Annotated in this window: 49 protein-coding genes and 1 tRNA gene (2 of these 50 running past the window's edge); 37 read left to right on the top strand and 13 right to left on the bottom strand. The window is 52.7% G+C overall.

The genetic code is table 11. From position 1 onward, the window contains the following. The 5 genes in view from AB9F29_RS03985 to AB9F29_RS03965 are tightly spaced (at most 47 nt apart) and all read right to left on the bottom strand, a layout consistent with a single transcriptional unit that may run on beyond the window. A protein-coding gene (locus AB9F29_RS03985; protein ID WP_335585927.1) for a TRAP transporter large permease crosses the window boundary here: on the bottom strand, window positions 1-222 show its 5' portion. 1,068 nt of this gene lie to the left of the window's left edge; 222 of the gene's 1,290 nt are visible here — the first part of the coding sequence; it begins with the start codon at window positions 220-222; its stop codon lies off the left edge, out of view. Next, on the bottom strand, window positions 222-812 hold the full coding sequence (locus AB9F29_RS03980) for a TRAP transporter small permease (RefSeq protein ID WP_369754673.1): 591 nt from the start codon (window positions 810-812) through the stop codon (window positions 222-224). Before AB9F29_RS03980 ends, AB9F29_RS03985 begins: the two co-directional genes overlap by 1 nt. Window positions 813-859: 47 nt before the next feature. Further along, window positions 860-1,363, bottom strand: coding sequence for a flavin reductase family protein (locus tag AB9F29_RS03975; protein WP_369754672.1), 504 nt, complete (start codon window positions 1,361-1,363; stop codon window positions 860-862). Beyond that, window positions 1,363-2,253, bottom strand: coding sequence for an aldo/keto reductase family oxidoreductase (locus AB9F29_RS03970; RefSeq protein WP_369754671.1), 891 nt, complete (start codon window positions 2,251-2,253; stop codon window positions 1,363-1,365). The genes AB9F29_RS03975 and AB9F29_RS03970 overlap by 1 nt, the downstream gene beginning before the upstream one ends. Then, a complete protein-coding gene (locus AB9F29_RS03965) occupies window positions 2,253-3,407 on the bottom strand; it encodes an LLM class flavin-dependent oxidoreductase (RefSeq protein WP_369754670.1) in 1,155 nt (384 codons plus the stop codon). The genes AB9F29_RS03970 and AB9F29_RS03965 overlap by 1 nt, the downstream gene beginning before the upstream one ends. 112 nt (window positions 3,408-3,519) lie before the next feature. Between AB9F29_RS03965 and AB9F29_RS03960 the strand changes: the two genes are divergently transcribed. The 3 genes from AB9F29_RS03960 to AB9F29_RS03950 are packed head-to-tail and all read left to right on the top strand — an operon-like array spanning window position 3,520 to window position 6,423. After that, window positions 3,520-4,230, top strand: coding sequence for a GntR family transcriptional regulator (locus AB9F29_RS03960; protein WP_369754669.1), 711 nt, complete (start codon window positions 3,520-3,522; stop codon window positions 4,228-4,230). Between the two features lie 9 nt (window positions 4,231-4,239). Further along, entirely contained in the window at window positions 4,240-5,355 is a 1,116-nt protein-coding gene (locus AB9F29_RS03955; protein WP_369754668.1) for a Gfo/Idh/MocA family protein, read from the top strand. A 48-nt stretch (window positions 5,356-5,403) separates the two neighbouring features. Continuing rightward, window positions 5,404-6,423: a YeiH family protein gene (locus AB9F29_RS03950; RefSeq protein WP_369754667.1), complete on the top strand. Its 1,020-nt coding sequence runs from the start codon at window positions 5,404-5,406 to the stop codon at window positions 6,421-6,423. Window positions 6,424-6,425: 2 nt separating this feature from the next. Here the strand turns inward: AB9F29_RS03950 and AB9F29_RS03945 are convergent, their stop codons facing one another. Both AB9F29_RS03945 and AB9F29_RS03940 read right to left on the bottom strand, forming a co-directional pair. Further along, the gene (locus AB9F29_RS03945; protein WP_369754666.1) at window positions 6,426-8,210 is read right to left on the bottom strand and encodes a beta-N-acetylhexosaminidase; all 1,785 of its coding nucleotides are present in this window, start codon (window positions 8,208-8,210) and stop codon (window positions 6,426-6,428) included. After that, complete coding sequence (locus AB9F29_RS03940; RefSeq protein WP_335585936.1) at window positions 8,211-8,966, bottom strand: GntR family transcriptional regulator; 756 nt, start codon at window positions 8,964-8,966, stop codon at window positions 8,211-8,213. A gap of 201 nt (window positions 8,967-9,167) precedes the next feature. Between AB9F29_RS03940 and AB9F29_RS03935 the strand changes: the two genes are divergently transcribed. From AB9F29_RS03935 to yghU, 16 genes are all read left to right on the top strand, one after another. Then, on the top strand, window positions 9,168-10,112 hold the full coding sequence (locus tag AB9F29_RS03935) for a carbohydrate ABC transporter permease (RefSeq protein WP_369754665.1): 945 nt from the start codon (window positions 9,168-9,170) through the stop codon (window positions 10,110-10,112). Between the two features lies 1 nt (window position 10,113). Continuing rightward, window positions 10,114-10,956 carry a carbohydrate ABC transporter permease gene (locus tag AB9F29_RS03930; RefSeq protein WP_335585938.1) on the top strand — a complete coding sequence of 281 codons (843 nt, stop codon included), beginning with the start codon at window positions 10,114-10,116 and terminating at the stop codon, window positions 10,954-10,956. A gap of 30 nt (window positions 10,957-10,986) precedes the next feature. Then, window positions 10,987-12,189 (top strand): sugar ABC transporter substrate-binding protein, encoded by a 1,203-nt coding sequence (locus AB9F29_RS03925; protein WP_335585939.1) that lies wholly within the window; start codon window positions 10,987-10,989, stop codon window positions 12,187-12,189. A gap of 80 nt (window positions 12,190-12,269) precedes the next feature. Further along, the gene (locus tag AB9F29_RS03920) at window positions 12,270-13,367 is read left to right on the top strand and encodes an ABC transporter ATP-binding protein (protein ID WP_369754664.1); all 1,098 of its coding nucleotides are present in this window, start codon (window positions 12,270-12,272) and stop codon (window positions 13,365-13,367) included. Next, window positions 13,364-14,500, top strand: a complete 1,137-nt coding sequence (locus AB9F29_RS03915) for a Gfo/Idh/MocA family oxidoreductase (RefSeq protein WP_335585941.1) — start codon at window positions 13,364-13,366, stop codon at window positions 14,498-14,500. The genes AB9F29_RS03920 and AB9F29_RS03915 overlap by 4 nt, the downstream gene beginning before the upstream one ends. A gap of 2 nt (window positions 14,501-14,502) precedes the next feature. Further along, on the top strand, window positions 14,503-15,501 hold the full coding sequence (locus tag AB9F29_RS03910; protein WP_369754663.1) for an SIS domain-containing protein: 999 nt from the start codon (window positions 14,503-14,505) through the stop codon (window positions 15,499-15,501). After that, window positions 15,498-16,565 carry a tagatose-bisphosphate aldolase gene (locus AB9F29_RS03905; RefSeq protein WP_369754662.1) on the top strand — a complete coding sequence of 356 codons (1,068 nt, stop codon included), beginning with the start codon at window positions 15,498-15,500 and terminating at the stop codon, window positions 16,563-16,565. The genes AB9F29_RS03910 and AB9F29_RS03905 overlap by 4 nt, the downstream gene beginning before the upstream one ends. Beyond that, window positions 16,562-17,512, top strand: coding sequence for an ROK family protein (locus AB9F29_RS03900; protein WP_335585944.1), 951 nt, complete (start codon window positions 16,562-16,564; stop codon window positions 17,510-17,512). The genes AB9F29_RS03905 and AB9F29_RS03900 overlap by 4 nt, the downstream gene beginning before the upstream one ends. Further along, the gene (gene nagA, locus AB9F29_RS03895) at window positions 17,512-18,642 is read left to right on the top strand and encodes an N-acetylglucosamine-6-phosphate deacetylase (protein WP_369754661.1); all 1,131 of its coding nucleotides are present in this window, start codon (window positions 17,512-17,514) and stop codon (window positions 18,640-18,642) included. The genes AB9F29_RS03900 and nagA overlap by 1 nt, the downstream gene beginning before the upstream one ends. A gap of 4 nt (window positions 18,643-18,646) precedes the next feature. Next, entirely contained in the window at window positions 18,647-19,375 is a 729-nt protein-coding gene (locus AB9F29_RS03890) for a copper homeostasis protein CutC (RefSeq protein ID WP_369754660.1), read from the top strand. A 391-nt stretch (window positions 19,376-19,766) separates the two neighbouring features. Then, entirely contained in the window at window positions 19,767-22,886 is a 3,120-nt protein-coding gene (locus tag AB9F29_RS03885) for a calcium-binding protein (protein WP_369754659.1), read from the top strand. 119 nt (window positions 22,887-23,005) lie between these two features. After that, window positions 23,006-23,698: a GntR family transcriptional regulator gene (locus AB9F29_RS03880; protein WP_369754658.1), complete on the top strand. Its 693-nt coding sequence runs from the start codon at window positions 23,006-23,008 to the stop codon at window positions 23,696-23,698. After that, window positions 23,688-25,100, top strand: coding sequence for a glucuronate isomerase (uxaC, locus tag AB9F29_RS03875; RefSeq protein ID WP_369754657.1), 1,413 nt, complete (start codon window positions 23,688-23,690; stop codon window positions 25,098-25,100). The genes AB9F29_RS03880 and uxaC overlap by 11 nt, the downstream gene beginning before the upstream one ends. Next, a complete protein-coding gene (uxuA, locus tag AB9F29_RS03870; protein WP_369754656.1) occupies window positions 25,097-26,335 on the top strand; it encodes a mannonate dehydratase in 1,239 nt (412 codons plus the stop codon). The genes uxaC and uxuA overlap by 4 nt, the downstream gene beginning before the upstream one ends. Then, a complete protein-coding gene (locus AB9F29_RS03865; RefSeq protein WP_369754655.1) occupies window positions 26,301-27,755 on the top strand; it encodes a mannitol dehydrogenase family protein in 1,455 nt (484 codons plus the stop codon). The genes uxuA and AB9F29_RS03865 overlap by 35 nt, the downstream gene beginning before the upstream one ends. Before the next feature lie 108 nt (window positions 27,756-27,863). Next, window positions 27,864-28,718: a glutathione-dependent disulfide-bond oxidoreductase gene (gene yghU / locus AB9F29_RS03860; protein ID WP_369754654.1), complete on the top strand. Its 855-nt coding sequence runs from the start codon at window positions 27,864-27,866 to the stop codon at window positions 28,716-28,718. 66 nt (window positions 28,719-28,784) lie between these two features. Here yghU and AB9F29_RS03855 read toward each other — a convergent pair whose 3' ends face one another. Continuing rightward, window positions 28,785-29,186, bottom strand: a complete 402-nt coding sequence (locus tag AB9F29_RS03855) for a rhodanese-like domain-containing protein (protein ID WP_335585854.1) — start codon at window positions 29,184-29,186, stop codon at window positions 28,785-28,787. Window positions 29,187-29,304: 118 nt separating this feature from the next. Beyond that, complete coding sequence (locus AB9F29_RS03850; protein ID WP_335585855.1) at window positions 29,305-30,282, bottom strand: zinc-binding alcohol dehydrogenase family protein; 978 nt, start codon at window positions 30,280-30,282, stop codon at window positions 29,305-29,307. A 217-nt stretch (window positions 30,283-30,499) separates the two neighbouring features. Between AB9F29_RS03850 and AB9F29_RS03845 the strand changes: the two genes are divergently transcribed. From AB9F29_RS03845 to AB9F29_RS03835, 3 genes are all read left to right on the top strand, one after another. Continuing rightward, window positions 30,500-31,462 (top strand): tyrosine-type recombinase/integrase, encoded by a 963-nt coding sequence (locus AB9F29_RS03845; protein ID WP_369754653.1) that lies wholly within the window; start codon window positions 30,500-30,502, stop codon window positions 31,460-31,462. 134 nt (window positions 31,463-31,596) lie between these two features. Continuing rightward, a complete protein-coding gene (locus AB9F29_RS03840) occupies window positions 31,597-31,923 on the top strand; it encodes a hypothetical protein (protein ID WP_369754652.1) in 327 nt (108 codons plus the stop codon). Between the two features lie 152 nt (window positions 31,924-32,075). Then, complete coding sequence (locus AB9F29_RS03835; protein ID WP_369754651.1) at window positions 32,076-32,405, top strand: hypothetical protein; 330 nt, start codon at window positions 32,076-32,078, stop codon at window positions 32,403-32,405. Window positions 32,406-32,723: 318 nt separating this feature from the next. Here the strand turns inward: AB9F29_RS03835 and AB9F29_RS03830 are convergent, their stop codons facing one another. Continuing rightward, window positions 32,724-34,319 (bottom strand): hypothetical protein, encoded by a 1,596-nt coding sequence (locus AB9F29_RS03830; protein WP_369754650.1) that lies wholly within the window; start codon window positions 34,317-34,319, stop codon window positions 32,724-32,726. 731 nt (window positions 34,320-35,050) lie between these two features. Between AB9F29_RS03830 and AB9F29_RS03825 the strand changes: the two genes are divergently transcribed. Together AB9F29_RS03825 and AB9F29_RS03820 are read left to right on the top strand one after the other, a co-directional pair. Next, window positions 35,051-36,130: a hypothetical protein gene (locus AB9F29_RS03825; RefSeq protein ID WP_369754649.1), complete on the top strand. Its 1,080-nt coding sequence runs from the start codon at window positions 35,051-35,053 to the stop codon at window positions 36,128-36,130. Window positions 36,131-36,174: 44 nt separating this feature from the next. Next, window positions 36,175-37,011, top strand: a complete 837-nt coding sequence (locus AB9F29_RS03820; RefSeq protein ID WP_369754648.1) for an HIRAN domain-containing protein — start codon at window positions 36,175-36,177, stop codon at window positions 37,009-37,011. Between the two features lie 322 nt (window positions 37,012-37,333). Here the strand turns inward: AB9F29_RS03820 and AB9F29_RS03815 are convergent. Beyond that, window positions 37,334-37,408, bottom strand: a tRNA-Gly gene (locus AB9F29_RS03815). A gap of 137 nt (window positions 37,409-37,545) precedes the next feature. On the opposite strand from AB9F29_RS03815, the gene AB9F29_RS03810 reads away from it, so the two are divergent. Then, window positions 37,546-37,770, top strand: a complete 225-nt coding sequence (locus AB9F29_RS03810; RefSeq protein WP_335585856.1) for a hypothetical protein — start codon at window positions 37,546-37,548, stop codon at window positions 37,768-37,770. 436 nt (window positions 37,771-38,206) lie between these two features. Here AB9F29_RS03810 and AB9F29_RS03805 read toward each other — a convergent pair whose 3' ends face one another. Next, a complete protein-coding gene (locus AB9F29_RS03805) occupies window positions 38,207-41,647 on the bottom strand; it encodes a pyruvate carboxylase (protein ID WP_369754647.1) in 3,441 nt (1,146 codons plus the stop codon). Window positions 41,648-41,989: 342 nt separating this feature from the next. Here AB9F29_RS03805 and AB9F29_RS03800 point away from each other — a divergent pair, with 342 nt between their 5' ends. Beyond that, window positions 41,990-44,353 carry an ATP-dependent helicase gene (locus AB9F29_RS03800; RefSeq protein ID WP_369754646.1) on the top strand — a complete coding sequence of 788 codons (2,364 nt, stop codon included), beginning with the start codon at window positions 41,990-41,992 and terminating at the stop codon, window positions 44,351-44,353. Window positions 44,354-44,789: 436 nt separating this feature from the next. On the opposite strand, the gene AB9F29_RS03795 is transcribed toward AB9F29_RS03800, so the two are convergent. Next, a complete protein-coding gene (locus AB9F29_RS03795; RefSeq protein WP_335585859.1) occupies window positions 44,790-45,002 on the bottom strand; it encodes a DUF1127 domain-containing protein in 213 nt (70 codons plus the stop codon). Between the two features lie 255 nt (window positions 45,003-45,257). On the opposite strand from AB9F29_RS03795, the gene AB9F29_RS03790 reads away from it, so the two are divergent. The 11 genes from AB9F29_RS03790 to AB9F29_RS03740 form a co-directional block, all read left to right on the top strand. Continuing rightward, the gene (locus AB9F29_RS03790) at window positions 45,258-46,331 is read left to right on the top strand and encodes a P-loop NTPase (protein ID WP_369754645.1); all 1,074 of its coding nucleotides are present in this window, start codon (window positions 45,258-45,260) and stop codon (window positions 46,329-46,331) included. 623 nt (window positions 46,332-46,954) lie between these two features. Continuing rightward, entirely contained in the window at window positions 46,955-47,455 is a 501-nt protein-coding gene (mraZ, locus tag AB9F29_RS03785; RefSeq protein WP_062628378.1) for a division/cell wall cluster transcriptional repressor MraZ, read from the top strand. A gap of 3 nt (window positions 47,456-47,458) precedes the next feature. Continuing rightward, on the top strand, window positions 47,459-48,451 hold the full coding sequence (gene rsmH, locus AB9F29_RS03780; RefSeq protein ID WP_369754644.1) for a 16S rRNA (cytosine(1402)-N(4))-methyltransferase RsmH: 993 nt from the start codon (window positions 47,459-47,461) through the stop codon (window positions 48,449-48,451). Continuing rightward, the gene (locus AB9F29_RS03775; RefSeq protein WP_335585862.1) at window positions 48,451-48,813 is read left to right on the top strand and encodes a cell division protein FtsL; all 363 of its coding nucleotides are present in this window, start codon (window positions 48,451-48,453) and stop codon (window positions 48,811-48,813) included. The genes rsmH and AB9F29_RS03775 overlap by 1 nt, the downstream gene beginning before the upstream one ends. Then, on the top strand, window positions 48,810-50,594 hold the full coding sequence (locus AB9F29_RS03770) for a penicillin-binding protein 2 (RefSeq protein WP_335585863.1): 1,785 nt from the start codon (window positions 48,810-48,812) through the stop codon (window positions 50,592-50,594). Before AB9F29_RS03775 ends, AB9F29_RS03770 begins: the two co-directional genes overlap by 4 nt. A gap of 48 nt (window positions 50,595-50,642) precedes the next feature. Further along, window positions 50,643-52,133: a UDP-N-acetylmuramoyl-L-alanyl-D-glutamate--2,6-diaminopimelate ligase gene (locus tag AB9F29_RS03765; protein ID WP_369754643.1), complete on the top strand. Its 1,491-nt coding sequence runs from the start codon at window positions 50,643-50,645 to the stop codon at window positions 52,131-52,133. Beyond that, window positions 52,130-53,557: a UDP-N-acetylmuramoyl-tripeptide--D-alanyl-D-alanine ligase gene (gene murF / locus AB9F29_RS03760; protein ID WP_369754642.1), complete on the top strand. Its 1,428-nt coding sequence runs from the start codon at window positions 52,130-52,132 to the stop codon at window positions 53,555-53,557. Before AB9F29_RS03765 ends, murF begins: the two co-directional genes overlap by 4 nt. 11 nt (window positions 53,558-53,568) lie before the next feature. Next, the gene (gene mraY, locus AB9F29_RS03755) at window positions 53,569-54,651 is read left to right on the top strand and encodes a phospho-N-acetylmuramoyl-pentapeptide-transferase (protein WP_039001319.1); all 1,083 of its coding nucleotides are present in this window, start codon (window positions 53,569-53,571) and stop codon (window positions 54,649-54,651) included. A 126-nt stretch (window positions 54,652-54,777) separates the two neighbouring features. After that, window positions 54,778-56,172 (top strand): UDP-N-acetylmuramoyl-L-alanine--D-glutamate ligase, encoded by a 1,395-nt coding sequence (murD, locus tag AB9F29_RS03750; RefSeq protein ID WP_369754641.1) that lies wholly within the window; start codon window positions 54,778-54,780, stop codon window positions 56,170-56,172. A gap of 138 nt (window positions 56,173-56,310) precedes the next feature. Next, entirely contained in the window at window positions 56,311-57,501 is a 1,191-nt protein-coding gene (ftsW, locus tag AB9F29_RS03745) for a putative lipid II flippase FtsW (RefSeq protein WP_335585867.1), read from the top strand. Next, a protein-coding gene (locus AB9F29_RS03740) for a glycosyltransferase (RefSeq protein WP_369754640.1) crosses the window boundary here: on the top strand, window positions 57,501-57,671 show its start. Its footprint extends 942 nt past the window's final position; the window shows 171 of its 1,113 coding nt (coding positions 1-171); it begins with the start codon at window positions 57,501-57,503; its stop codon lies beyond the right edge, outside the window. Before ftsW ends, AB9F29_RS03740 begins: the two co-directional genes overlap by 1 nt.

The following is a 57,671-nucleotide window of genomic DNA, read 5'->3' as shown; positions in this document are numbered from 1 at the left end:
GATGCCACCCTTGTTCATCAATTCGCCCGCCAACATAAAGAAGGGGATCGCCATGAGAGGGAAGCTGTCCATCCCATTGTAAACGTTTCGATAAAGGAGTGTGATGTCCTTTTCTTGACCGTTCAGGAATAGAAGGATTCCGGGGGCTGCCAAAAGGCCGAAAAACACGGGTAAGCCAACCAGAAGGAAAATGAGGAAAAGGGGAAGGAACCATATAAGCATTATTCGGACCCTCCGATGGATGCGGCTTCGATGATGGGAAGGCGATCCTCGCCTCCAAAGAGTTTAACGAGTGTACGCAAAATCAACTCGATATTGACGCTCAGCAGAAGGATCACTCCAACCAAGAGGGAGGCCATCATCCAAGAGCGTGGCACGCGCAGCCATTGGGTGAAATCCAACGACATTGGCACATAAAGCGAGGCCGTTGTGAACCGTCCGCCAAATCCTGTGACTTCGCCCCAGCCGATTTGTACCGCAACCACAAGAACGATAAATGACAGCGAAAGCAGGATAAGATTTATCACGCCCGCGATCGTACGGGGCAAGGAGTACAGCAACATGTCGATGGCCACAAAACCGCCACGGCGAAACGCCGTCGGAGCCATCAGGCCAGTCATCCACATCATGCAAAACCGTGCGGCCTCATCGGGCCACGGCAGGGCGTTGTTCAAAATATACCGGAAAAAAACCTGCACCAGAATGGCGAGGACCATGAGGGCAATCGCGACTGCACCAATGGCGCGCCCGAATCGCAGGAGCGTCTCGTTCACGAGGCTTAATGGTGACACGAGCGTCAGTAATATATTCATCAGGCTCCCCCCTGTCGTTCCCTCGGAATGAGGAAACTTTTCAAACCCTATGCGGCCTGAATCTTCCCATATTTTCCACCATAAAACGTCAACGGATTGCCGTCTCGAAGTTCAACATTTTCAACTTGGCCGACAACGATGACATGATCCCCTCCAGGATGCGTGGCAACATGACGGCATTCAAAGCGCGCGAGGCAACTTTCAATCAACGGCACGCCGTGGCTGTTTGTCCGATGCTCTAGTGCATCAAATGCGTGACCATTTTTGGCGAACCCTTCGCAAATGTGTTTGTCCTCGTCGCTCAGTATATGAATTGCAAAGTACTCGGCATTTGCGAAGTATTTATAACGACGCGATCCAATCGCAGGGGACCACAGAACCAATGCTGGGTCCAACGACAGCGACGAAAAACTGTTCGCTGTCATCCCGATAGGGCCGTCTTCTGAGGCAACGGTAACAACCGTAACCCCCGTCGAAAAACGTCCAAACGCATCGCGCAATTGACGGGCGTTGTCGGAGTCCGGTGTGAATTGGCGAGACGCAAACGCCATTACGCGACCTCACCGCCGATAGCTGCAGAATACAGACGGAACCACGTTTGCCTATCCATCTTGACTTTGAGGGCATTCGACAACGCTGCGATCCGTTTGAGGTTATTTGTGCCCATGACAGGCAAGATTTTTGCCGGATGCGCTAGAAGCCATGCCACGGCAACCGCGGCGGAGTCGACATTATTTTCTTCTGCGATTTCAATTAGTTGTTCTCCGATTTCCGTTTCGGAAACCATCAAGCCACCGCCGCCCAAGGGCGACCATGCCATGACGCGCTGGTTGTTTTTCTGATGAAAGGCCATGTCGCCGTTCGTGAGGGACTCTGTCGTCGCCAAGGACACTTCAATCTGGTTGGTGACCAGTTTCGTATCCATGCCGGATTGCAATAATTCCCAGTCCCATGGCTTGAAATTTGACACGCCGACGTCGCCAACCTTGCCTGAGCGCACCAATGCGTCGAGCGCATTGCCCGTCTCAAAGTGGTCCATGAAAGGGTCGGGGCGGTGGATGAGCAAAAGATCGATGTGATCGGTCGCCATGTCACGCAATGAATTTTCGACCGAGGCATTAATATGCGCCGCCGAAGTGTCGTAGTGTTTGACCGTCGCATCCGCGTATCGGCCCATCGGGGCGACGATATCGCATTTGGTGACGATTTGCATTTGGGACCGCAGAGAGGGCGCTGCACGCAGGGCATTTCCCAGAACCGCTTCCGCTGTATAGCCGCCATAAATATCGGCCTGATCAAAGGTGGTGATGCCCTGTTCAAGGCAAGCGTTGATCTTGGCTTCGACGTGTTTGGCCGAGGTGTCTTTGTCGTCCGCAATCCGCCACATGCCATAGACAATGCGGCTTAGATTTAAGGTGTCTGATAAAGCGACGCGTTCCATTAACGGCGAACTCCTGCTGCGAGAGGGGTGTTGGGGGCCTTGCTCGGGACACGGCCATAGGCCTGTGGCAACGAGCAAGTTTTGAGGTGGGGCATCACTAACTTGCCAAAATACTCGGCCTCTTCGATGTGCGGATATCCCGAAAAAATAAAGGCGCGAATGCCCATTTTCTGATAGTCTTCGATCTTGCTAAGAACCTGATCCGCAGAGCCAACAAGCGCCGCGCCACAGCCTGAGCGCGCACGACCGACACCTGTCCAAAGATTGGGTTCGATATAGCCAAATTCATCCGCAAGTTCGCGGTTTTTGGCCTGATGGGAAACGCCGAGGGAGGTTGAATCTAACGCGCGTTCACGGATCATGCGACCATATTCATCGTCGAGTTTTGAGGTTATATATTCCGCGTATTCCTGCGCCTCTTTTTCGGTGTCGCGCACGATCATATGCACCCGCAGGCCATAATCCAATGTGCGGTCATATTTTTCGGCAACGGCGTTCACGGCGCGCATCCGACCCGCTAGATCTTCCTGCTTTTCGGGCCACATTAGATAAACGTCGCAATGCTGGCCGCACAGTTCGAGTGCCGCCGGAGAATAGCCGCCAAAATACAAAAGCGGTCCGCCGGTTTGGTAAGGTTTGACGGGGTCCGTTGTGAGGCCTTTGAAGTTATAAACCTCGCCTTCGTAGTTGATTTCGTCCTGTGTCCACGCTTGCTTCAGGATTTCTACGACTTCGCGGGAGCGTTGATAGCGAAAGCCACTTTCGGCCTTTTCGCCGGGGAAGTCGGAGCTGATGATATTGACGGTCAAGCGACCCTCGAGCATGTGGTCGAGCGTTGCGATCGTGCGCGCCAACATGATCGGCTGCACTTCGCCACAGCGCACGGCCGCGAGGAGATTGATGTCTGTTGTGATAGGCGCACAGCCCGCGACAAACGAGAGCGTGTCTTGGCCAACCTGATAGGATGACGGACACAGAATATTGCGAAAACCTTGCTTTTCGGCGATTTTGACGATGTTGCTGCAATGGGCCCAGCTAGAGCGCAAATCGCCGTTCGGAACCCCTAAAAATTGGTAGTCATCCGAGCAAAGTGCGGAAAACCAAGACACTTCTGCTGCTTCCAAGTTGGGCGATGTTATTGGAACAACACTCATATCAAGTCTCCCGAAGTTCGCTTCATTTTTTGCTTGCATAGCACTGTCTTTGATATAGATCAATAGTGTATCAATTATTGTTGCGGCACACTGTCGCATACGGAGGAAGCTCATGGTCTCGTCGAATGAGAGCCAGAATGCACTGCCAATGTATGTTCAAATAAGCGAATTGCTTATTCGGGATATCAGTGCGGGACGGTTGATGGATGGAGAGCGTTTGCCGCCCGAGCGGGCCATGGCGGACTCGCTAAATACCTCGGTCGGGACGCTGCGAAAGGCCTTGGCGATTCTCATCAAAAAGAACCTTCTGGAAAGCGTTCAGGGGTCGGGGAATTATGTGCGTCACGGCGGCGAAGTGAATAGCGTCTATTCCATGTTTCGACTTGAGCTGCTTGACGGGGGCGGGTTGCCCCGTGCCAATATTCTTGACATTCAGGCGCTGACGAAACCTTCAGATTTACCAAAGTTTGGTACGTCCGAAGCTGCAACCCGCATTCGCCGTTTGCGGTTTCTAAACAATACAGTCATCGCGATTGAAGAGATTTGGCTTGATCAAAACGCAGGCAAAGTCCCTGCTGGGGCACTTTCTGACTCCCTTTATCATTTTTACCAAAAGCAACTTGGATTTTGGATTTCGCGTGCCGAAGATCGTGTGGGAATTCAAACCGTCCCTGCGTGGGCACCTCATGAATTCGGCAAGCCTGTTGGCGAAATTTCGGGATACATTGAGCGCTTGAGTTGGGCGCAGGAGCCAGAGGCCGTTGAGTTTTCGCGCACTTGGTTTGACACAGATCGTGCGCTTTACGTGCAGCGCATTAAGTAAGGAACGAACATGACGAAGACAATCAATTACGGAATCATTGGCTGTGGCATGATGGGGCAAGAGCACCTGCGCAATATCGCGCTTTTACCCGGCACACGTGTAGCGGCGATTTTTGAACCGGACGCGGCGATGGCGAAGATTGCGGCCGGATTCGCTCCCGAAGCCACCTTTTGCGCGAGTGTCGACGACTTACTTGCGATTGAGGCGCTAGATTGCTTGGTGATCGTGAGTCCAAATTTTCGGCACCTTGAGCAACTTGAGGTGATTGCGAAAACCCGCTCGCTCCCCATTTTAGTTGAAAAACCCCTGTTCACCGACCCTGAATCGCTTTCGCGTGTCCTTGCTTTTCAAGCGTCCTATCCCGCGCCCGTTTGGGTGGCGATGGAATATCGCTACATGCCGCCAATCGCGGCGCTGCGCCAAGAGGTCGAGCAAGCGACTGGCGGGATAAAAATGCTTTCAATCCGCGAGCACCGCTTTCCGTTTTTGGAAAAGGTCAACGACTGGAACCGATTTAATGCAAAATCAGGCGGGACATTCGTTGAAAAGTGCTGTCATTTCTTCGATTTAATGCGCTTGCTGGCGAAGTCGGAGCCAGTGCGCATTATGGCGAGTGCAGGTCAAAACGTGAACCATCTTGACGAGACCTATGACGGAGAAACGTCCGATATTTTGGATAACGGCTATGTCGTCGTGGATTTCGAAAACGGAATGCGGGCGATGTTGGAGCTATGTATGTTTGCCGAAGGATCGCGCTATCAGGAGGAAATAAGCGTGGTTGGGTCGAAGGGAAAAATTGAGGCGCTGGTTCCGGGGCCTGGTCGTTTTTGGCCCGAGCATTTGGGCGAGGCTCCGATCCCTCAACTGATTGTTAGCCCGCGCGCCCCCAAGGGCCCAACGATGCAAGAAATTCCTGTTGATCCGCGCCTGCTTGAGGCTGGCGATCACAATGGCGCCACCTATTATCAGCACGAAGGGTTTCTGGCTTTGGTGCGTGGCGAGCGTGATATGCCGGACGTTGGGTTAGAGGACGGCTGGAAGGCTGTCGCCATGGGCATGGCCGCCCAGTTGAGCGCGACCTCGGGGCAAACCGTGCTTTGGTCTGAGTTTATTGCTCAGAAATAATCGAGCTGTCCCCACGCAAATGCCACTCTATTCTGTTGGAATTTTCCCATGACCAAATCGTCCGCTGCATCCGCCACATCAATTGAGAAATCCCCCCTTGGGATTTTGGCACCCGGAGTGTTGCTGGCGGCGATGGTCGCCATGGCGGCGCAGTTTTTGTCTGATCACTACGGCGCGCCTGTGATGCTTATGGCAATTCTACTGGGCATGCCGCTTCAATTCCTCTCAGAAGACGAGCGCACCGCCCCCGGAATCCTGTTCGCCTCGCGGGTTGTTTTACGCATTGGTGTGGCTTTATTGGGAATACGCGTCAGCGGCGAGATGCTGCAATTGATCGGCCCGCTCAATTTGGCGTTGATCGTTGGTAGCGTTATGGCGACGATATTGTTGTCGGTCGCGTTGGCACCTTTGGTTGGCAAGGATCGCTTGTTTGGCTTCCTGACGGGGGGATCTGTGGCGATTTGTGGGGCGTCTGCGGCGATGGCGATTAGTTCGCTTTTGCCGGATCGTCCCGAAAGCGAACGCGACCTTTCGTTCGCAGTGATCTCGGTCACGCTTCTGTCCACTCTCGCGATGATTTTCTATCCGATCTTGGCGGAAGTCCTTGGCTTGGACGCAAAGTCCTCAGGGTTGTTTTTGGGCGGAACGATCCACGATGTGGCGCAGGTCGTTGGGGCGGGGTATTCGATCTCTGACGAGGTCGGGGACATTTCAACCGTCGTCAAATTGTTCCGCGTCGCACTCTTAGCACCCGTTGTATTCTTTGGGGCACTCGTTTTGCGGCATTCCGTTCCCGCAGGGGCAAAACGACCACCGCTGTTGCCGTTATTTGTCTTGGGGTTCTTGGCCCTCGCGGTTGCGAATTCCTTTCATCTCATTCCCGACGTTGTGAAAACCCCCGCTGACACGGTCTCGCGCGCCATGCTCGTAACGGCCGTCGCGGGGGTTGGAATGAAAACCTCTGTGGTGCAACTCAAAAGCGTTGGCGCAAAGGCGATGTTAATCATCGTCGCTCAAACCACGTTCCTTGCGGCGTTTGTGTTGGGGGGGATCGCCCTTTTGGGGTAAAGCTACGGTGCCAAAGACATGTCTCGATAATGATGTGCGAGGCGTGTCAGGCTGTCCTCGGTCATGTCCTCCGTTTGCCACGCCTTCACCGCTATCCCCAGAATACGTGGCAGGATCATCGGCCAAAGTTGACTATCCTCAGTGGTAAACTCCGACCAGAACGCGCCTTGCACTCCGATAATCTTGTAGGCGAGGTCTGGATCGGGCACGGGGTCCCATGCGATGGTGTCACCCAAGGAAACGAAGGCGGCCCAGCTTGCGCCCCAATCGTCGGTGTCGTCGGTGTGGGCCATGTCGAGATAGGCATGTTGTGCGGGGCACATGACAACATCATAGCCGCGCCGCGCAGCTGCAAGTCCGGGGCCTTGGCCGGTCCATGTAAACAGGATCGCGTTGTTGCCGATGCCACCATTTGAGCCCTGTGCGGCCTCTTCCCATGCTGCGGGGCGTAGTCCTGCGTCGGCGACAGTCTGTGCAAGTTTGGCCATGGTCCAGCCCTGCAAATCTTGGGTGGTTTCCAGATTATGCTCTTTCATCAAAGCGCGCGCCTTGGGAGAGCCCATCCATGTGTCCTCTGGCAGTTCATCACATCCAAGATGCAGATGCCCGAACGGGAACAGCGCGCCGACTTCGGCGACAATCGCGTTGAGCACCTCCCAAGTTTTCGGCATCGCGGGGTTCATCGCGTTGCCGTGATAGCCTTGCACGCTAACTTCCGCACCATTGTCGGCGGGGTCTCGGACATCGGGGAAAACGTAGGTTGTCGCAAGGGCATGGGCGGGGGCTTCGATTTCGGGGAGAACCTCAATATTGAGGGCTTTGGCATGTTCAATGATCGCCATGGCCTCCTGTTTCGAATAGCTCCCTCCTGCTTCAATCGCGCCTGAAAAGAGCGCGGGCATCAAATGCCCCTCGCCACGTTTTTCCGTGCGTTGCCAAAGTTCGGGGAAGCAATCAATTTGAAGGCGGAAGGCTTCGTCATCGGCAAAGTGCCAATGAAAGCGATTGAGTTTCAGTATAGCCATGACATCCAGTAAATCGTGGATTGTTTGTGGCTGATAGAAATGTCGTGCCGTATCAAGATGTTGTCCGCGCCAGTTAAAGCGGGGACTGTCGGTGATCACCCCGCAGGGGACTTTGCCCGCGTGGGTGTTTCTAAGGGTCAAAAGAGTGATACCCGCGTAAAAACGTCCGCCGTAGGAACTGGCGGAGACTGAAATCCCGTCAGGTTGAATATTGAGGGTATAGGCGTCTTTTGGGGAGGCATCTTGCTTGAAGACGACTGGCACCCCATCGCCGCATAAAAAGGGTTCAAGCCCTCGCCGTTGGGCCAGTTGTGCCACGGCATCAAAGGCGTCGTTCGAGGCGCTGATGTGGGTAAGGTCTACGCTTTCATCTGTTGCAACAAAGGACGTGGGTTGCGGGACAAGGCGCAGGCCCGCAAAGGCGGGTGGCGCCGCTTGAGGTTTTGCGCGGAAGCCTGCGGGGGTAGGGGGCAGAGGGATCAATTCGTTACCAGTACGTAAGTAGGGCCCAAGGGGCATCCATGCGCGATTGGCCGGTTTGAAGCCGCCAGAATATTCAAGTATCACGGTGTGGGCGACATTTTCTGCAAGGTCGGGCAGGGCGATTTCAGTATAACTGCCCGTGCCACGGACACGATCTCCGCCTGAAGTTGCTGTGATCGGACCCATCCCCGAAAAACAGAAAATGGGAGCTTTCAGGGCGCGATCTGGTTTGAGTGTGCAGCGCATGAATTGCCCATCGAGGCGGCAAGTATACTCCATTTATTCGACCCCAAGTTCTGAAATAAAATCGTAGATGTCGGATCGGTAAAAACCCGTTGTGTATTCAATGGGGCGTCGCGTTGCGAGATAGCCTGTGCGGTCGATCTTCAACACGGCCGTTCCATCGGGTAGTTTTAGGTGGCTGGCCTCTTGGCCCGAAATATTGACGGCGGTGACCCGCTGAATGGCGCGGGTCGGGGCCTGTCGGGTTTGGCGCAGAATGGCATAGAGCGATACTTTCACACGCTCGGGAAAGGGCAAGATGTCTTGCGGTAGTGAGGAGGTTTCAAGCGCCATCGGCACGTTGCCCGCAAACCGCAAACGTTGAACCCGCGCAACTTGATCCGTGGCGGAGAGGCCAAGGGCGATCATCTCTTGAGGGCTGGGCGCGAACAACCCTGCTGACAACACCTCGCTGGTGGGGACCACCCCGCGCGCCGACATGTTTTCGGTAAAGGACACGAGGGTCGAGAGCGATTGTTTGAGTTTTTGGGTGGTGTTTCGCACAAAAGACCCCGCCCCGTGGCGCGGTTCAATCAACCCGTCCGCCACAAGTTTGGCAACAGCCTTGCGAACGGTGACGCGACTAATTCCAGCCAGTTCCGCCATGTCGCGCTCTGCAGGGAGGCGCGACCCCGGCAGGAGTTTCCCCGATGAGATAGCATTCGCAATATGACGATGTAGTTGTTGATAGCGCGGCCCATTCCCAGAATTGAACCAGTGCTCCAAAGCATAGATTTCAGAATTTTCGGTCATCGGGAATCACTCCAGTGGTATTATAAAAAAGAAACCTATTTCGATTTAAAATTGCATGCTTTGGAGTTCAATTTACCATAATATACTTGTAAAACAACAGGTTTTTGATGTCGCGCCTTTTGGTATTAAAACTGTAGAAATATTGACACCTTTTGGTATTGTTAGAGAACGCCTCTGATTCGTTGAGGTGTATCTGGGGGGATGAAATTGACAGTTGCCACGAATGTTCCAAATGAAGTGTACGCGCCTGAAGTGAAGCGGCGCAGCGTTATCTCGGAAAGCCTTTTTGCATGGCTTCTTGTGGGGCCTGCGATGATTTTCATTGGGGTGATCGTTGCGTGGCCTCTGGTCGAGACCGTCCGTCTATCCTTTATGGAGGCGGGCTTGGGCGGCGAGAAATACATCGGGACGGCCAACTACGAAGAATTACTCGCCAGCAGGAAGTTTCACCAAACGATTGTGCGGACGTTTTATTGGATGTTCCTCTCGGTGGCGCTCAAATTGGTGCTGGGAATGATTGGGGCGGTGCTGTTGAATGCCGCCGTGCCGGGGCGCGCGTTGTTTCGGGTTTTGGTCATGCCGCCTTGGGTTATTCCAATCGCGATTGGCTGTATTGGCTGGTTGTGGCTGTACAACGGGTATTTCGGCGTTCTGTCTGGGCTGGCTCAAAGGGTTGGGTTGACGGACGGGCCGTTTGAATTCTTGGCCTATAAATCCTCGGCGTTTTATTCGGCGATTGTGACGGATGTTTGGGTGGGCGTTCCTATGGTTACGCTGTTTTTCCTAGCGGCCATGCAGGGTGTGAATCGTGATCTCTATGAGGCCGCATGGGTGGATGGGGCAGGGCGTTGGTATCGCTTCCGTCGCATCACGATCCCGCAAATTATGCCTGTGATTGTGTCGATGTCGCTCTTGTCCGCGATCTTCACGTTCAACAGTTTTGAGATCATCTGGATCTTGACCGAGGGTGGCCCTCGTAGCGCGACGACGACCCTGATTGTGGACACCTATAAAACCGCCATTGGCAATTATAAATTCGGCGAAGGTTCGGCGCGGGCGGTGATTATTGTGTTGCTGCTGGGGACATTCTCGCTGGGATACTTGTTCTTCCTGAACAAGGTGAACAAGAAATATGGGGTGAAGTAAGATGATGGACCGTTACACAAAGCTACAAATGGTTGGCATCTATTTCAGTATCACGCTTTTCCTGATCTTCATGCTGCTGCCGTTCTTTGAGATGTTTATGACGTCGCTGCGCCCCTTGGAGCATCTTTTCCGCAGCCCTTACCAATTCTGGTCCGATGACTTCAGCTTTGATGCCTATAAGCAAATGTGGATCACGGTGCCTCTGCTCGGACGTTATATCTTTAACTCGATCTTCATTGCATCGTCGGTGACGGCAATCACGATGTTCTTCGTCATTCCAGCGTCTTATGCTTATGCGCGGCTCAAGTTTCCGTTCAAAAACCTCTCGCTATCCATCTTTTTGGGAGTAAACATGTTTACGGGAGCGGTCCTCTTGATCCCACTCTATCGGGTGCTGCGCAGCCTTGGCTTGCTCAACACCTATTGGGCGATGATTGTTCCGGGTGTGGCGTTCTTGATCCCGACGGGTATCTGGCTGTTGCGCTCCTACTTGGAGAAAATTCCGCGCGAATTGGAGGAGGCAGCGTTTGTCGATGGCGCGTCCCGCATGTATACTCTGCGCCGTGTGGTCTTGCCGCTGGCGACCCCAGGATTGATCGTTGTGGGCGTGGCCGTGTTTATCGGCGCCTATGCCCAGCAATTCCTCTTCGCAATCACATTCAACCAGACCCGCGAACTGCAACCCTTGCCTGCGGGCCTCTACGAATTCATCGGTTATCAATCGGTGACTTGGAACGAAATGATGGCCGCTGCCTTGGTGGGTGTGTTGCCTGTCATGGTCATCTTCTTGTTCCTGCAAAAATACCTCGTCGCTGGTCTCACAGCAGGCGCGGTCAAAGAATAATAAAAAGTTCAACCTAGGGAGACTACAAAAATGAAATCAATGAAAATTACACTCGGGGCTTTGCTACTGTCTGGCACAGCTATGGCGGCACAGGCCGATGAGGAACTGCACTTCATCATGTGTGGCGGCGAAGTGCGCGAGGCCGATCAGGCCGTTGTCGACAAGTTTGTGGCTGACCACGATGGCGTGACGGTAAACCTTGAAGCGGTGCCATGGGGGACATGCCAAGACAAATCCCTGACGTTGGCCGCTGCGGGCGATCCGCCTTCTGTGGCTTATATGGGCTCACGAACATTGCGCCAATTGGCCAATAACGACCTGATCGTTCCTGCGAACATCGATCCTGCCACGCCTTACCAACCTGGTGTTTTGAACACTGTGACGATTGAAGGAACCGCTTGGGGCTACCCACACGCGTTCTCGACAAAAGCGCTTTATATGAATTGTGACCTGATCGAAGCGTCCGGCCAAACCTGCGCCGCACCTGCGACTTGGGACGACCTTTATGCTTTGGCCGAAGGGGTTGTGAACAACACTGACGCCGCGGGCATTGGCCTTGCAGGTAAAGACTTCGACAACACAATGCACCAGTTCCTGAATTACCTCTATTCCAATGGCGGTGCGGTGGTTGATCCCGTAACGGGCGCAAACATGCTCGACAGCGAGCAAACACGCGAAACCCTTGCGTTCTATGGTAAACTTGTGAACGTTTCGCAAGACGGCCCAACGGCTTGGGAACGCGATCAGCTCAAAGATCTGTTCAACGACAACAAGATCGCGATGTATATCTCGGGTCCTTGGGGTTACGGACAGCACAACGAGAGCATCAACCAAATGGTTGCTCCTATTCCCGCAGGTCCATCGGGCGTAAGCGGCACAATCCTGATCACAGACTCGATCGTTGTGTTCAAAGGCTCTGGCCACGAAGAATTGGCGCAAGAATTGGCCCAAGCCATTACCTCTGGTGACAGCCAGTACGACCTCGACAGCACGTGGGGCCTGACACCGATCCTTGACTATGCAGCTTTGGGGAAAACCGATTTGTACTACGCCGATGGCATGTGGCCCACGTTCACTGCCTCGATTGCCACAGGTGGACCAGAGCCGCTGGTTGAAGATTTCAAATCGTTGCAATCCGTATTCACAAATATGGTTCAGGGCATCATCCTTGAGGATGATACCGTTGAAAACCTTGTGACCATCGCGGGTGTTGAACTCGACGACGCTCTTTAAGAGTTGTCTCTTGTTGGGCGGCCCACGTGGCCGCCCACATTACTTTTCCCTTCTTACCTTTACGATAGGACGCATGCGCCATGGCTACGCTTGACCTGAATGCAATCAGTAAATCTTTTGGCACAGCGAAAGTGCTGCACAACATCAGTCTCGCGATCAAAGACAAGGAGTTCGTTGTTTTTGTGGGCCCGTCTGGCTGTGGTAAATCCACCTTGCTGCGGATCATTGCAGGCCTCGAAGAGGCGACCAGTGGCGAAATTATCATCGAAGGCAAGGACGTTAGCAAAGCGCATCCGGTGGATCGGGGCATTTCGATGGTGTTTCAGTCCTATGCGCTTTACCCGCACCTCACGGTATTTGAAAACATCGCCTTCCCGCTGCGGGTTCAAAAAATATCCGGCTCCGAACTCAACGACCGCGTAGGCCGTGCTGCCGAAACTCTGCAACTCACGGATAAGCTTCAACTCAAACCCGGGCAGCTTTCGGGTGGCCAGCGCCAGCGTGTCGCCATCGGGCGCTCGATTGTACGTAACCCCAAAGTGTTCCTGTTTGATGAGCCGCTCTCAAACCTAGATGCCGCTTTGCGTGGCGACATGCGGGTGGAACTGAGCCAGTTACACCGTCAACTCGATGCAACCATGGTTTATGTGACCCACGATCAGGTCGAAGCGATGACGATGGCCGACCGCATTGTTGTATTAAACGCGGGGCGTGTTGAGCAATTTGGCTCGCCTATGGAATTGTATCACCACCCCGCCACGAAATTTGTCGCGAGCTTCATCGGTCAGCCGAATATGAATTTCATTCCTGCCGAGGTTCTTTCCGTAAAGGACGGGCTGTCGGTCCTTTTGGAAGGCGGTCACAAAATGACTCTCCCCGTGAACACCAGCACCGTACACGTCGGCGACCGCGTTGAGGTGGGTATTCGCCCCGAGAATGTCGCTCTCGGCGAGAGCGGTTTAGACGTAAACGTGCGCGTCCTTGAACGCTTGGGCGGGGTGTCGATCACTCATGGCACTGTGGGCTACGGAACTCGGTTTAGTGCGTCGCTACCGGGAGATGTGCCCATCATTGAAGGCAAAAATATCATCCTGTCGATCAACCCACAGGATTGCCATGTGTTTGACGCTCAAGGCGATGTCTTGCGCCGCCAATCCGCACCGGAACTCGTATCATGAGAGTTGTAACTGCAGGTATTGGGCTTCGCGCTGGGCATGTTCTTTCGATCTTGAAAGAGTCCATGCCGGAAATTGAATTCGTCGGGTATTTCGATCCACAACCGACCTATCTTCATATGATCGGCGAGGATGTGCCGCGGTTTGATGACGTGGCCGATATGCTGGCCCAAACCAAGCCGGATTTGTTTTTTGTCGGGTCGCCCAACAGCTTCCACCTGGAGCATATCAAGCTCGGCCTTGCGGCGGGTGTGCGGATTTTCACCGAGAAACCCGTCGTGACCACCAAAGATGACACGATGGAATTGGCCCAGCTTCTGGCGCAATACGGTATCGATCAAGTGATGGTTGGCCTTGTGCTGCGCTACTCGCAACATATGGTGGATTTGCGCGCCATTCTGGACCGCTTGGGGCCGATCACCTCGCTTGAGGCGAACGAGCATATCGCGCCCTATCACGGTGCGTTCTTTATGCGCGATTGGCGGCGGATGATAAAATGGTCGGGCGGGTTTATGCTCGAAAAATGCTGCCACGACATTGATATTTATAACATGGTCACGGGCTCTCGTCCGACGCGGGTGGCAAGTTTTGGTGGCCGCAAATCCTTTGTTCCCGAATTTGCACCCACGTCAAACACCGAGAACGAGATCATGCATCGCAAAACCAGTGCATGGGAGAGCGTTCCTGATGCCTTCCATTCGGATGGCGATATCATCGACTATCAAACCGCGATTTTGCAATATGAAACGGGCGCGAGTTTGGCCTTTCATACCAATCTGAACACGCCCGACGAGCATCGGCGTTTCTGTGTGATGGGGGCGCTGGGCATGGCCGAAGGCGACTTCGTACGCGGCTATCTCAAGGCCACCGCGCGCGACGGGGAAACAATTGCCGATCATGACTATACCAAGGGCGACCCTGCGAAAATGTCGGCGCATTACGGCGCGGATCATATGATGGTCAGCGATATCGCAGCGTTTTTGCGCGGTGAAACCAAAAGCTTACCTGTGGGCGTTGTTGATGCGCTTGAAGCGGGGCTTGTGGCAATGGCTTTGGATCAGGCCCGCGTTGCGGGTGGAATAGTAGATTTGTCCGAAACTTGGGCGGAATTTGACAGTTGGAAATTAAGGGCATGAGCATGGAACACGTAATCGCAGGCCAACATATGGCCAAAGAAACCGCTCAGGCGCGGGATGTTTTCTGCCGCGCCGCGTCACAAGCCGTTGATGTTGCGTCCTTGGTCGACACCAATGCGATTTACACGATTGCGCGTGGTTCCTCTGACGCGGCGGCCAATATCCTGTCGTATGAGATGATGCGCGAGTTGAGCATTCCTGTGACCTCCCTTCCGCCGTCGGTCTTTTCCGTCGGGCAGGGCGTTCAAATGGACGGCGCTTCGGTTCTTGTGATTTCGCAATCGGGTGCGAGTGATGATTTGGTGCGTTCGGCCAAAGGGGCTGCCGCGCACGGCGCCTCGGTGGTTGCCATCACAAATCAGCCCAACTCAGCAGTAGAAGTCGCCGCGCATACGACGGTAGCGATTGGCGCGGGACCAGAGCTTGCGGTCCCAGCGACGAAAACCGTTGTCGGGTCCATTGGCGCTGGGATGGCACTGCTCTCGTCACTTAGCCCTACTTACCGCGAACGTGCGCAAGCTTCTGTGGAAACCCTTAAGACCGCGACGACCATTCATCCTCGCTCCGAAGCGCTCAAGTCTGCTTTGCTGCGGGCGCGAAATATCTATGTGATTGGCCGTGATACGGGTTATGGCACTGCGATCGAGACTTCGCTGAAACTTAAGGAATGTTGTGCTTTGCATGCGGAGGCTTACTCGTCGTCTGAAGTGCTGCACGGCCCGCTTGAACTCGCGACAAACCCGCTTATGGTCCTGATCTTGGACACGGGTTTGCCCAGCACAAAAGACAGTTTGGACCAAGCCGAGGCGCGGTTTCGCGGCGTTGGTTGTGATGTGCATCGCATCTGTCCCGCCGATGTTGGGGTTGAGGGATTGACCCCTGCGGCGAGTGCCGCGCTCCTCCTGACGCTCATGTATTCGGTGATTTTAGAAACCGCATTGGCGCTGGGTTTGAACCCTGATGCACCGACCACTCTTTCAAAGGTAACACAAACCACATGACTGATTTGAACGCCCTTGGCCGCTGGGCCACATGGACCGAAATCCATCAGCAACCCGATATTTGGCGCGATTGGGGCCAAGCATTGGACATGGCGGGTCTGCGCGCTTGGATCGCGTCACTGGATGTTGAGGAAGTTTGGTTTTGTGGTGCGGGGACAAGCTCTTATATCGGGGATATCGTCGCGGCGGGCTTGGAGGGGAAGCGGTTTCGGTCCGTTCCGACCACAGATATTGTCAGCCGTCCGCAGGCGTTTTTGTCGGGCGTTCGCCCACTTGTTGTCAGTTTTGGACGCTCTGGCAATAGCACCGAAAGCATCGGAACATTGGACGCGTTAGATGCCCTAGCACCGACTGCGCCACGTTTACATATCACCTGTAATCGCGATGGCGCATTGGCCACGCGGCCCAGTTCGGGGCCACTCAAGGTTATTGTATTGCCAGATGCGACCCATGACGCGGGTTTCGCCATGACCAGCAGTTTTTCCACAATGCTTTTAACCACATTGGCGCTGTTTGATGCGCCCTGTGATGTGGCAGAACGGTTCGCGGCCTTGTCGTATCAGTTGCGCGGGCTCTTACCTTTGATGGGCGCGGAGACGCCTCTCCCTGAGCGCGCGGTTTATGTAGGATCGGGGGCGTTGGCCTTCGCCGCCCGTGAAGCTGCGCTCAAAGTTATGGAACTGTCTGCGGGACAAATCCCTGCGCTCTGGGATAGTTCGCTTGGGTTTCGCCACGGTCCAAAATCCTTCGTGACCGATACTACGGCGATCACGGTTTTCGTCAGCCCAGAATCCCCTGCAAATGCCTATGATATGGACCTTGTTGCAGAGCTGCGCAGTCAGTTCCCCAGAGCACGCGTGCAGGCCGTTGGAGTTGGCGGCGACCTTGATATTGCTATGCCGTTTGGGGCAGTTTGGGCTGCTCCGTTGTGTGTGGCATCCGCGCAAATCGCTGGGGTGCAATGGGCCGAAGCTTTGGGCCTGAATGTTGATGACCCTTTCACTGGTCGCGGCACGCTTAGTCGTGTAGTTGCGGGCGTAAAGCTATATCCGGTGGTGAAATGAGAGCAGCAGGCATAGATTTGGGGGGCACCAAGATCGAACTCCAAGTTTTTGGCGACGATTGGGAGGTTGTCGCGCGCAAACGTGTGCCGACCCCGCAAACCTATGACGCGCTTATTGCGGCTTTAGCGGGGCTTGTGACGTGGACTGATACCCAAGCTGGCTATCAGGTTCCGCTGGGAATTGGCGCGGCGGGCTTGATCAATCCTGCGACGGAATTGGCGCTTACGGCCAACCTTTGTGCAACGGGGCGTCCCCTTCATCGGGATGTTGAACGCGCGGCGGGGCGTGAGGTTGTTTTCATCAACGACTGTCGTGCTTTGGCTCTTTCGGAATCGATTTTTGGCGCGGGAAAAGGGCATCGGACGGTCATGTCCCTGATCTTGGGAACGGGAGTTGGCGGCGGCGTTGCCATTGGAGGCGACATCCATGCGGGTCCCACGATGACCGGTGGCGAATTTGGCCATATGTCAGCGCCTGCGCACCTTGTGGAGCAATACGGTTTGCCCATCGTGCAATGTGGCTGTGGACGTCGTGGTTGTAGCGAGACTTATATTGCGGGTCCGGGAATGAGCCGAATTGCCGAAACGATCATGGGGGCACGCGTAAGCCCGCCAGACATTATCGCACAACGTGCAACGGATCTGTTGGCGCAACGCGTTTGGGAGATTTGGTGTGCCTTTACAGCAGATCTTCTGTGCAACCTTACTTTGGCTGTTGATCCAGATGTGATCGTCATTGGTGGTGGCCTGTCCAAAATTGACGGTGCGATTGAAGCGCTCACGGCGGCGACCCAAAACGCTCAATTTGGCGACTTTGCCATACCTGCGATTGTTTTGGCGCAGGGCGGTGATGCGAGTGGCGCACGCGGTGCGGCCTATGCTGGCTTTCAGCATCAACAGGCGCAGGCGTTTGATCTTGGTACTTCTGAACACGCGAAGGGGGAATGATGGCGTTTTGGTTGCAACCAGAAAAGCTTTTTACAGGGCATGAGATTTTGACACATGCAAGCCTACGTGTTGAAGCAGGGGTCATTGTTGAAGTTACATCGGACCCTTTGCCCAAAGCTGAATACGCGCGGCCAATTAAGGGGCTTGTAACGCCAGGATTTGTGGATTTGCAAGTCAACGGTGGCGGAGATGTCCTTTTAAATCAGACGCCGACACGTGAAGGAATGCAGACGATTGCCGAGGCGCATCGCCGTTTTGGCACGGTTGCGATCATGCCCACGGTCATCACCGATGGGCCGGACGTGATGGATGCTGTGGCCAAGGCTGCGGTGACAGCACAGGGCGATCGAAGCATTATGGGGCTGCATATTGAGGGGCCCCATATTTCGCTGGAACGGCGCGGAACGCATCTGGGCGCGTTCGTTAGGCCCATGGATGAGCGCACCCTTTCGGTTGTGGCGCGGCTTCGCAAAGCGGGCATTCCTGTAATGATTACTCTCGCACCTGAAGCCACAAAACCTGAGTATATCTCGCAACTTGCGGCTCTGGGTGCGGTTGTTTCCCTTGGGCACACGGCGGCCACGGCAGAGCAAATGGCGGTGGCGATCAAGGCCGGCGCGCGCTGTGCGACGCATTTGTTTAATGCCATGTCGCCGATGCTCGGACGTGAGCCGGGGGCGGTCGGGTCGGTTATCAATTCCGACCTCTATTCTGGAATTATCTGCGATGGCTTCCATGTCGCTGACGAAATGATCGGGCTTGCCGTTCGCGCACGCCCCATACGCGACCGTATGTTTCTGGTTTCCGATGCTATGGCTACTGTTGGTGGCCAAGATCATTTCGAACTTTACGGAAAGAATATTTACCTGCGCGAAGGCATGTTGGTCAACTCGGAAGGCAGCCTTGCGGGTGCGCATGTGACTCAAGCCGAGGGCGTGAAACGTTTGGTTGAGCGCACAGGAACGCCCCTCCTTGAGGCGCTGAAAATGGCGACTTCGACACCTGCTGCCTGTATGGGGTTGCCGCATTTAGGGCAGCTTGATGGGCGCGTTTTAGAGGATGTTCTGGTCTTGCGCGATGATTTGACAGTGCGAGGAACCTTGGCGGAATTTACTGGCGAATTGGTTTAAACTGATGGAGGCCAACGCCCTTAAGCTCGAAGTTTGCATTGACACGCCTGAGGGGTTGCAAGCCTGTCAAAACGGCGTGGACACTATCGAGCTATGCAGTGCTTTGGCCGTTGGCGGGCTGACGCCATCTGCGGGGCAGATATCCTTGGCGCGCACCAGTTTCGTGCCTGTGCATGCCATGATCCGGCCTCGGGCTGGGAGTTTTATTTATTCACCCCATGAGATTGACGTCGCTCTAGGTGATATTGACGCCGTTAGATCGGCGGAATTGGCTGGGATTGTCATCGGAGCTTCAACGGCGGAGGCGATGCTTGATTTACCTGTCCTCAACAAGATGATCGCCGCTTCGGGCAGCCTTATCCGAACCCTCCACCGTGTGATTGATACGTTAGATGACCCCTTTGTTGCGTTGGATCAAGCAATTGACCTTGGCTTTTCGCGCATTTTGACCTCGGGCAGTTCTTTCAATGCGCAAGACGGTATGGCGTGTTTGCGCAAACTTCAGGAACGCGCGCGAGGGCGCATTGAAATCGTGGCTGGGAGTGGTGTGAGCGCGCGCAATATCCTAGAGATCGGACATGCAACCGGCGTGCGATCCTTTCATGCGTCTTGTAGCAGCCCTGTGGAGCAAGACAAGACCACGGTAGGCTTTGGTTTCGCACCTGAATTTATGAATAAAACCGATCCCCAGAAGATCAAGCAGTTGCGAAGCGTCCTCGACGCCGCGGCCTAGAACGGACCGGTCGCGTTCTCGTTGGGTGATTTTGCCCGACATTAATCATCCAATTTATCGGTTAAAATGAGCCTAATTGTCGGAACTTTGATCCCGAGAAGGTCCAGATAGGGCGATTTCCCCAGTTATTGTCAGTAAAATTAGGCAGAAATACTTCCAGTTTGGTTCACTTTTTTCAAAGCGGTCAGAAACAAGCCGTCTTGGCTAATATTCCGATAATTTGAATGAAATGCCACGAATTCGCTTTGGTGTTGTTAATACATTTTTAGATTTCCACAACGAATAATGCCTTCGCATGGGCCATCTGGCGCTGTGATTGTTGTCTCGGGCACAGAACACTCCAGTTCCGGCAAGCAACAATTCGGATCGAATTCCTGCAGGGGTATTGAAGATGGCAGTGAGAACTATGGATGCACCTGATGCCGATTTCTCGCGGTTACTTTATGATTTCGCCCCATTGAAAGCCATTCCTAAAACAGGCACGCCAAGTGAGCAAGTTGAGGCCGGTGAGAGCGTGAGCGGCAATACTTTCACGCTCGACAGCGACTCTGTGGCCGCAGGAAACCATGTATTTGAGGGCGGCGACGGTTTTGACGTTCTCAAACTTATGGGTAGTGAAGCGTCCACCACTATTTCCCATACACTTAGTGACAATACTCTCGTCTCTATTGATTACTTGGAAATCTCGGATCCGGGGATCGGAAGTACGCGAGAAGTCTTTTTAAGTGGGGATCAATTTGGGGTCGGAATATCACTTACTGCAGAAATAAACGTAGACGGATGGGGGGATTCTTATGAAAAAATCTACATCCAAATGGGGAGTCAGGCGAGCTTAGACCTCTCAAATCTGTGGTTTTCTGGAACAGTTTCGACGTTGAGTTTATTTGTTACGGGAGCTTCCGTTGCGGATTTCATTGTTGGGACAAGGCTGAACGATACGATCAATGGGAACGGCGGTGATGACGCAATCTGGGGTGGCGTTGGATACGACACACTCAATGGCGGAAGCGGCCAAGACATCATCGAAGGCGGCAGAAACGGAGATACACTCGACGGTGGTGAGGGCGTTGATATCTTAAGTTATGCGGGTTCAAATTCTTCTGTTGTCGTAGATTTGGAAAGCGAAACAAGCTCCGGAGGCGACAGCGAGGGCGATGTTTATGTTGGGTTCGAGAGTGTTTTAGGAACGGGTTACGATGATGAACTTAGCGGCGACAGTGGAAGCAATGTTTTATGGGGTGGGAATGGTGCTGATACCCTTACTGGGCGTCGCGGTGTTGATGCGTTAATGGGTCAAGGGGGCCGTGATCTCCTCAATCACGCGGGTTTTATTCTTGGCGAGGGAGACGATGATGTTGGCGAAGTTTTTGATGGCGGTGACGACGACGACTGGCTTCTATTAGGGGGGCTAGGTTCACTGGAACACGCGCTCGACAATGACACATTGGTTTCGATCGAGAGTGTTGTTTTTGGCGCGGGCAATACCACGGGGACACGGACACTTCGTTTGAATGCGGATCAATTCGGCGCGGGGATATCCTCTACGGCGGAATTTATTTTAGATAGCCATGCGAACACGCAGGAAATAACAAGAGTAGCGATGGGAAATATCACCTTTCTCACCCTAGCGGGAATTACGGTTTTTGATGCTAACGACGCCTATACCCACACGTTTCTAATAAGCGGAGACAGCAGTGACGAAACGATTATTGGGTCACAAGGTGGTGACTTCATACACGGCGGTGAAGGCGATGACGTTCTTGAAGGAGGAGCAGGGGCGGATACGTTGGATGGCGGAGGCGGCCAAGACGTCCTGAGCTATTTCACATCCTCAACCAGTGTGAATATCAATCTTGAAACGGGCGTTGCGAGTGGTGGTGATGCTGACGGAGATGTGATCATTGGTGGCACCTTTGCAGGGCTTATTGGATCACTTCATGCCGATATTTTGACCGGCGATGCGCAAAACAACTTTATGTTCAGTTCGGGCGGAGGCGACGCGATGGACGGTGGTGCGGGGTCAGACTGGGTTTTATATTTGAGGGCTACGATGGGGGTGACCGTCGAGCTGGATGATCCGAGCGAAAACACAGGTGCGGCAAATGGGGATACTTATACCTCGATCGAAAACGTGCAGGGAACTGCCTTTGATGACTATTTGGGCGGCGACGAAGCCGCAAACCAACTTAAAGGTGATGCCGGTCATGATTCCCTTTACGGCCATGGGGGAAACGATATCCTCCTTGGGGGCATAGGCAACGATATTCTCTTTGGCGGCCAAGGTGAAGATTCTCTATTGGGGGATCATGGGGATGACACTCTATCAGGCGGTAGCGGTGGGGATGATCTTAATGGCGGCGAAGGCGACGATTGGGCTTCATATTTTGGTGCATTGGCAGGGGTCCGAGCGGATTTACTGAGCGCTGCAGCCAATACAGGTGAGGCTGAGGGCGACTCCTACACACTGATTGAGAATCTGATTGGCAGTGATTATGACGACATGCTTTTTGGCGACAATGGCGCCAACACCCTAGTAGGGCATGGTGGGATCGACCAGCTTTTCGGGCGTTCCGGAGATGACCAATTATTTGGCAATTACGGTGATGATTTGCTTTCTGGAGAGGATGGGAATGACCGCTTGAGCGGAGGCCAAGGTGCAGACACGCTTATTGGGGGATCAGGAAATGATACTGCCCTTTATACCCAAGCAGCTTCTGCGCTTCGAGCAGACCTTTTCTATGTGGCCGCCAATTCCGGAGATGCCACCGGCGACACCTATTCCAGCATCGAAAACCTCGTTGGGACTGCCTTTAACGACCTTTTGCTGGGCGACAACATTGCCAACAGTCTTTGGGGGGGAGCGGGGCATGATACCGTCTATGGGCGCGATGGGGATGACCATCTCTTTGGTGGCCTTGGTAACGATACTTTGTCGGGTAATATGGGTAATGACAGTCTGAATGGCGGCCTCGGGGCGGATGCGCTTATTGGTGGCTGGGGAGTTGATATAGCGGACTATTCCAGCGCATCTAGCGGTCTGCGCGCGGACCTCTATTATGAAATTGCCAACACTGGCGAGGCTACGGGTGACACTTATTCTTCGGTCGAGAATATAATGGGGACTGCCTTTAACGACCTTTTGCTGGGCGACAACAATGCCAACAGTCTTTGGGGGGGAGCGGGGCATGATACCCTCTATGGGCGCAGTGGAGACGACTTTCTCTTTGGTGGTCTTGGTGACGATACTTTGTCGGGTAACCTGGGAAATGACACATTGCACGGCGGCGCTGGTGTTGACACCTTTGTGTTTGCCACGGGTACAGGCTCTGATACCATTTCCGACTTCTCTATCAATGTCGACATTGTCGCAATTGGTGCGGGCGCGCGTCAATTCAGCGATCTGACACTTACGCGGTTTGGTGACGACACCATCGTACAATTTTCCAATACGACTATAATATTGCGCGACGTTCTTCCAGCAGAGCTAGACGCAAATGATTTTGTCTTCTAGAGCACTAAAAAGCGGAAATATCCTATAAATGTACGTGGGCGGGGTTTGCGGATGTGGGTATCTTGTGCTGCTTGTGTTCATGTATACATGAGTGCTAAGAAGGGGCGAAGTGAGGTCGTATGTCCCAAAGTATTCATATCCGTTCGCCAGAGAGGCTGTTGGACTCCGAGATTGATCGGTCGCGTCCAATCGGCGCGCAGATCTATGATATTGTGCGCCTGAATATTATCGTTGAGTGTTTGAAGCCTTCAACCCCCATCAACGAAACCGATCTCAGCCAATGGTTTGGTGTCAGCCGGACTCCCGTGCGCGAAGCCTACTTGCGGTTGATCGACGAGGGATTAATCCACGCAAAAAGCAAGGTTGGCACAATAGTCGCTCCCATTGATGCAGCGCGGGTCCGCGAAGGGATTATTATCCGCCGATCGCTAGAGCGCGAGGTCGTCAAACAAATCTGCGAAAGAGACGTGGATTTACGGACGTTAGATGCCAGTGTCGCATTGCAGCGGGTTGCGGTTTCCCATGACGACCACATCGAATTTTTCAAACGCGACGAGGAATTTCACGAGGCCCTGGCGGAGTTGGCAGGCATCCCTTCCGCGTGGCGTCTTGCGCATTCCGTCAAGGCCCACACCGATCGTGCGCGTATCATGCTTACCGCAAATTTGCCGCTGCGGATTAATGTTGCCTTTGGCGAGCATTTGGAAATCATCAAAGCTTTACGCGTCAAAGATAGCGAGTTGGCGCAGGCCCTAATTAATAGACACATCAATTCAGCCTTTGAAGCAGTAGGAGACAACAGTGCTCAATGAAAATCGTTTTTTCCCCGTTGAGGCAACGACACGCGCGATAGCACAGCGGTTGTTCCATGAAATAGAGGCATTGCCCCTCATTTGCCCACATGGCCACACGGACCCGAGTTGGTTTTCGGGCAATGCGCCTTTTGCAGACCCTGCACGGCTTTTGATCGTTCCGGATCACTATATCGTCCGCATGATGGTTTCACAGGGGATACCCCATTCCGCTATGGGCGTTCCCACGCTGGATGGCGCAGCATTTGAAATGGACAGCCGCAAAATTTGGCGTTTATTCGCAGAAAATTATACTCTGTTTCGCTCTACGCCCGTGCGCCATTGGATGGACTATACTTTGGAAAATCAATTTGGCATTGAAGCGCCTTTGCGTCCTGAAATAGCCGACGCTGCTTATGATCAAATTTCCGAGAAGTTGAACCAAGAAGCCTACCGCCCGAGAGCCCTTTATGAGGCTTTCAATATTGAAGTTCTTGCCACAACGGATTCCTGTCTTGATGACCTAGCACATCACAACAGTATCGCAGAGAGTGCATGGAGCGGGCGGGTTGTGCCCACCTATCGACCAGACGCTGTGACAAATCCCGATATCTCTGGCTTTGTTGAAAATATTGAGCGTTTCGGAGAAATTACCGGTGAAAACGCCGCGACATGGGACGGGCTTCTGCGCGCACATCAAAAACGTCGACAGGACTTTATCAAGGCGGGGGCCACGGCCACCGACCATGGTCACCCCAGTGCGACAACCTGCGATTTCACTCAACAAGCCTGCCGCGATCTATATGCGGACATCCTTGCGCAAACTGCGACCGAAGATCAAAAAGAGATGTTCCGCGGGCAGATGCTAACCGAGATGGCAAGGCTGAGTGTTGAAGACGGGTTGGTTATGCAAATTCATCCCGGATCTGACAGAAATCACAGCCCGCATGTCTTTAAGCGATACGGGTCGGATAAGGGGTTTGATATACCGAAGCGGGTGAATTTTGTCGAAGCTCTCAAACCGTTGCTCAATATCTTGGGGCACGAAAAGAACCTGAGTATTATCCTGTTTACCTTGGATGAATCAACCTATGCGCGGGAACTGGCGCCTCTTGCGGCTGCCTATCCTTGCCTCAAGCTTGGGCCGGCGTGGTGGTTTTCGGACAGTCCAGACGGCATGATGCGCTACCGAAATCTTACGACGGAAACTGCGGGATACTATAACACCGTGGGATTTAACGATGACACGCGCGCGTTCCCGTCCATTCCCGCGCGTCACGATATGGCTCGCCGCGTGGATTGCGCGTATCTAGCGACCCAAGTTGCCGAGCACCGTTTGCTGGAAGATGAAGCTGTCGAAGTGGCGATTGATCTCGCGTATCGATTGGCAAAACGAACATATGGATATGAGGATTTGGTATGAAGCAGACGTGGAGATGGTTTGGGCCAAAGGATTGCACCCTGATCGAAGAAATCGAGCAAGCGGGGGCAACGGGCGTTGTCAGCGGCTTGCACCACGTACCAAACGGCGAAGTTTGGACCCGTGCGGAAATAGAGAAACGACAAGCTGAAATTGCGACCCGCAGTGATGGCACGCCGTCGTCCCTCAAGTGGGATGTCGTTGAAAGCCTGCCTGTATCCGAGGATATTAAAAAACAAGACGGAGCATGGCGCGCCCATCTTGAAGCTTACAAAACCAGTCTCGAAAATCTCGCGGAGGCGGCCATCAAAACGGTTTGTTACAACTTTATGCCGATATTGGATTGGACCCGCACCGATTTGGCGTGGCGTCTGGATAATACCGCAACCTGTATGCGATTTGATCTGATTGATTTCGCGGCGTTTGACATCTTCATTCTCGATCGTGCCGACGCGGCAAGCGATTTCCCCGCCGAAGTGGTTGAGGCCGCAACCGCGCGCCATGCCACTATGCTGGATGCGGACAAACAGGCGCTCATGGCGAATATTGTGATGGGCCTTCCTGGGGCGAACCAAGAACTGACTTTTGACGATTTCAAAACCCTGCTTGGCTCCTATTCCGACATTACATCCGAGCGTTTGAAGTCCAATCAATACACCTTCCTCAGGGAAGTTCTGCCGACAGCCGAGCGCCTTGGAATGCGGCTTTGCTGCCATCCGGATGATCCGCCGTTCTCGCTGCTTGGCTTACCGCGCGTCATGTCGACGGAACAGGATTATGCCGAATTGATTGCCGCTGTGGATAGTCCGGCGAATGGTATTACCTTGTGTAGTGGATCGCTTGGTGTGCACCCGCAGAACGATTTGGCGGGGATGATGCGTCGGCTCGGCCCTCACGTGCATTTCCTGCATCTGCGCAACGTTCAACGCGAGAGCGACATGTTTCCCGGTTCTTTTTACGAAGCAGAACATTTGGGCGGGAGCACCGATATGGTCGCCTTGATTGCGGCGGTTCTGTCTGAAGAAAAACGCCGTCGAGCGGAAGGCCGTGAAGATTGGAATATCCCCATGCGCCCTGACCACGGTCACGAGATGGTCGATGATTTTAAGCGCCCTCAACAGCCGGGTTATCCCGTTACGGGGCGTCTGCGCGGCTTGGCGGAATTGCGCGGGGTGATTGCTGCATTGTCCTCGGATTTCGCAAATGTCTCTACAGATGCGCGTGACAATAATGCATAGCGAACCTTGCGCGTATGATCCAAGCGCGTCGGATGTCGGGATTGTTCATATCGGGATTGGCGCGTTCCATCGTGCGCACCAAGCGGTCTATACAGACAGTGTTCTCGCTAAAAATGGCGGCGATTGGCGCATTCTGGGGGTCAGTTTGCGCAGCACAGAGGTCGCTGACGCAATGAACGCTCAAGAGGGGCGTTATACCCTTGTTGTTCGCTCCGATCAGCGTGGCGAGCCGCCGGTTTTTCGCGAAATTGGCAGTGTCGCCAGTGTTCTCGCGGGCCAACGGGGCGTGGCACCGATCTTAGATGCGATGACGCGGCCTCAGACCCGTATTGTCAGTTTGACGATTACCGAGAAAGCCTATGGTGTCGATCTTTCGACTGGGCAACTGAACCTTGCCGATCCGCAGATCGCAAAGGATTTGGCAAACCCCGAATTGCCCACGGGGGCCATCGGCCTCATCACCCGCGCCCTTGCTGTGCGTCGTGCCTCGGGGACGGCCCCGTTCACGGTCCTTTCGTGCGATAACTTGCCCAATAATGGCGCTCTGGTCCGGGCAGGGGTTCTGGAGTTTGCCCACCGCGTGGACCCAGATTTGGCCTCGTGGATTTCGGTTCATGTACGGTTTCCATCGACAATGGTAGACCGGATTACACCCGCCAGTTCGGACAGTTTTTTTGCCGAGGTGGAGCAGGCTTTGGGCCATCCCGATCTCGCCGCTGTTGAAACGGAACCGTTTAGCCAGTGGGTGATCGAAGATGATTTCTGTAATGGCCGCCCTGCATGGGAAGATGCGGGGGCTATCTTGGTTCAAGATGTTGAGCCTTTTGAGAAAATGAAGCTTCGTATGCTCAATGGTGCCCACTCAATGCTGGCCTATGCGGGCTATTTGTCGGGCTGTACGTATGTGCGCGATGTCATGGATAATCCAAAGCTTGCCAAGAAGGTTGCCGCGCATTTGCAGGCTGCGAGCGAGACCCTAACTCCCCTCGAAGGTGTTGATTTTAACAACTACGCGGCGGAGCTGATAAAACGATTTGGCAATCCCAACATCGCGCATGAAACCTATCAAATTACGATGGATGGAACCCAGAAAATGCGCCAGCGGATTTTCGAGCCCGCAGCGGAAGTCTTGGAAAAGGGGGGCGACATAGATACGTTTGCTTTTGCGACCGCATGTTGGATCAGATACGCTTCGGGACGCCATGATAGTGGCACAGAGTACGCTTTGCGTGACCCTCGTGAGGAAGAGTTGGCAGATGTTTATGCAGCGCATGGCCAAAATGCCGAGTCCTTGGTGAAAGATATCTTTGCACTGCCAAATTTACTTCCAGCCGCTGTCGCAAAATCCGAAACATTTGCGAAAAACGTCACGCAACACCTTCAAAAAATTAGGGCGCACGGCGTGTTGGCCGCGATTTAGCACAATAATACTGCTTTATCATCGGCTTCCCCTCATAATGCACTCCAAGGTTCTTGTACTTTGGCGATGAAGTATTACGTGTCACCGTCAACGTTAGCGGAGAATGAAATGACATATACCCCCCCCCAAGTTTGGACGCCGGACACTGAAAATGGCGGAAAGTTCGCAAGTATCAACCGTCCGATTTCTGGGGCAACCCATGACAAAGAGCTTAGAGTGGGGAAACATCCGTTCCAACTTTACTCGCTTGCGACACCTAATGGCGTCAAAGTCACGGTGATGTTCGAGGAGCTTCTTGAGGCGGGCTTTACAGGCGCGGAATACGACGCGTGGTTAATCAATATTCAAGAGGGCGATCAATTCGGAAGCGGGTTTGTCGACATCAACCCCAACTCCAAAATTCCCGCTTTGTTGGATACAGCCACGGGGACACGCGTGTTTGAGAGTGGCGCAATTCTGCTCTATCTCGCTGAAAAATTCGGAGCATTCCTGCCCAAAGAACCCGCCGGACGGGCTGAAGCCTTGAATTGGCTGTTCTGGCTACAAGGCTCCGCACCCTATCTCGGCGGCGGTTTCGGGCATTTCTATGCTTACGCTCCTGAAAAGTTTGAGTATCCGATCAATCGTTTTGCTATGGAAACCAAGCGCCAATTGGATGTTCTTGACAAAAACCTTGCCGATCGACAATTTCTTGCGGGCGACGAATACACCATTGCGGATATCGCGACGGCTCCGTGGTATGGCGCGTTGGTTAAGGGGCTCGTGTATGACGCTGCGGAATTCCTTGACGTTGAAAGCTACAAGAACCTCAACCGTTGGACAAACGAGATTTATGATCGTCCCGCGTTCCAGCGTGGCAAAATGGTTAACCGTGCGTGGGGTGAGCCTTCGGAACAATTGCTAGAGCGGCATGACGCGAGCGATTTTACGACGTCCACACAGGATAAAATCGCTGCCGAATAGGCCCGATTTCATGAAGACAGACCGCTCAGGGGGAAATAGCCTTGGGCGGTCTTTTTAGGGAATAGTCTAAGGTTTTCTTTGAGCAAATTCCACAGGTCCCCCCTGCTTTTCCCACGTCGAAAATCCTTCTTTTAGGTGGGCGGCTTCAAACCCCATATCCTTGAGCATGGACACCGAAAGGGCAGAGCGCCACCCCGATGCGCAATGAAAGATGAATCTCTTGTCCTCGGCAAATATCTCTTTGAAATAAGGGCTTTCTGGATCGATCCAGAATTCAAGCATCCCGCGCGGACAGTGAAAGCTGCCGGGGATGAAGCCCGAGTGTTGACGTTCACGCACATCTCGAAGGTCGACGATCACGACGTTTGGGTCGTTGACCAATGCTATCGCGTCTTTGGTTTCAATCTCTTGGATGCGCGCGCGTGCAGTCGCAACCATTTCGGCCACTGATGTTTTAAGTTTCGACATGAAATCACCGTTTTCGCGTTGAGGGGACGATGTGAGCAGTTTGGCGTGAATGACTTGAACCAACAACCGTCAATAGAAAAACGGGCAGAAAACGTCTCCAAATCTTGCAGTAGAGGTTCTAGGTCACGACCACAATTTTACCGCCCGCCGTGTTGTTCTCCATTGCGGTATGTGCGGCAACGATGTCGTCAATTTTGAAGACTTTTCCAATTGGAACGTTGAACTTTCCGGCGACAACCAAATCAGCGATGTCTTGCAACGGAGTTGCCAAAAAGTCTTCGTTGCCCCCCGCATAAGTGGTCAGATTTACCGCCGTTGGAATGGCGCCCATCGGGCTAAAGGCAGCCAGTTCCCATGCATTTCCAACCATGCCCGTCATGCAAACCGATCCCCCACGGGCCGTGCAGGCCAAGGAATCGAGCAATGTGGTTGTGCCGACCAGTTCAAGCACCTTGTTCACGCCCTCAGGATAGCGCTTTTTTACGTCTTGGGCGATTGCACCTGTATCTATGACGACATCATCCGCGCCGTTGTCCAAAAGGCTTTGGCGACGATCTTCGCGCCGCGTGGTTGCGATCACCGTGAGCCCCATGCGTTTGGCTAGGATGGCAGCACACAGACCCACTGATGTAGTGCCGCCCCGTACGAGGAGGGTTTCGCCCGCCTGCGCCTTTAAAGCCGTCTGAAGCGAGCCATTGGCCGTTTGGAGCATCTCGGGCAGGGCACCCAAAACATCCCACGCCAAAGTCGTTTTCAGGCGCATAACTTGGGCATTTGGCACCAATGTGTACTCGGCATAACTGCCATCAAACATCCGCCCCAATCCCCCCATCGCTGTGGCCACGGTTTCGCCCTCGGTGAAAACGCCATCTACGGATTGCGCAACGACGCCCACGGCCTCAATCCCCAAAATGCGTGGGAAGGGAACGTTGGGGGAATGCCCTTGGCGGGTAAATAATTCAGAACGGTTGAGGCCAAAAGATTTCACACGGATCAAAACCCAACCCGCTTTGGGTGTGGGGATCTCGCGGGTTTCGATCTTTAAAGCGTCGGGTCCGCCCGCTTCATGTATGACGACTGCTTTCATTTTGGACATGGTAAATCTTTCGTTGGCAAACGCAGTGCGTTAATCTGCGACAAGACGATAGGGCACCAAAAACAAAAACGGCCTAGGGGGGAAACCCAAGGCCGTTTTTAGTTTGACCAGATGGAGCGGGCGAAGAGATTCGAACTCTCGACCCTAACCTTGGCAAGGCACTTTAGGCAATCTGTAGAGGGTTACATTGTGAAATCAAAGCAATGGGACGCAAAAAATGGCTAGCATACGACAATTACGATCAGGAAATTGGAATGTTCAGATAAGAGAACGCGGAAAACCTGCTCGTTCACAAACCTTTCACAGTGAAAGGAAGGCTCGCAAATGGGCTGCGATGAACGAGGGGGGGTATAAATTTAGACATCAAACCTTTTACGAAGCAGGGATGAATTACTGCAACACCATTTTGTTTGAAAAAGCATCGAGCAGATTAAAAACACTACAGATCGAAAGAATTGCCAAGAACAAAGAATTCAACGTTGCAATGGACGAAATAAGGTTGAAGCATTTGAATGCATATAGGCAAATGCGGCTAATTCGAGTGAGCACAACCACATGCCGAGATGAGTTAATGATGATTAGACGTGTATTCCGTTGGTACCTAAATGAAGTGCGTGCTGAACGGGAGCTGATTATGCCTGATCCCTGTGAGTTTTTGGTCCTACCTAAAGCAAGGAAAACCAGAGATAAGGTGATTAGCAGAACTGAATTAAAACAACTGTTGGAGAAAATGACGCCTGAAATGGCGGTTGTTGTTGAATTGGCATTTGAAACCGCGATGCGCCGCTCGGAAATATTAAAGTTAACGAAGGATGATCTTTGCCTAGAACAGAGGTTTCTAAGGGTTGTAGACGGTAAGGAAGGTTCACGTGATGTACCCCTTACAAGACGCGCTGTAAGCCTCCTAGAGTCCACTCAGGAGCGTCAAGTAAGCTCTGGCGGTAGGTTGTACCCAATGGCCGCTTACAGTGTCACACAGGCTGTGAGGAGGGCAAGGGAAGCTTTGGGAATGTCCAGCGATATAAGATTTCACCAACTTAGGCACTCGAGGATAAGTGAAGTGGCTCGGAAGGGTCTAAATCAAGCGCAGATAATGATTATTAGCGGGCATAAAGATATTCGAAGCGTTCAGCGGTATACTCATTTAAACGTTCAAGATGTATTACACCTAATAGACTAACACTAAACGGCTGTACTGCCCTTGAATAACCATCGAATATACTTTCCTAATGTGAATTAGTGGAACCCTAATTTCAAGATTGGAAGGGAATTAATTTGTTTGGAGTTTGGGGTGGGTCTAGAATCGTAAAGGAGATGGCACAGGAAATTGGTATTGACCAAAAATTGTATGGAACTGCTTTAACTGAGATGAAGGTGAGTTTTGGAACTTTCAAGCAAACCCGAAAGACAGCAATTGCTGCGGGAGAACGTCCTAGCAAAGTTCTGCAAAACCTTGCGGCTTGGTCTGTCCCACCAGCCTTAATGGGACTTGATCAACTAACTCTAAAATTTCCCGAACAATCATCCATTTGGGAAGCCAAGATGGTCCTAGCCAAATTCGCATTTTGTCACGACATGATAGAGGACCCAAGTATAGAGTCGCTCAGGTCGTTATTGCTCCAACATGCGAAGAAAAAGTAGGCGGGGCTTCTCTTCCCAAGTTACATAGGAGCAGATTTGCAAGATATTTCTGATGTTGGGGGCGCTGCACCGTTAAAGGTTGTTTATAGGGGAAACACCAATTATTCTTTTGGATCAGCATCCACAAACAATTCACCATTAAAGGAAATTTCATGAGCCCACTGGTTTGGATACTTGTCGCAGCAGTTTTTGGTATTCTTTTCTTTGGAATGAAAAGGACGTCAAGAAAAAACAACAATCCACTTTTTCAGGCACTAGAAAGTGAATTGATGAATGTTGTCATCGAAGGAGGCAATACTCTTAACGAAAATACACTTTCAAAAATCAAATCTATTTTGATAAAGTATGATCTGGCAACGATGGACGTTATCCACGTAACAACCATGATGGATATTCAACTTGCGCGGCTTGCTTACTCAAAGCCGCAAATTCAAGAAATCTCCAACGCTATTTTAGAATTGGACGCCGAACGTCGAACCTGACCTTTAGCTAGCTATGAGGCTTTGGCCACAGTTTCGAAGATTGAATTGATTTCGAACCAATGTACTCAGTTTTTCCAAAAGAAACCTGCTTGGATATTGTTCCTCACGCAATCCTATAAATACCCAGTTAAAGTTTCGTGGTCTAGTATAGGCAGGCTAGTATAGCTATTTGAACGAAGAATTGAACAATACATAACTTCAACTAAAGAAAATGAGTTGATAATAATGTATACCGATGAGGAGGTGAGGGGGCGCCCGAACCTAAGCACTACCGAATGTTATTCGTGAATTAGAAAAACGAAAATAGCATATCGAAAATTAGTCAAATGTCTCTAAGCCATGAGTTTCGAGCCATTCACCTTCTCGTTTGTGATAGAGGCTGTGATCTAACATATGCTGTCTAGTCTCATCATGAATTTCTGGGCCACTAATTATCGGATAATAGGCTTTTTCCTTTTCTGGATCAAAGACAGCCTCGTCTTTATCGATCTTCGGACGCACTTCTGTTAACTCGTAAAATGCCTCAGACATAGCGTTTCTCAAATCGTCTTCTGCGCCTCGCCTAACAATAAATGAATCATGTATTGGTAAAGCCGTTATCGGAGGATCTTTATTCAGAAGTTTCGTTAACACTGTTTCCGCTATATCTGAATCTATTCTTTGCATTTCCGTCCATCTTGAAGTGAAGAAAAGATGATCAATGGCGCTATGCTTGTTCATCAAGTCCGATAGAAGGTTTGAATACGGCCTGCCGTGTTTGTTCTTGAACTCAATATTACACAGCTTTCTTATTTCATGGTTGTCTAGGTCGGATCTGTCCTTTTCTATTTCAATATCAGGTGCAAACCTATGCCACTGATTTTGGTTCCTTGATGCCTCTTTGCTGTTCAACAATTGATTGAAAGCTTTTTTAATTATCGGCCGTAAACTATCGTCCCATCCTTCTAGTGTGTAAGAATCCGCTGGGGCTTCCTCCCCAACCTGTGCGTATAAAACCCTAGGTGCCATAGTTGAAAAATCTAATTCTACGACCATGTTGCCATCAATTTCCACATGCTTTCTCAATTCGCTGGGTACGTGTTGCCACCATCCACCGTAGATGCGCCCACCGTCCTGAAAAGTACCATTAGCAAATATTCGTTTGAGTTGCTTTTTGCTAAAATCAATTGGCTCTCTATGATCGTTCTCGAAATTGTCAGCATCTTTTTTTGCCAGCAGCCGATCTTGCAAGCCTTTAAAAGTAACGTCAGAAATATCTAAATTTAAATAGGCACCTTGTAGATTGGCATTAACCCGTCTGATACTTTCTATCGCGTTCTCCAAAGGGAAATCTTCTTCATGCGGGTATGGAACAATTTTGCCATCGTTTTTGACTAAAATAACCGGAGCTTCGCTATCTTCCCTAATTGATGTCCAATTAAGTCCAAATTGTTCGAAGTATCTTTGAAGTTGTTCAGTTGCCCTCATGCGAGAGGATATTTTGGAATAGCCTGAATTTGATATCCAGTTTTCCACGTAGCCAAAATTAGCTAAAAAATTTATTGTATTGATAAATGGTTTTTGGGTAACCGGATTAGCGCTTGTGTACGGGTTATAGTAGCGACCACCATCAATGAAGTTCCCTTTTCCTCTGCTGTACCCAATCCAGAGTTTTGGGTGTGAACTAAAAGCTGAGAATAGATCGAGTAAAACCAATTCAAAATGTGTTCTGTAAACCTGTGTGTTCTTTTCCGATAACATTCTCTGTCGACTGGCACAGTATTCGTTATTAATAAAGCCGACTAAATTAGCCGCAGATTCCGACGCAGCCTTAAGATTTATCTTATTTGGTCTTGAGTTTTTATAATCCTCAGGAGGTTGATTTGTCTTTTTAGTATTGGGCGGTGCTTTGATCATATTCAAATTATACAACATGAATTGCACGCATTGATCAAGCGCAAGGGGGCGGCACTTCAATGGAATAACTGGTATTTAGGAAGTTTTTAATAATTAGGCAAATAAATCAGTATACTAAGTGATAATATGTGAAACGGTTGCGATCGTGATCTAAGGTTTGCGCTGAGCAATTTCATTGCCCCCCTTATTAGTGTTGCTATGGCGGTGTCTTAAAGATTTTTTTGAGAAAATATCGTGCAGCGATAAGTACTAGGGACGGCCCCCTGCGCCCCCTTGCCCCCCAACTGGCGCTTTAAGAGATGAGGATGATATAGCGTAATCTCTGCAGAATGGGGGCTCCTGTCCAAGACACTCACCTCGACAAGGTTGAGGTCGAAGTGTTTTAGGATATGAATTCATTCATTTTTTTCAGAAAAATGTCAGCACGTTCACAGTTGTCATGTGTGAAGCAGGTGTAACGTTAAGGTTTGATGGTGATTTGTAGCTTTGATTGGGAGCCTAACTGCAACACTTAGCTCAGAAGACATTAGTTTTCGCCTCTTATCTCGGTCCATAAACTCCATTTGGCCAGTAACGGAAGAAAAAGAGGCTAATAGCATCGCACTTGGTATAATATGTAGTGCAGCTATACGGTGAGTTGCGGGTTCGGCATTATTTGTGATTCATGACAGGATTTCGGATCGTCTACCCCCTTCCGTGCATGAAGGTTCTCTGCTATTTTTTTGAAATTCTGTTTGAGGAGGCACACGTTGAAAGCAACATTTCTTGCTTCGATAGTCATCGGCAGCTTGCCTGTAACTGGTTTGGCTTTAGAATTTGACATCATACGTTTCAATGCGAGCGTGATCATCACTCTTGATGGTGATATTTTGGCAGGAGATGCCGATAGGTTTGCTAATTTTTGGGATGAGAACGCATATGATGCCTACAGTTTTACGGTTGCATTAAATAGTTCTGGAGGAAGCCTTTCAGAAGGCTTGAAACTCGGACGATTTCTGCGCCGGAACGGAGTTGCGACCGCCGTTCAAAAATACTCGCAGCGTGCGCCTATGCAGTCAAACTGGGACTATTCCTTTGCGGCTAAACCACTGGAAGGATCGAGGTGTTATTCCGTATGTGCTCTTGCTTTCATGGGCGGCGTAGAGCGGTCCGTTCCTGAGAGAGCAAGGATTGGGTTCCATCAATTCTATGGTGGCGTTAAAGGCAGAAGCGCTGACGATACTATGATTACTACTCAAGCTGTATCAGCGACGATCTCCAGTTACCTGCGGGAAATGGGAGCAGCATCAGAATTATTTGAACTGATGTCGATGACACCACCAGAAGAAATGTATATTCCTGAACAGCAAGACTTGGGTGCCCTTGGAATTCATCCGATTTCAGCATTCCAAGACTTCCGGTTAATGCCGAAAGAGGGAGGGATTGTGGCAATATCAACCAACCCGCGCAATTTGGGTTCACTTGAAAGAGTTTACGAGTTGGAAACTTTTTGCTGGAAGGGACGCCCAATGATAAATCTTTACGCTGAGGGTGCGTCCAGCGGCCTACCGTCAAAAATGGCCGATCCAATGACAACTCACATAGACGGTTGGTGGATTGAAACTGTAGTGGGGAGTACTGCATTTGGATCGGAAAATATCCGTCTCTACCCCGAGCAAAAGCTTCTTGCTACCCTGATTTTGGATCCAGAAACCGCAAAGGCGCTCAGTAAGGGCAACTCAAAGTTTTCAGTCAACAGTTACACCGCATCTGGTGTTTTTATGAGCGGAGTAATTAACGCCCCAGAAGGGGATTTGGCAATAGCCGCAAGCTTTAAAGGCTGCCTCTAGCTCCCTTTATCGTAGTTGAATATTGCATTTTATGAGGTGATTTAATGAAGTTCTTGAAAGCTCTATTTGGCGGAAGATCATCAGGCAACAAAAGCTCTAAGGCGACTCTCCCGAAAGTTAATGATTTGAAGCCTTCCATCAAAAAGGCATCTTCTAAGGCGCGCCCATTGAAAGCGCATGTAGTTACTGACCTGAAGAGCTTTCCCTTCAATGTTGTTGGAGAAATCAACTATCAGGATGCTCTCGAAGAAATCGCGAGTGGATATAGACGCGATAGCCAAGCGTTTCCTACAAACGCAATCATGGTACTTGATCCCGAAAACCGCTTCGATCCGAACGCTGTTAGGGTCGAAATTGATCGTCAGACAATCGGATATTTACCGAGGGAAGAGGCCAAGCGGATCGGTGGGATGATGCGTGATCAAGGTGTCACCGCTGTTACAGTTGAAGCACAGATTCGCGGTGGATGGCGGACAAATCAGCATGATCAAGGGCACTTCGGCGTTCGTTTGAAAATCCCTCAATCTGGCTGGATCGACTTTGGTGTGGGTTCCCAAAAGCCAGAGTCCATGCCAGCAGTCCCACGCACGAAAAATCCAGCAATAATACCGGCTATTGATGGGCCGCTTTCAAAAGAAAAAATCAAGCTCTGGGGTTTTCCCAAAGATGGAGAAGAAGCTAAGACCATAGCGCAGGCAGGGGGGCAGGTGATGGCTAGTGTTGGTAAATCAACTACAATCGTCGTTATGGATAACGGACCTATCACACCGGGGATGAAGAACAGCTCCACATGGAAGAAGATGGAAAATCTTCGCGAGACGGGTCAAAATATCGAATTGGTTACTTGGTCTGAGATACAATCGCGTATTGCAATAACCTAAACTCTTTCTTCTCAGTGTGCTTTTGATGGCCGATAGTGAATCGGCTGGTATCGTCCAGTTCCCAGCCAAAGTGATTATTTTGGAATACTAGTTGTGAAATATTAGGCGGGATTTTTTCGCCGTACTTCGTTGCGCGCTTCGTGGGCGTAGCTCAAGGGTAGAGCCATATTGCCAAAGCGCAGCTTTGAGCACCTTGCCAACCAGCGATCTATTTAGAGAAATTAATTAGCCATTCACAACAAGCATTGTGAACAACATTGTCCCAAAACGAAACATGGGCTACAGTTTTGACTGTAACCCATTGTTTTCTTGTTTGACCAGATGGAGCGGGCGAAGAGATTCGAACTCTCGACCCTAACCTTGGCAAGGTTATGCTCTACCCCTGAGCTACGCCCGCACCGTCTGGTGAGGAGGGGTTTAGTCCGAACGATTGGGGGCCGCAAGGGGAATTTGGCAGAAAATTTAAATTATTTTCTAAGCGACGGAAACTGCCCGCTCGCGCGTGTGTCTCTTATAGAAAGTGAGAAGTTTTTAATGGAAAACGACCCTATCATGCGACGCGATATCCGCCTCATTGACTGTCTTTGCAAGTCACGCAGAGGGTTGACGGGAGGGACGGGGGCCATCCGCGGGGCAATTCTCACAATTGCCATCGGGATCGCATTTCTTGCACGCCTTATGACGGTTGTGCCTATGTTTGCGGCTTCAGCTCAAGAAATAGGCCTTTGTGCCATGACTTTGGTCTTTGGGGCTGCGTAACAAAATACCTCTTGTTTACGCGCTCTTTACAAAGGTTGGTTCAATATACCTCGAATAGGGCCGACTGGATTCGGCGCAAACCGGAACAAGATTGCCCGCGTTGTGGCACTCAAGAAAAGAAGAGGACAGCCTGTGACTATGTCTCAAGATCGACTCGTGACTCTCTGTTTTAAAAAAGGGGGAGAAACAAAAGTTTTCGCGAGTCGGAGCCATGCCAAACTAATGGAAAGCGTTTTTCGGAGTCACCTTGGCGGGACCTCCAAATCGCGTTGGTTGGAATCTACGCTGTCAGATGGCTCTATGGTCGTAGATATGAACGAATTGTCTGCCGTAGTGAATTGTGAATATACTGAAAAGTAAGTTTGATTGACGCGGAATGCGCATAAAAATACCCGCCGCAATCTCTTGCGACGGGCAATGTTTCTCTCGTTAGGTTCTATTCCAGCTCAACAAGCAGGTCTTTTGCGTCGATTTGGCTGCCCGGCGTAACATGGACAGCTTTGACGGTCGCGTCGCGCTCAGCATGAATGCCGGTTTCCATTTTCATCGCTTCAATCGTCAAGAGCAGGTCACCCTGATGGACCACTTGGCCGACCGTTACCGCGAGTGTTGCCACAACACCTGGCATTGGTGCTCCGATATGGTCGGTATTGCCATCCACGGCTTTTGGCCGCGCGGCGGTTTTTGCTTTCACCAGACGATTTGGAACACGGATAACGCGCGGCTGGCCGTTTAGTTCGAAAAAGACCTTAACTTCGCCATCTTCTGTTGTTTCGCCAACGGCTTGAAGGCGAATTTCAAGCTTTTTGCCCGGTCCGATCTCTGCTGTGATCTCTTCAGCAGGTTCCATTCCATAAAAGAACGTCCGTGTCGGAAGCGCCCGCACGGGGCCGTAGAGGCGGTGACGGCCCATGTAATCCAAGAATACTTTGGGGTACATGAGGTAGCCATTGAGGTCTTCGTTATCTACGGTGAACCCATCCAAAAGCGCGCTAAGTTCGGCCCGCGTTGCTTCTAGGTCTGTGGGTTCCATCGCGGCACCTGGGCGCGTCAGGTTCGGAGCCTCGCCCTTGAGCACTTTGCTTTGGATACCTGTCGGGAAGCCACCCGGAGGTTGGCCCAAATTCCCGCGCATCATGTCGACGACACTCTCTGGGAAGGATAGATCCACCTCGGGGTTTTCGACTTCTGCTCGGCTAAGTCCCTGAGAAACCATCATAAGCGCCATGTCACCAACGACTTTTGACGAGGGCGTAACCTTCACAATGTCACCAAACATCTGGTTCACATCCGCGTAGGTTTGCGCGACTTCGTGCCATCTTTCCTCAAGGCCGAGGCTGCGCGCCTGTGCTTTTAGGTTGGTGAACTGGCCACCGGGCATTTCGTGCAAGTAGACTTCGCTGGCAGGGGCTGCGAGGCCGCTTTCGAAGGCCGTGTATTGTGCCCGTACCGCTTCCCAATAGTTTGAGACTTCGCGGATTGAGCCGATATCGAGGCCAGTCTCGCGCGGTGTGTGACGCAAGCTTTCGACAATGGAGCCAAGACAGGGTTGGCTGGTGCCGCCCGAGAATGCATCCATTGCCGCATCGACGGCGTCAACGCCCGCTTCGCTTGCCGCAAGGATTGTGGCGCCTGCGATGCCGGAGGTATCATGTGTGTGGAAGTGAATCGGCAGGCCGACTTCTTCTTTGAGAGCTTTAATCAAAGCGCCTGCAGCGGTTGGTTTGAGGAGGCCAGCCATATCTTTTAGGCCGAGTACATGGGCACCCGCCGATTTGAGGTCCTTGCCCATTTCCACGTAATACTTAAGGTTATATTTTGCGCGGTCGGGATCGAGAATGTCGCCCGTGTAGCAAATCGTGCCTTCGCAGACCTTGTTCTCTTCCTGAACAGCATCCATCGCTACGCGCATGTTTTCGACCCAGTTGAGGCTGTCAAAGACGCGGAAGACATCGACACCAGTTTCGGCGGCTTGTTTGACAAAGGATTGTACAACATTATCAGGATAGTTGGTGTAACCCACCCCGTTCGACGCACGCAAAAGCATTTGCGTCATCACGTTCGGCATCGCGGCCCGCAGGTCACGCAACCGTTGCCATGGGCATTCTTGCAAGTACCGATAGGCCACATCAAATGTCGCGCCGCCCCAGCATTCAACAGAGAAAAGCGATCCAAGATTTGCCGCATAGGTCGGTGCAACACGGATCATATCAATCGAGCGCATCCGCGTGGCAAGCAAGCTTTGATGCCCGTCGCGCATGGACGTGTCAGTGATCAAAAGTTTCGTTTGCGCGGTCATCCAATCGGCCACAGCCTGTGGGCCCTCGGCTTCTAGCAGGTTGCGCGTTCCAATGACGGGCGTGCCTTTGAGTGCGGGGGGAGCGAGCGAACGTTGGTCCGCCGAAGGCTTTGGTCTGCCAGCGGTTTCTGGATGGCCGTTGACTGTAATTTCCGCAACATAGGTCAGAATTTTGGTGGCCCGATCACGTCGTTTTTTGAATGTGAACAGCTCTGGTGTGTTGTCGATAAACGTCGTGGTGTAGCTGTTGTCTAGGAAGGTCGGGTGCTTGAGAAGGTTCTCAACAAAGGCAATGTTGGTGCTCACGCCACGGATGCGGAACTCGCGCAAGGCGCGGTCCATACGCGCAATCGCCGCCTCGGGTGTTGGGCCTTTGGCGGTCACTTTTACCAGCAAACTATCATAATAACGGGTGATGACGCCGCCAGAATAGGCCGTGCCGCCGTCAAGACGGATGCCCATGCCTGTGGCGCTGCGATAGGCAGTGATGCGGCCATAGTCTGGAATGAAGTTGTTTTGCGGATCTTCTGTTGTCACGCGGCATTGAAGCGCGTGGCCCGTTAGGACGATATCTTCTTGGCTGGCTTTTCCGGTCGCTTCGGCAATGGTTTTACCCTCGGCAATCAGGATTTGCGCCTGCACGATGTCGATGCCTGTGACCTCTTCGGTGACTGTATGCTCGACTTGAACGCGGGGATTTACTTCGATGAAGTAGAATTCCTCGGTGTCCATATCCATCAGGAATTCGACGGTTCCCGCACATTCATATCCAACATGGGCGCAAATTTTGCGACCTAAGGCGCAGATGTCGGCGCGCTGTTTATCAGATAGATATGGGGCAGGGGCGCGTTCGACAACTTTTTGGTTGCGACGTTGTACCGAGCAGTCGCGTTCAAACAGGTGATACATGCCGCCGTGTTTGTCGCCAAGGATTTGGACCTCAACGTGGCGGGCGCGTTGGATCATTCTCTCGAGGTATCCCTCGCCATTGCCAAACGCAGACTCGGCTTCGCGACGCCCTTCGAGGACTTTTTCTTCAACTTCTTCTGGGCCGTAAATCGGACGCATGCCACGGCCACCGCCACCCCAGCTCGCTTTGAGCATGAGGGGGTAGCCAACTTCTGCGGCTTCGCGGCGTACCTTGTCCATATCATCGCCAAGGACTTCGGTTGCGGGAATGACGGGCACACCCGCCTCAATCGCAACACGGCGCGCGCTGGCTTTGTCGCCTAGGGCGCGCATTGTCTCGGCTTTGGGGCCAATAAAGGCGATGCCCGCAGCGTCACAGGCGTCTACAAAATCGGGGTTTTCAGAGAGGAGGCCGTAGCCTGGGTGGATCGCGTCCGCGCCCGCCATCAGGGCAACCCGAATAATTTCTTCGATGCTTAAATAGGCGGCCACGGGGCCAAGGCCTTCGCCAATGCGATAGGCTTCGTCGGCTTTGAAGCGGTGCAGGCCGAGTTTGTCTTCTTCGGCATAGACGGCAACAGTTTTCTTGCCCATTTCGTTTGCGGCTCGCATGATGCGAATAGCAATCTCACCGCGATTGGCGATTAGAATTTTCTTGAAGTCTGACATTTTGAATTCCCCGATAGCTCTCGGGAGTATCTTTTAAGAATTTTCTGCGTCGCCGTAAAGCTTTCTTCGCTGTTGCAGCAATTTTCGGTCACGATTGTTTACCAATTAGTGCTATTATTCCAATTTGGGCGTAGTATTTGGAAGAAGTGTCTGAAAGTAGATCGATTTGGGTCCTGTGTGCTGACCTACTTTTCGAATCCACTCCGGAGCCTCCCTTGTGGATAGCAGGCGATGATCCGCGCTAGTTTTTAGGTGCCGCTATCAAATGCATCCCAAAATTCACTTGGAACATATTGAGAACACCCTCTTTTCCTTTGCAACAAAAACGGCTAGATTGCCCGCATGAGCAGTTTTGATGAAAATGACGCCTTTGAGGCCGCATCCCGTCCGTCCCTCGCCGCCCGCGCCATGGCGGCGCGGCCCGCACCCTATTTGGATGAGCTAAATCCCGCACAGCGCGAAGCCGTCGAGACAATGGATGGCCCCGTTTTGATGCTCGCGGGGGCAGGGACGGGCAAAACCAAAGCCTTGACCAGCCGGATCGTTCATCTTCTCAATACGGGCCGCGCACGTCCGAACGAGATTTTGGCGGTAACCTTTACCAACAAAGCCGCTCGCGAGATGAAATTGCGGGTTGGTCGGATGTTGGGGCAAACCATCGAGGGGATGCCGTGGCTTGGGACGTTCCACTCTGTTTGTGTGAAGCTTTTGCGCCGTCACGCTGAACTTGTTGGTCTCAAAAGCAATTTTACGATCCTTGATACCGATGATCAAATCCGACTTTTGAAACAGTTACTTACCGCCGAAAAGATTGACGATAAGCGTTGGCCTGCGCGGCAACTCGCGGGCATCATTGACGGCTGGAAAAATCGCGCGTGGACCCCAAAGCAGGTATCAAGTGCTGAAGCGGGGGCGTTTGACGGTAAGGGAATTGAGCTTTACGCCCAGTATCAAACGCGCCTGCGCGAGTTGAATGCTTGCGATTTTGGCGATCTTTTGATGCATGTGGTGACGATTTTTCAAAAGCATTCGGATATTTTGGAACAGTACCAGCGGTGGTTCAAATACATCCTTGTGGACGAATACCAAGACACGAACGTCGCTCAGTATTTGTGGCTGCGGCTGTTGGCCAGTGGACATAAAAACATATGTTGCGTTGGGGATGACGACCAATCGATTTACGGTTGGCGTGGCGCTGAAGTCGGCAATATCCTGCGGTTTGAGCAAGACTTCCCCGGCGCGCATGTGGTGCGCCTTGAGCAAAATTATCGCAGTACGCCCCATATTCTGGCGGCGGCTTCTAGAGTTATTTCCGGCAATGCTGGACGGCTTGGAAAAGAGCTGTGGACGGATTTGCCAGATGGCGAAAAAGTGCGACTGATCGGTCATTGGGATGGCGAAGAAGAGGCACGTTGGATAGGTGAGGAGCTTGAATCCCTTCAGCGTGGGCGTCGGACGGAAAAGGGGCAAAGCCTTGAGACTATGGCGATTTTGGTGCGCGCCAGCCACCAGATGCGCGCCTTTGAGGATCGCTTTCTGACCATTGGATTGCCATACCGCGTTATCGGCGGACCGCGGTTTTATGAACGGCTCGAAATTCGCGATGCGATGGCATATTTCCGTGTTGTTACCAGTCCAGACGACGATCTCGCGTTTGAACGCATCGTCAACACACCCAAACGCGGGTTGGGAAATGTGGCGCAGCAGAAAATCCAGCTTTGCGCGCGCAAACACGTGGTATCTTTGCTCGAAGGGGCAAAGCATTTGTTGGCGGAAAACGGCATCGGCGGCAAGGGCGGCACAGAGCTGCGCAAGCTTGTCGAAGGTTTTGATCGCTGGATCGCTGAGGCAAGGTCGGAACGCCTATCGCACATGGAATTGGCCGAGATCATTTTGGATGAAAGCGGCTACACAGGCCATTGGCAGAATGATAAAACACCCGAAGGCCCCGGTCGGCTTGAGAACCTGAAAGAACTGGTCAAGGCCTTGGAACAGTTCGAAAATCTTCAAGGTTTTCTGGAGCATGTGTCCCTTATTATGGACAACGAAAATGAAGAGTCCGAGGAAAAAGTCACGATTATGACCCTGCACGGGGCCAAGGGGCTTGAGTTTCCGAACGTATTTTTACCGGGTTGGGAAGATGGGTTATTCCCGAGCCAAAGATCGATGGATGAAAGCGGTGTAAAGGGTGAAGAGGAAGAACGACGTCTAGCCTATGTGGGCATCACCCGCGCCGAGCGACTATGCACGATTTCATTCGCGGCCAATCGGCGGGTCTATGGCCAGTGGCAGAATGCCTTGCCGAGTCGGTTTATTGATGAATTGCCTGAGGAGCACGTTGATGTCCTCACACCACCGGGTCTTTATGGCGGCGGCTACGGAGCGGCGGCAGGCGGGGCGCCGCAAATGGAGGCTCGTGCAACCAAGGCAGATGCCTATAATTCTCCCGGATGGAAGCGGATGCAGGCGCGCGCGAACGAACGTCCCACTGGTAATCCCCGCTCAAGCCGGCATCTGACGATTGACGCGTCGGCGATCAGCTCCTTCACCGAAGGGGAGCGCGTTTTCAATCAGAAATACGGATACGGGGTGATTGTCGAAGTCGACAACGACAAGCTAGGGATTTCCTTTGACAAGGCGGGAGACAAGAAGGTCTTGGCCAGCTTTGTCGTGCCCGCGGATAAGGCCGGAGACGTGCCCTTTTAAGTTGTAAGTTTTGGTTGTTTTGTGAAGCTGGGCCCTGTGATGGGGCGCCAGATTTTTTTGTGTCTGGAAGGGGAATTCTGGACATAAAAAAACGGCGATGTTCGGGAGGAGGTGAACATCGCCGTCTTATGTGTGCGCCTCGCCAAGCCTCTGGGAGGAGGAGAGTGGGTCGGCGCAGGTTACGTCGGATCTCAGGGAGGAGGAGAGAGATCCTTCGCAATAGTAGAGGCCGAAGCCCCGTGTATGCGACCTCTAGCACTTGGGAGGAGGATAAGTGCCTAAGGTCTATTGCGTCCGACCCAGGGAGGAGGAGAGGGTCATCAGCCGTTCGTTTTGGAGCTTCGCTCCGTGTAGGTGCGGCGACATCTGGGAGGAGGTAGATGTCACCGCTCTTTGCTCAGACCTAGGGAGGAGGAGAAGGTCTGATTAAGAATTCTTAGTTATACGCCGCTTCGATTGCGATACGTTTGATCATGGAACGGTGCATGCCCAAGTCGGCAAGGTCACGGTTCGAAAGAGCGTTCAGCTCGTTGAAAGTTGTGCGGTACACGTTGTAACGTTCGAACTTTTCGACCAACCCTTTATAGGCTGCGATGATACGGTCTTGAATGCCAGCTTCTGCGGCGCGGATGTCTGTAGCGAATGCCATTTGCATATCTCACTTTAATTTTCTGCTGCGCCGGATTGCGCTAACATGAGATCAATTTAGGGGCTGTGCTGCAGATGCACAATCCGGCTTGTCGTCAATGCTGCTATGCAGAAAATGCATAAGTAAGGCTGCCCTAAATTTAGGCCGATTTTCCGTCATTCGCCTTTAATTTAAGGTCTAAATTAACGCGAACTCTTGTGTTTAGGGGGAAAGCGGAACAATGCTCCCGCGTCGAAGTTCATAAGGAGTCGTTACATGGCTGTTACAAAACAAGAGATTCTTGAGGTTTTAGCGCGAATCAAAACAAGCGATGGTGCGAATCTAATTGCGCGGGATTTGGTGCGGGCCTTGGATGTCGACGGCGGGGCGGTGAAATTCGTGATCGAGGCGGCTTCTGCAGATGAGGCACGTATGCTGACCCAATCGCGCGATGAAGCCGAAGCTGCGGTGAAGGCGATGCCGGGGGTTCAATCTGTTTCTGTTGTTTTAACAGCCCATGGCCCAGCCGCCAAAAAGGCCGCGCCACCAGATTTAAAAATTGGACGTCATCCAACGCCGCAGGCTGGTCCAACGAAACCTTCGGGTGTTGCGCGTATTTTGGCCGTGGGGTCAGGGAAGGGCGGTGTGGGGAAGTCGACGGTATCGTCAAACCTTGCGGTAGCGCTTGCGAAACAGGGACGTCGGGTTGGCCTGTTGGATGCGGATATATATGGTCCGAGCCAGCCACGAATGATGGGCGTGAGTAAACGCCCCGCGTCGCCAGATGGCAAAACGATCATTCCTCTACAGGCGCATGGCGTCACGATGATGTCGATTGGCTTGATGGTAGACCCCGAAAAGGCAGTCATTTGGCGCGGTCCTATGTTAATGGGCGCGTTGCAGCAAATGCTGGGACAGGTTGAATGGGGTGAACTCGATGTTTTGATCGTCGATTTGCCGCCGGGAACGGGGGATGTGCAACTGACCCTGTGCCAGAAATCGGACCTCACGGGCGCGATTGTTGTCTCGACCCCACAAGACGTGGCGATGTTGGATGCGAAAAAAGCGCTCAATATGTTTGAACAGCTCGGCACACCGGTTCTGGGGTTGATTGAAAACATGAGCACCTTCATTTGCCCAAACTGCGATCATGAGACCCAGTTATTCGGGCATGGTGGCGTTGAGGCCGAGGCTAAAAAGTTGGACCTGCCGTTCCTTGGAGCCTTGCCGCTGGATATTGATGTGCGTCTCGCAGGAGATAACGGGACGCCGATTGCACTTGGGGACGGACCTATGGCGCAGGCCTATGCAAATATTGCCAAGCGTCTTGTTGATGGCGGAATGGCGTAGCACCTAAGCCCCAAAGAGTGATGACTGCGGAGCGTCCATGGGAAACCATGGGCGTTTTTCTTATTCACGGGATGGATAAAGGGCGAATCGCCGAATTTTATGAAGTGTTTACCGTAGATTTGCGCGAGGTTGAGGGCTTTAGGGCCCATATTTGGTAAATTTATGGGAATTCATGGTCTTTTTTGCATTTTTCTTATTTGCACTATATGTGGTGTTTTTATCTCCCATATTGCACCATGGGTGCCAAGAATCGAAACTCCCAGTCTAATTTGTACACTTTTTGTTCTCTCCTTCGGAGGCGCGTGTTGCGGAAGTGCCATAAAAAACACTTGATTCCCATGATTTCCCATGTCATTCCTAGTATCAAGATGAGGACGGGATCAGGGGCAGATTAAGAACCCCAAACAAAAAGAACCAAATAGGTTTCATACAGGCGCCCGCCATTCATCATAATTGAGATCCGGCGCGCGAGCGAGCAGACATCCCCCCAGGTGGCGCGCGCAGCTGGACATCCCGGCAACGGGACACGGACGGCGGATTGAACAGTGGCAGCTCGTTCAATCCGCCGTTTTCCATTCAAGGGGTCGATGACCCCCCCAAGATCACAAGGAGCCGCGGGGACAGTGGCGAGAACATTTAGAGGCGAAAGCAACCATAAGGTTGATGCGAAGGGTCGGGTGTCTATTCCCGCTCTTTTTCGCCGTGTTCTTGAGGGCGCTGATCCAGAGTGGCGCGAAGGTCTTCAGCCGCGTGTCGTCATTGTTTACGGTGATGAGAAACGCAAGCAGCTCGAATGTTTTCCCCAAGAAGCCATTGATGAGGTCGACGCTTTGATAGCAAAGCTCCCCCGTGGTTCCAGTAAGCGCAAAGCCTTGCAGCGTCTTTATAGTGCGCAGGCGCATCCAACAACCGTGGATGAAACGGGGCGCCTCGTTTTGCCCGCTAAATTGCGCAACAAGATCGGCCTCGACGGAGAGGCTTACTTTATCGGTAATGGCGATACGTTCGAAATTTGGACGCCCGATGCCTACGACGCTTCCATGTCCGAAGGGCTGGATGGAGATGATGATTTTGATCCGGATGTTGATCCGAGCGTCTATTTAGACGCGCTGGGAGAGGGCTAACCAATGACCGCTGCCACGGACCAAAAAAAACCTCACACTCCTGTTTTGCTGCGTCCCTTATTAAAGGCTGTTGCGCCTGTTTCTGGTGCTTGGCTTGATGGAACGTTCGGCGCGGGTGGTTATACGCGCGGATTGCTTGAGGCGGGTGCGGATGTTGTTTACGGCGTAGATCGCGATCCGGCCGTGTTTGAAATGGCCAAGGATTGGGCTGAGCCCTACGGTGATCGGCTGAAGCTGGTCGAAGGGACATTTGGCCAAATGGATGACTATGCCTCGGGTCTCGATGGCGTGGTTTTGGATCTTGGTGTCAGCTCAATGCAACTCGATCAGGCTGAGCGCGGATTTTCGTTCATGCGCGACGGGCCGCTTGACATGCGCATGAGTCAATCGGGCGTTTCTGCTGCCGATTTGGTCAATGGCTGCAGTGAAGCAGAGCTTGCGGATATTTTGTTTCAATACGGCGAAGAGCGGGCAAGCTGGCGTATCGCGAAGGCAATCGTTGCTGCGCGCGAGGTTGAGCCTTTTACCACGACACTTGCGTTGGCCAGTTTGATTGAGAAGGTACTGGGTCGCGGGAAACCGGGGCAAAGCCATCCCGCGACACGCAGTTTCCAAGCGATCCGCATCGCGGTTAATGACGAATTTGGGCAATTGATTGAAGGGCTTGAGGCTGCCGAACGGGCGCTTAAATCGGGTGGGAAACTTGCAGTAGTAACGTTTCACTCGCTTGAAGATCGTATCGCCAAGAAGTTCTTGCAAGCACGCTCAGGCGGCGGCGGGAACGCCAATCGCTATGCACCTGCCGACGTTGAGATGCAGCCAGCGTTTAAATTGACTCCCCGCAAAGCTATCGGGCCCGACACCGAAGAATTGTTGGAAAATCCACGGTCACGGAGTGCGATTTTGCGCGTTGCAACACGAACAGATGCCCCCGCGGAAGGGGCAGGGCGCGCCGGATTGGGCTTGCCGAAACTCGTCACACAGGGGCGAAATTAATGCGTTCTATGTTTATTGCCATAACAGCCTTATTTGTTTTGGGACTTGCGTTTTGGGCATATAATGAAAATTATAAAACTCAAACGACCCTCAAAGAAATGGCAAACGTTCAAACTGAGATCGGGTTAAAACGCGAGCATCTGGCAATTTTGCAAGCCGAATGGGCCTATCAGAACCGCCCGATGCGCTTGCGCCAACTTGCCGAGATTAATTTCGACAGTCTTGGCCTTTTGCCGCTGCTCCCCGAGCAATTTGGCCACGTCGATCAAATTGATTACGACGTCGAGATGTTTGTAAAAGGGTTCCCTGTTTTTGAGGGCGGCATCGAAGTTTCCTCCCCAATCGACGGGGAAGATCAATGATCCGCACACCACTTCGTCCCCTTGCTCGCATCTTGGAGGCGCGTGCCAAAGGGGAAAATCCTGACCAAATCGAGCGTGAAAATATTCGCCGCCGTCATGAAGATATGCGAGACAAGGCGCGCAACCGTGCCGAGGGGCGCTTGCTTGTTTTAGGCGCGTTCTTTGTCATCGCGTTTGCGACCGTTGGCGTGCGGATGGGGCACTTAAGTGCTACAGATCCTGTTGAACCTCGCGGTTCGACTACGGGCGTTGGCATTACGGCCCAACGCGCGAATATCGTGGATCGCGAAGGGCGCATCCTTGCCACGAATATCTCTACCTATTCGCTCTATGCCAATCCGCAAATCATTGTAGACAAAGAACGGGTGGCCAAGGAATTGGTCGGCATTTTTCCAGAACTTAAAGAAGAGCGGTTGATCAAGGATTTCACAGGAAAGCGGAAGTTCTTGTGGATTCGTAAACGGTTATCACCTGAGCAAATGCAAGCGGTCCATGAAATTGGCGACCCTGGCCTTGAGTTTGGTCCGCGCGAAATGCGCTTATATCCTAACGGTCAATTGGCGGCGCATATCCTTGGCGGTGCCAGTTTTGGTCGCGAAGGGGTGCGGTCTGCGGAAGTCATCGGAACGGCCGGTGTCGAGAAATACTTCGACGATTATTTGCGCGATCCTGCCAACCGTGGCGCGCCACTTGAGCTGTCGATTGATCTTTCGGTTCAGGCCGCCACACGTGAAGTCCTTTATGGCGGCATGCGTTTGATGAATGCAAAAGGCGCGACGGCGGTCTTGATGGAGGCTTCGACTGGTGCCATCGTTTCGATGGTTTCCCTGCCAGATTTTGACCCCAATACACGCCCACAAGTTCTCACGGAGGGCGATGCTTCCGATAGCCCCTTGTTTAACCGTGCGGTTCAGGGCGTTTATGAATTGGGATCGACCTTCAAGATTTTCACTGTGGCACAAGCGCTCGAGACGCAGCTGGTGAACCCCAGCACACCCATCAACACAAGTGGTCCCCTAAGATGGGGGAAGTTTTCAATTCGGGATTTCCACAATTACGGCCCGACGCTTTCTGTTACGGACGTGATTGTTGAAAGCTCAAACATCGGGACCGCTCGGATTGCAATGCAAATCGGTGCCGCGCGCCAACAAGAGTTTTTGCGCTCGCTTGGGTTCTTTGATGCAACCCCCGTTGAATTGACCGAAGCGGCTGGCGCAAAGCCATTGTTGCCTCACAACTGGAGCGAATTGTCGGCGATGACCATTTCCTATGGGCATGGTTTGTCGGCCAGCCCGCTGCACCTTGCGACGGCCTATGCGAGTCTCCTCAATGGGGGAACGCGCGTTAAGCCTACTTTGTTGAAGCAAAAAACGGCTGCAGTTACGGGGCCCCGAGTTGTTTCAGTGGCGACCTCTAAGGAATCGCGCAGTATGTTGCGCCAAGTTGTGTCGCGCGGAACTGCGAGTTTTGGTGAAGTTGAAGGCTATGCGGTCGGCGGGAAAACAGGTTCGGCGGACAAGCCAAAACCACGTGGCGGCTATTATAAAGACAAAGTTATCGCGACTTTTGCGAGTGTCTTCCCTGCGCATGACCCAAAATATGTGTTGATCGTGACGCTGGACGAGCCTTCCATTTTTACAATGGGCGAGGATCGCCGCACGGCGGGTTGGACTGCTGTTCCTGTGGCGGCAGAGTTGATCACGCGCATCGCGCCCTTGTTGGGCCTGCGACCAGAGCTTGACACCGAAACACCTGTGGCGATTACTCTGACAAGCAACTAAAACCCTTAGGGGCAAGGATGCGATGATTTGGAATAACGGGGTAATGCCATGACACGAAAAGTTAAAGAAAAACGATTGGCCGACCTTGGTTTGACCGCGCGCGGCCTCGCGAATGTGCCGGTTACGGGATTAAGTGTGGATAGCCGAACTGTGGAGGAGGGCCATCTTTTTGCCGCCCTTCCGGGGGCGAAAATCCACGGTGCAACCTTCATTGAATATGCTCTGCGCATGGGGGCCACCTCGATTTTGACGGATGCTGTGGGGGCGCAGATCGCGCGCACGGTCCTAGAGAAATATGGAGTGGCGCTTGTTGTGGCGGAAGATCCGCGCATGGCGTTGTCGTTTGCCGCGGCGTTGTTTTTTAAAGGCCAGCCCGCCCATATGGTTGCGATTACAGGAACAAACGGAAAGACGTCGGTTGCGACCTTCACCCGCCAAATATGGATTGCCTTGGGGTTTCCTGCGGCGAATATCGGCACGACGGGAGTAGAAGGGGCGTTTCAAGTTCCGCTTTCTCACACCACGCCTGAGCCGATTACCCTACATCGATTACTCGCGAAAATGGCCAAAGCTGGTGTAACGCATGCCGCAATGGAGGCCTCGAGCCACGGGCTGGCCCAGCGGCGATTGGATGCGGTCCGTTTGATGGCTGCGGGTTTTACCAATTTCTCGCAGGACCATTTGGATTATCACAAGGATTTTGACGATTATTTCAATGCGAAGGCGGGTCTTTTTGAGCGGGTGCTCTTAGCTGAAGGGCGCGCTGTTATCAATATCGACAGCCCGCGTGGCCTTCAGATGGCAGAGATAGCCCGCAGTCGCGGTCAGCGCGTGTTGTCGGTTGGGCGCACTGCGGGCGCGGATATGTGTCTTGTAGGGCAACGTTTTGATGCGCAAGGTCAAGAGGTTTTGTTCACATTCGAAGGGGGCCAAAATGGCCTGCGCCTTCCATTGATTGGTGGATTTCAGGCCGAGAATGTGTTGCTTGCCGCCGGACTTGTGATTGCCTGCGGCGAGAAACCCGAACGCGTGTTTGAGGTTTTGCCAGAAATGGTCACCGTTCCCGGGCGCATGCAGCACGCGGCGACGCGCGAGAATGGCGCGACGGTTTTTGTTGATTTCGCCCATACTCCAGACGCATTGTCGACCGCACTTACGGCTTTGCGACCCCACGTGATGGGGCGAATTGTTGTGGTTTTGGGCGCGGGCGGCGATCGCGATGCCAGCAAGCGCGCCCTGATGGGGCGGGCCGCAGCACAGCACGCGGATGTTGTTTTCGTGACGGATGACAACCCACGCAGCGAAGATCCCGCCGCGATCCGCGACATGGTGATGGAGGGGTGTCCGCAAGCCTATAATGTTGGCGATCGGGCCGAAGCGATTTTACGCGCGGTGGATGCATTGGGGGCGGGGGATGCGCTGTTGATTGCTGGAAAAGGGCATGAAACGGGCCAAACGATTGGGGATGTGACATTGCCGTTTAATGACGCCGAACAAGCCAGCGTTGTCGTGGCCGCCCTTGAGGGGCGTTTGGCATGACCGCGCTTTGGACTTCACAGGATGCGCAAGCTGCAACGGGAGGCGAATCCACGCAGGAGTGGCAGGCCTCGGGGCTATCCATCGACACGCGGACCTTGCAAAAAGGCGATCTTTTTGTTGCCCTTAAAGACGTGCGCGACGGCCATGATTTCGTCGCACAAGCCCTTGAAAAGGGGGCTGCTGCCGCATTGGTCACGCATTTACCGGAGGGCGTTTCACCGGATGCGCCCCTGTTAATAGTGCCAGACGTTTTAGGCGCGCTTGAGGATTTGGCGCGTGCCGCACGGGCACGGACCGAGGCGAAAGTGATCGCCGTTACCGGATCGGTTGGCAAGACCTCAACCAAAGAAATGTTGCGCGTTGTTTTGGCACATCAGGGGCGCGTTCATGCGGCCGAAGCGAGTTACAATAATCATTGGGGCGTGCCGCTGACACTGGCGCGGATGCCGGTTGATACGGATTTTGCGATCATCGAGATCGGGATGAGCCATCCAGGTGAAATCGCGCCGCTTGCTAAAATCGCGGCGCCTAATGTGGCGATGATTACCAATGTCGCCGCTGCGCATTTGGAGGCCTTCGATGATATATCCGGAATCGCGCATGAAAAAGCGGCGATCTTTTCGGGGTTGGTTCACGGCGGGACTGCGATCATCAATGTTGACCTTGAGACCTCTAAAATCTTGTGGGACGCGACGCCAGAAAAGAAGGTAGGTTTCGGAACAGACACCAGCGCTGACTTCTTTCTTGAGGAGGTCAAGCTTTCCGATAATGTGACGGTGATTTCCGCGACGTTGAACGGCGAACCCGCCCTATTTAAACTGTCCACGGCAGGGCGGCATTTTGCGATGAATGCGGTTGGCGTTTTGGCCTGTGTGCAGGCAGTCGGCGCGGATATTGGCCTTGCGGCTTGTGATTTGGCACAGTGGCGCCCCCCTTTGGGGCGGGGTACCCGCGAGACGATTTACCTTGATCGCTATGCAGATGAAGTGAGTCTGGAGCTGATTGACGATGCCTTTAATGCCAACCCCACGTCTCTTGCGGCCGCGCTTGAAGTGCTCGCGGCGGCCAAGCCACGCAATGATGTCGGGCGCGTCCGAATTGGGCGACGTATGGCGATCCTTGGCGATATGTTGGAGTTGGGGGACGACGCAATCGAGCAGCACCGCAAAATTGCAACGCTGGAAAGTGTCGCGCAGATCGATAAAATCCACTGTGTTGGCCCGATGATGCGGGCGCTGTTTGACGAAATCCCAGACCAAAAGCGCGGCCTATGGGTCGCAACTTCGCAGGAACTCGTGGCCAAAGCCAAAGATCTCATCGACGCGGGCGATGTGATCTTGGTAAAAGGCTCAAAGGGAAGCAAAACGGCACTCGTTGTTGACGCTATCCGAAAACTGGGCCATCCAGCCCCAACACTTGAATAAGGGGCAGTTTATTGCTGTATTGGCTCACTGATTTATCGGACGGGGGGGATTTCTTTAACCTCTTTCGCTATATTTCGTTTCGCGCAGGCGGCGCATTCTTCACGGCGCTCATCTTTGGTTTTATCTTTGGTCAGCCGCTGATTAACCTGCTGCGTGCCAAACAAGGACGCGGCCAACCTATTCGCGATGACGGACCAGAATCGCATTTCGCAAAGGCAGGCACGCCAACAATGGGCGGGCTTTTGATCCTTTCTGCCTTGGTCTTTTCAACGCTCCTCTGGGCGCGCATTGATAACCCCTATGTGCTGATGATCTTGTTCGTGACACTTAGCTTTGGGGCCATTGGGTTCGCGGATGACTACGCAAAAGTGAGCAAGAATAACACCAAAGGCGTGTCTGGAAAGATCCGCATGGGGCTTGGATTATTGGTTGCTGCGATCGCGTCCTATTGGGCGTCTTGCTATCACCCTGACGGTTTGGCCTACCAACTCGCGGTTCCCGTATTCAAAGATACACTCCTGAATCTGGGAATTTTCTTTGTGCCGTTCTCGATGATCGTGATCGTTGGGGCGGCCAACGCGGTCAATTTGACGGATGGTCTCGATGGGCTGGCAATTATGCCCGTTATGATCGCAGCGGCAGCCCTTGGGGTGATCGCCTATACCGTCGGACGGGTCGATTTTACTGACTACCTTGATGTGCATTACGTGCCAGGAACCGGTGAGATACTGATATTTTCGTCGGCACTTATTGGCGGTGGTCTGGGCTTTCTTTGGTATAACGCTCCGCCAGCGGCCGTGTTTATGGGCGACACAGGGTCGCTCGCGCTTGGCGGCGCTCTAGGCGCGATTGCCGTGGCGACCAAACACGAGATCGTTTTGGCCATTGTTGGTGGTCTGTTTGTGGCCGAAGCGCTGTCAGTGATCATCCAAGTTTTGTATTTCAAGCGCACAGGGAAGCGGGTTTTCCTGATGGCGCCGATCCATCACCACTTTGAGAAAAAGGGCTGGGCCGAGCCGCAAATCGTGATCCGGTTTTGGATTATTTCGCTTGTTTTGGCGCTTATCGGACTGGCGACGCTTAAACTGCGTTAATTCGGAAGACTATTTCAATGCGGGCGTGTCCAATCATGGGCGCGCCCATTTTTGTTTCCGGTGGATTGCTAAAGTCGCTTTGACAAGGCATGAACGGGAAAAGCAACGTCGCGCAAGGAGCCTCCCATGATCCCAGTCCAAGGATATACCGACCAAAAAGTAGCCGTTCTAGGGCTTGGACGCTCAGGAATTGCAACTGCGCGCGCCTTGCGCGAAGGCGGCGCGATCCCTGTCGTTTGGGACGATAACGTCGAAGCGCGGGAGCGTGCTCAAACCGAAGGGTTTGACCCCGTTGATTTGGGTAAAACGAGCGCTTGGGAAGGCGTCGCCGCGTTGATCCTTTCGCCAGGTATTCCGCATCTCTACCCAACGCCTAACAAATATGTGTCCATGGCGTGGGACGCGGGCATTCCTGTCGATAACGATATTTCGCTGTTTTTCGCGGGGTTTGCCACGACGGAATGGGACGAATTCGTGACCATGCCGCGCGTCGTCACCGTGACGGGCAGTAACGGAAAATCCACCACCAGCGCGCTTCTTCATCACGTGTTGCAACACGTCAATCGCCCAACCCAACTTGCGGGGAATATCGGGCGCGGTGCCTTGGATGTCGATCCCGCCATTGATGGCGAGGTCGTGGTATTGGAGCTTTCTTCCTATCAAACCGACCTTGCGCGTAACCTGACGCCCGATATCGCCGTCTTCACCAATCTTTCACCGGATCACTTAGATCGCCACGGCGGGCTTGGCGGATACTTTGCCGCGAAACGACGGCTCTTTGCCGAAGGCGGTCCTGATCGCGCAGTGATCGGTGTAGATGAGGACGAGGGGCGGTATCTTGCCAATCAGCTGGCGACGGGGAAGGCGGATGATCGCGTGATCCGTGTGTCGACGAAAGCTAAATTAACGGGGCCGGGTTGGAATGTTTTTGTGCGCAAGGGGTTCCTTTCGGAGTACCGCAAAGGGCGTCAAACGGGCTCCATTGATTTGCGGGCGATTCAGGGGCTTCCCGGCGTTCATAATCATCAAAACGCCTGTGCCGCCTATGCCGTCGCGCGCTCGCTCGGACTGGCGCCCCGCGTTATTGAGGCGGCGTTCCACAGCTTTGAAGGTCTGCCGCATCGCTCCCAAACGATTGCCACCAAAAACGGCGTGCGTTTTGTGAATGACAGTAAAGCAACCAACGTCGACAGTGCCGCCTGTGCGCTGGACGCGTTTGAGAATATCCGCTGGATTTGTGGCGGCCTCGAGAAGGAAGGTGGCCTTGGCGCGCTGACATCGCATTTTGCCAACGTGAAAAAGGCCTATGTGATTGGACGCGACGCCGCCAATTTTGCGCTTGGGCTTGAAGGGCTTGAGGTCGAAATTTGCGAAACCATGGCCGTCGCCGTGGCGCGTTCTACCGCCGAAGCCCAAGAAGGGGATACGGTCCTTTTGGCACCCGCCGCTGCAAGTTTTGATCAATACGACAGTTTTGAGAAACGCGGCGATGATTTTGCCGATTGCGTTGCGGCGCTTTAAGCACTGTCGCGACACAGAAAAGACCCACTAAATCCATCCTTTGGGTGGGTCTTTTTGCTGGATTAATCTGCGGTTTTTGCGTAGACTTTTCCCCAGACCCGGCAAACGGGCGATCAGAGGCAGTATAGGCGGTACCCCATGACCGAGATGGTATATGGTTCTCTCCCCCATTCGGGCGGTGAACCCGTGCTCCCACGTTGGTGGCGCACAATTGATAAATGGACAGCAGTCTTTATTCTTTTGCTCTTTGCAATTGGCATCCTTCTTGGGTTGGCTGCTTCTCCGCCTTTGGCCGAAAAGAACGGGTTTGCCCCGTTTCACTATGTTCAACGCCAAGCGTTTTTCGGGATGGTCGCCCTTGTGGTGATGATTTTCATTTCGATGATGTCGCCCGTTATGGTGCGCCGCCTTGGCGTTTTGGGCTTCGTTTGTGCCTTTGTTGCCCTGTTGTTTTTGCCCTTTTTGGGGACGGATTTTGGCAAGGGGGCGGTGCGTTGGTATTCCCTCGGTTTTGCCTCGGTTCAGCCGAGCGAGTTTCTCAAACCTGGTTTTGTGATTGTGACTGCGTGGTTGATGGCGGCAAGTCAGGAAATTAACGGCCCTCCTGGTAAAACCCTTTCGTTCGCTTTTCTGGTTTTTATCGTTGGTTTGCTTGCATTGCAGCCTGATTTTGGGCAAGCGGCGCTGGTTTTGTTTGGCTGGGGTGTGATGTATTTTGTGGCTGGCGCGCCGTTTTTATTGCTTATCGGCATGGCGGCTTTGGTGGTTTTGGGCGGCTCGTTTGCCTATAATAATTCCGAACACTTTGCCCGCCGTATCGATGGATTTTTAAATCCAGAAATTGATCCGACAACACAGATCGGTTACGCCACCAACGCCATTCAAGAGGGCGGATTCTTTGGAGTTGGTGTTGGCGAGGGGCAAGTGAAATGGTCACTGCCTGATGCGCACACCGATTTTATTATCGCCGTTGCGGCGGAAGAGTATGGTCTGTTGCTTGTTCTGGCGATCATTATGCTTTTTCTTGTAATTACAGTGCGCTCTCTCCTGCGGTTAATGCGCGAACGCGATCAGTTTACGCGACTGGCTGGCACAGGTTTGGCCTGTATGTTTGGCATCCAAGCCTTTGTGAATATGGGGGTTGCGGTGCGGCTTTTGCCCGCTAAGGGGATGACGCTTCCGTTTGTGAGTTATGGCGGCAGTTCTTTGGTCGCAGGTGGGATTGCACTTGGCATGTTGCTTGCGCTAACACGCAGTCGACCACAGGGCGTTATTGGCGACCATTTCGTTGGGCGTGGACGCGGAACTTTAGGGACGGATCAAGGTTAATGTCAGGACCTCTTTTAATCATCGCTGCGGGCGGAACGGGCGGGCACATGTTCCCCGCACAGGCTTTAGCCGAAGCGATGTTGGCCAAAGGTTGGTCTGTAAAACTTTCGACCGATGCGCGCGGCGCGCGATATGCGGGCGGATTTCCACCAGACGTCGAGATCGAAACG

The sequence above is a fragment of the Falsihalocynthiibacter sp. S25ZX9 genome (genome assembly GCF_041205405.1).
Taxonomy (GTDB): domain Bacteria; phylum Pseudomonadota; class Alphaproteobacteria; order Rhodobacterales; family Rhodobacteraceae; genus Falsihalocynthiibacter; species Falsihalocynthiibacter arcticus.
The sequence above is the reverse complement of the archived record's forward strand: the minus strand, read 5'-3'. Positions and strand labels throughout refer to the sequence as shown.

Coding starts and splice junctions, on each gene's coding strand:
- AB9F29_RS03905 (WP_369754662.1), top strand. CDS start 15,498: ATGACTGATTTGAACGCCCTTGGCCGCTGGGCCACATGGACCGAAATC.
- AB9F29_RS03955 (WP_369754668.1), top strand. CDS start 4,240: ATGACGAAGACAATCAATTACGGAATCATTGGCTGTGGCATGATGGGG.
- AB9F29_RS03830 (WP_369754650.1), bottom strand. CDS start 34,319: ATGTTGTATAATTTGAATATGATCAAAGCACCGCCCAATACTAAAAAG.
- AB9F29_RS03940 (WP_335585936.1), bottom strand. CDS start 8,966: ATGACCGAAAATTCTGAAATCTATGCTTTGGAGCACTGGTTCAATTCT.
- AB9F29_RS03805 (WP_369754647.1), bottom strand. CDS start 41,647: ATGTCAGACTTCAAGAAAATTCTAATCGCCAATCGCGGTGAGATTGCT.
- murF (WP_369754642.1), top strand. CDS start 52,130: ATGACCGCGCTTTGGACTTCACAGGATGCGCAAGCTGCAACGGGAGGC.
- AB9F29_RS03930 (WP_335585938.1), top strand. CDS start 10,114: ATGATGGACCGTTACACAAAGCTACAAATGGTTGGCATCTATTTCAGT.
- AB9F29_RS03910 (WP_369754663.1), top strand. CDS start 14,503: ATGGAACACGTAATCGCAGGCCAACATATGGCCAAAGAAACCGCTCAG.
- AB9F29_RS03915 (WP_335585941.1), top strand. CDS start 13,364: ATGAGAGTTGTAACTGCAGGTATTGGGCTTCGCGCTGGGCATGTTCTT.
- yghU (WP_369754654.1), top strand. CDS start 27,864: ATGACATATACCCCCCCCCAAGTTTGGACGCCGGACACTGAAAATGGC.
- rsmH (WP_369754644.1), top strand. CDS start 47,459: ATGACCGCTGCCACGGACCAAAAAAAACCTCACACTCCTGTTTTGCTG.
- AB9F29_RS03970 (WP_369754671.1), bottom strand. CDS start 2,253: ATGGAACGCGTCGCTTTATCAGACACCTTAAATCTAAGCCGCATTGTC.
- AB9F29_RS03845 (WP_369754653.1), top strand. CDS start 30,500: ATGGCTAGCATACGACAATTACGATCAGGAAATTGGAATGTTCAGATA.
- AB9F29_RS03795 (WP_335585859.1), bottom strand. CDS start 45,002: ATGGCATTCGCTACAGACATCCGCGCCGCAGAAGCTGGCATTCAAGAC.
- nagA (WP_369754661.1), top strand. CDS start 17,512: ATGGCGTTTTGGTTGCAACCAGAAAAGCTTTTTACAGGGCATGAGATT.
- AB9F29_RS03925 (WP_335585939.1), top strand. CDS start 10,987: ATGAAATCAATGAAAATTACACTCGGGGCTTTGCTACTGTCTGGCACA.
- AB9F29_RS03880 (WP_369754658.1), top strand. CDS start 23,006: ATGTCCCAAAGTATTCATATCCGTTCGCCAGAGAGGCTGTTGGACTCC.
- AB9F29_RS03945 (WP_369754666.1), bottom strand. CDS start 8,210: ATGGAGTATACTTGCCGCCTCGATGGGCAATTCATGCGCTGCACACTC.
- AB9F29_RS03965 (WP_369754670.1), bottom strand. CDS start 3,407: ATGAGTGTTGTTCCAATAACATCGCCCAACTTGGAAGCAGCAGAAGTG.
- AB9F29_RS03840 (WP_369754652.1), top strand. CDS start 31,597: ATGGCACAGGAAATTGGTATTGACCAAAAATTGTATGGAACTGCTTTA.
- murD (WP_369754641.1), top strand. CDS start 54,778: ATGATCCCAGTCCAAGGATATACCGACCAAAAAGTAGCCGTTCTAGGG.
- AB9F29_RS03865 (WP_369754655.1), top strand. CDS start 26,301: ATGTCTCTACAGATGCGCGTGACAATAATGCATAGCGAACCTTGCGCG.
- AB9F29_RS03800 (WP_369754646.1), top strand. CDS start 41,990: ATGAGCAGTTTTGATGAAAATGACGCCTTTGAGGCCGCATCCCGTCCG.
- AB9F29_RS03790 (WP_369754645.1), top strand. CDS start 45,258: ATGGCTGTTACAAAACAAGAGATTCTTGAGGTTTTAGCGCGAATCAAA.
- uxuA (WP_369754656.1), top strand. CDS start 25,097: ATGAAGCAGACGTGGAGATGGTTTGGGCCAAAGGATTGCACCCTGATC.
- AB9F29_RS03885 (WP_369754659.1), top strand. CDS start 19,767: ATGGCAGTGAGAACTATGGATGCACCTGATGCCGATTTCTCGCGGTTA.
- AB9F29_RS03975 (WP_369754672.1), bottom strand. CDS start 1,363: ATGGCGTTTGCGTCTCGCCAATTCACACCGGACTCCGACAACGCCCGT.
- ftsW (WP_335585867.1), top strand. CDS start 56,311: ATGACCGAGATGGTATATGGTTCTCTCCCCCATTCGGGCGGTGAACCC.
- AB9F29_RS03960 (WP_369754669.1), top strand. CDS start 3,520: ATGGTCTCGTCGAATGAGAGCCAGAATGCACTGCCAATGTATGTTCAA.
- AB9F29_RS03765 (WP_369754643.1), top strand. CDS start 50,643: ATGACACGAAAAGTTAAAGAAAAACGATTGGCCGACCTTGGTTTGACC.
- AB9F29_RS03810 (WP_335585856.1), top strand. CDS start 37,546: ATGGAAAACGACCCTATCATGCGACGCGATATCCGCCTCATTGACTGT.
- AB9F29_RS03920 (WP_369754664.1), top strand. CDS start 12,270: ATGGCTACGCTTGACCTGAATGCAATCAGTAAATCTTTTGGCACAGCG.
- AB9F29_RS03980 (WP_369754673.1), bottom strand. CDS start 812: ATGAATATATTACTGACGCTCGTGTCACCATTAAGCCTCGTGAACGAG.
- AB9F29_RS03950 (WP_369754667.1), top strand. CDS start 5,404: ATGACCAAATCGTCCGCTGCATCCGCCACATCAATTGAGAAATCCCCC.
- AB9F29_RS03890 (WP_369754660.1), top strand. CDS start 18,647: ATGGAGGCCAACGCCCTTAAGCTCGAAGTTTGCATTGACACGCCTGAG.
- AB9F29_RS03775 (WP_335585862.1), top strand. CDS start 48,451: ATGCGTTCTATGTTTATTGCCATAACAGCCTTATTTGTTTTGGGACTT.
- AB9F29_RS03835 (WP_369754651.1), top strand. CDS start 32,076: ATGAGCCCACTGGTTTGGATACTTGTCGCAGCAGTTTTTGGTATTCTT.
- AB9F29_RS03850 (WP_335585855.1), bottom strand. CDS start 30,282: ATGTCCAAAATGAAAGCAGTCGTCATACATGAAGCGGGCGGACCCGAC.
- AB9F29_RS03935 (WP_369754665.1), top strand. CDS start 9,168: ATGAAATTGACAGTTGCCACGAATGTTCCAAATGAAGTGTACGCGCCT.
- AB9F29_RS03820 (WP_369754648.1), top strand. CDS start 36,175: ATGAAGTTCTTGAAAGCTCTATTTGGCGGAAGATCATCAGGCAACAAA.
- AB9F29_RS03770 (WP_335585863.1), top strand. CDS start 48,810: ATGATCCGCACACCACTTCGTCCCCTTGCTCGCATCTTGGAGGCGCGT.
- AB9F29_RS03900 (WP_335585944.1), top strand. CDS start 16,562: ATGAGAGCAGCAGGCATAGATTTGGGGGGCACCAAGATCGAACTCCAA.
- AB9F29_RS03855 (WP_335585854.1), bottom strand. CDS start 29,186: ATGTCGAAACTTAAAACATCAGTGGCCGAAATGGTTGCGACTGCACGC.